At 64.6% G+C, this 57,671-nt stretch carries 51 protein-coding genes and 1 pseudogene (2 of these 52 running past the window's edge); 33 read left to right on the forward strand and 19 right to left on the reverse strand.

Going from position 1 to position 57,671, the window contains the following annotated elements; all coding sequences use genetic code 11:
- The 4 genes from F6B93_RS23730 to tpiA form a co-directional block, all read left to right on the forward strand.
- Window positions 1-1,769, forward strand: partial view of a beta strand repeat-containing protein gene (locus tag F6B93_RS23730; RefSeq protein ID WP_425518536.1) — the 3' portion only. The gene continues 865 nt to the left of window position 1, outside the view; only the last 1,769 of its 2,634 coding nucleotides appear in the window; its start codon lies beyond the left edge, outside the window; its stop codon occupies window positions 1,767-1,769.
- 154 nt (window positions 1,770-1,923) lie between these two features.
- Window positions 1,924-2,943 (forward strand): type I glyceraldehyde-3-phosphate dehydrogenase, encoded by a 1,020-nt coding sequence (gene gap, locus F6B93_RS09270; RefSeq protein WP_211698833.1) that lies wholly within the window; start codon window positions 1,924-1,926, stop codon window positions 2,941-2,943.
- A gap of 2 nt (window positions 2,944-2,945) precedes the next feature.
- On the forward strand, window positions 2,946-4,193 hold the full coding sequence (locus tag F6B93_RS09275) for a phosphoglycerate kinase (protein WP_211698834.1): 1,248 nt from the start codon (window positions 2,946-2,948) through the stop codon (window positions 4,191-4,193).
- Window positions 4,190-4,975: a triose-phosphate isomerase gene (gene tpiA, locus F6B93_RS09280; RefSeq protein WP_211698835.1), complete on the forward strand. Its 786-nt coding sequence runs from the start codon at window positions 4,190-4,192 to the stop codon at window positions 4,973-4,975. Before F6B93_RS09275 ends, tpiA begins: the two co-directional genes overlap by 4 nt.
- Window positions 4,976-4,998: 23 nt before the next feature.
- Here the strand turns inward: tpiA and secG are convergent, their stop codons facing one another.
- Genes secG through F6B93_RS09295 form a run of 3 tightly spaced genes read right to left on the reverse strand, consistent with a single transcriptional unit; the run spans window position 4,999 to window position 6,377 of the window.
- Entirely contained in the window at window positions 4,999-5,232 is a 234-nt protein-coding gene (gene secG, locus F6B93_RS09285) for a preprotein translocase subunit SecG (RefSeq protein ID WP_211698836.1), read from the reverse strand.
- A gap of 51 nt (window positions 5,233-5,283) precedes the next feature.
- Window positions 5,284-5,901 carry a TetR/AcrR family transcriptional regulator gene (locus F6B93_RS09290; RefSeq protein WP_211698837.1) on the reverse strand — a complete coding sequence of 206 codons (618 nt, stop codon included), beginning with the start codon at window positions 5,899-5,901 and terminating at the stop codon, window positions 5,284-5,286.
- 14 nt (window positions 5,902-5,915) lie between these two features.
- On the reverse strand, window positions 5,916-6,377 hold the full coding sequence (locus F6B93_RS09295; RefSeq protein ID WP_211698838.1) for a nuclear transport factor 2 family protein: 462 nt from the start codon (window positions 6,375-6,377) through the stop codon (window positions 5,916-5,918).
- A gap of 176 nt (window positions 6,378-6,553) precedes the next feature.
- On the opposite strand from F6B93_RS09295, the gene F6B93_RS09300 reads away from it, so the two are divergent.
- A complete protein-coding gene (locus F6B93_RS09300; RefSeq protein ID WP_211698839.1) occupies window positions 6,554-7,549 on the forward strand; it encodes a carbon-nitrogen hydrolase family protein in 996 nt (331 codons plus the stop codon).
- A gap of 116 nt (window positions 7,550-7,665) precedes the next feature.
- Entirely contained in the window at window positions 7,666-10,473 is a 2,808-nt protein-coding gene (gene ppc, locus F6B93_RS09305; protein ID WP_211698840.1) for a phosphoenolpyruvate carboxylase, read from the forward strand.
- Between the two features lie 33 nt (window positions 10,474-10,506).
- On the opposite strand, the gene F6B93_RS09310 is transcribed toward ppc, so the two are convergent.
- The 7 genes from F6B93_RS09310 to tkt form a co-directional block, all read right to left on the reverse strand.
- Window positions 10,507-12,297 (reverse strand): PE family protein, encoded by a 1,791-nt coding sequence (locus F6B93_RS09310; RefSeq protein ID WP_211698841.1) that lies wholly within the window; start codon window positions 12,295-12,297, stop codon window positions 10,507-10,509.
- A 112-nt stretch (window positions 12,298-12,409) separates the two neighbouring features.
- A complete protein-coding gene (locus F6B93_RS09315; protein WP_211698842.1) occupies window positions 12,410-12,808 on the reverse strand; it encodes an ATPase in 399 nt (132 codons plus the stop codon).
- Between the two features lie 16 nt (window positions 12,809-12,824).
- Window positions 12,825-13,568: a 6-phosphogluconolactonase gene (gene pgl, locus F6B93_RS09320; RefSeq protein ID WP_211698843.1), complete on the reverse strand. Its 744-nt coding sequence runs from the start codon at window positions 13,566-13,568 to the stop codon at window positions 12,825-12,827.
- The gene (gene opcA, locus F6B93_RS09325) at window positions 13,565-14,476 is read right to left on the reverse strand and encodes a glucose-6-phosphate dehydrogenase assembly protein OpcA (RefSeq protein WP_211698844.1); all 912 of its coding nucleotides are present in this window, start codon (window positions 14,474-14,476) and stop codon (window positions 13,565-13,567) included. The genes pgl and opcA overlap by 4 nt, the downstream gene beginning before the upstream one ends.
- A 208-nt stretch (window positions 14,477-14,684) precedes the next feature.
- Window positions 14,685-16,250, reverse strand: coding sequence for a glucose-6-phosphate dehydrogenase (gene zwf, locus F6B93_RS09330; protein ID WP_211698845.1), 1,566 nt, complete (start codon window positions 16,248-16,250; stop codon window positions 14,685-14,687).
- Window positions 16,247-17,368, reverse strand: a complete 1,122-nt coding sequence (tal, locus tag F6B93_RS09335) for a transaldolase (RefSeq protein ID WP_211698846.1) — start codon at window positions 17,366-17,368, stop codon at window positions 16,247-16,249. The genes zwf and tal overlap by 4 nt, the downstream gene beginning before the upstream one ends.
- Before the next feature lie 15 nt (window positions 17,369-17,383).
- Window positions 17,384-19,492 (reverse strand): transketolase, encoded by a 2,109-nt coding sequence (gene tkt, locus F6B93_RS09340; protein ID WP_211698847.1) that lies wholly within the window; start codon window positions 19,490-19,492, stop codon window positions 17,384-17,386.
- Window positions 19,493-19,586: 94 nt separating this feature from the next.
- On the opposite strand from tkt, the gene F6B93_RS09345 reads away from it, so the two are divergent.
- The 4 genes from F6B93_RS09345 to F6B93_RS09360 all read left to right on the forward strand — a co-directional run bounded on the left by F6B93_RS09345 (window position 19,587) and on the right by F6B93_RS09360 (window position 22,915).
- Window positions 19,587-19,850: a hypothetical protein gene (locus F6B93_RS09345; protein ID WP_211698848.1), complete on the forward strand. Its 264-nt coding sequence runs from the start codon at window positions 19,587-19,589 to the stop codon at window positions 19,848-19,850.
- A 9-nt stretch (window positions 19,851-19,859) separates the two neighbouring features.
- Entirely contained in the window at window positions 19,860-20,669 is an 810-nt protein-coding gene (locus tag F6B93_RS09350) for a methyltransferase domain-containing protein (protein WP_211698849.1), read from the forward strand.
- Window positions 20,670-20,938: 269 nt separating this feature from the next.
- On the forward strand, window positions 20,939-21,748 hold the full coding sequence (locus F6B93_RS09355) for a class I SAM-dependent methyltransferase (protein ID WP_211698850.1): 810 nt from the start codon (window positions 20,939-20,941) through the stop codon (window positions 21,746-21,748).
- A gap of 252 nt (window positions 21,749-22,000) precedes the next feature.
- The gene (locus F6B93_RS09360) at window positions 22,001-22,915 is read left to right on the forward strand and encodes a heme o synthase (protein WP_211698851.1); all 915 of its coding nucleotides are present in this window, start codon (window positions 22,001-22,003) and stop codon (window positions 22,913-22,915) included.
- 37 nt (window positions 22,916-22,952) lie between these two features.
- Here F6B93_RS09360 and F6B93_RS09365 read toward each other — a convergent pair whose 3' ends face one another.
- Window positions 22,953-23,939 (reverse strand): quinone oxidoreductase family protein, encoded by a 987-nt coding sequence (locus F6B93_RS09365; protein ID WP_211698852.1) that lies wholly within the window; start codon window positions 23,937-23,939, stop codon window positions 22,953-22,955.
- A 19-nt stretch (window positions 23,940-23,958) separates the two neighbouring features.
- On the opposite strand from F6B93_RS09365, the gene F6B93_RS09370 reads away from it, so the two are divergent.
- Complete coding sequence (locus F6B93_RS09370) at window positions 23,959-24,822, forward strand: ATP-grasp domain-containing protein (RefSeq protein ID WP_211698853.1); 864 nt, start codon at window positions 23,959-23,961, stop codon at window positions 24,820-24,822.
- On the opposite strand, the gene F6B93_RS09375 is transcribed toward F6B93_RS09370, so the two are convergent.
- The 4 genes from F6B93_RS09375 to mptB form a co-directional block, all read right to left on the reverse strand.
- Complete coding sequence (locus tag F6B93_RS09375) at window positions 24,772-25,728, reverse strand: COX15/CtaA family protein (RefSeq protein WP_211698854.1); 957 nt, start codon at window positions 25,726-25,728, stop codon at window positions 24,772-24,774. The two genes, F6B93_RS09370 and F6B93_RS09375, sit on opposite strands and share 51 nt — an antisense overlap.
- A gap of 126 nt (window positions 25,729-25,854) precedes the next feature.
- Complete coding sequence (locus tag F6B93_RS09380) at window positions 25,855-26,649, reverse strand: ABC transporter permease (protein ID WP_211698855.1); 795 nt, start codon at window positions 26,647-26,649, stop codon at window positions 25,855-25,857.
- Window positions 26,646-27,596, reverse strand: coding sequence for an ABC transporter ATP-binding protein (locus tag F6B93_RS09385; protein ID WP_211698856.1), 951 nt, complete (start codon window positions 27,594-27,596; stop codon window positions 26,646-26,648). Before F6B93_RS09385 ends, F6B93_RS09380 begins: the two co-directional genes overlap by 4 nt.
- Window positions 27,593-29,380, reverse strand: a complete 1,788-nt coding sequence (mptB, locus tag F6B93_RS09390) for a polyprenol phosphomannose-dependent alpha 1,6 mannosyltransferase MptB (RefSeq protein ID WP_211698857.1) — start codon at window positions 29,378-29,380, stop codon at window positions 27,593-27,595. Before mptB ends, F6B93_RS09385 begins: the two co-directional genes overlap by 4 nt.
- A 183-nt stretch (window positions 29,381-29,563) precedes the next feature.
- On the opposite strand from mptB, the gene F6B93_RS09395 reads away from it, so the two are divergent.
- The 7 genes from F6B93_RS09395 to F6B93_RS09425 are packed head-to-tail and all read left to right on the forward strand — an operon-like array spanning window position 29,564 to window position 35,845.
- The gene (locus F6B93_RS09395; protein WP_211699372.1) at window positions 29,564-30,343 is read left to right on the forward strand and encodes a helix-turn-helix transcriptional regulator; all 780 of its coding nucleotides are present in this window, start codon (window positions 29,564-29,566) and stop codon (window positions 30,341-30,343) included.
- Window positions 30,340-31,794, forward strand: a complete 1,455-nt coding sequence (gene sufB / locus F6B93_RS09400; protein WP_211698858.1) for a Fe-S cluster assembly protein SufB — start codon at window positions 30,340-30,342, stop codon at window positions 31,792-31,794. The genes F6B93_RS09395 and sufB overlap by 4 nt, the downstream gene beginning before the upstream one ends.
- Entirely contained in the window at window positions 31,791-32,990 is a 1,200-nt protein-coding gene (gene sufD, locus F6B93_RS09405) for a Fe-S cluster assembly protein SufD (RefSeq protein ID WP_211698859.1), read from the forward strand. Before sufB ends, sufD begins: the two co-directional genes overlap by 4 nt.
- Window positions 32,987-33,766 (forward strand): Fe-S cluster assembly ATPase SufC, encoded by a 780-nt coding sequence (gene sufC / locus F6B93_RS09410; RefSeq protein ID WP_211698860.1) that lies wholly within the window; start codon window positions 32,987-32,989, stop codon window positions 33,764-33,766. The genes sufD and sufC overlap by 4 nt, the downstream gene beginning before the upstream one ends.
- 2 nt (window positions 33,767-33,768) lie before the next feature.
- Entirely contained in the window at window positions 33,769-35,034 is a 1,266-nt protein-coding gene (locus F6B93_RS09415) for a cysteine desulfurase (protein WP_211698861.1), read from the forward strand.
- A gap of 6 nt (window positions 35,035-35,040) precedes the next feature.
- A complete protein-coding gene (sufU, locus tag F6B93_RS09420) occupies window positions 35,041-35,520 on the forward strand; it encodes a Fe-S cluster assembly sulfur transfer protein SufU (protein WP_211698862.1) in 480 nt (159 codons plus the stop codon).
- A complete protein-coding gene (locus F6B93_RS09425) occupies window positions 35,498-35,845 on the forward strand; it encodes a metal-sulfur cluster assembly factor (RefSeq protein WP_211698863.1) in 348 nt (115 codons plus the stop codon). The genes sufU and F6B93_RS09425 overlap by 23 nt, the downstream gene beginning before the upstream one ends.
- 9 nt (window positions 35,846-35,854) lie before the next feature.
- On the opposite strand, the gene F6B93_RS09430 is transcribed toward F6B93_RS09425, so the two are convergent.
- On the reverse strand, window positions 35,855-37,693 hold the full coding sequence (locus F6B93_RS09430) for an acyl-CoA dehydrogenase (protein WP_211699373.1): 1,839 nt from the start codon (window positions 37,691-37,693) through the stop codon (window positions 35,855-35,857).
- A 422-nt stretch (window positions 37,694-38,115) separates the two neighbouring features.
- Between F6B93_RS09430 and F6B93_RS09435 the strand changes: the two genes are divergently transcribed.
- The 6 genes from F6B93_RS09435 to F6B93_RS09460 all read left to right on the forward strand — a co-directional run bounded on the left by F6B93_RS09435 (window position 38,116) and on the right by F6B93_RS09460 (window position 44,005).
- Complete coding sequence (locus F6B93_RS09435; RefSeq protein ID WP_211698864.1) at window positions 38,116-40,086, forward strand: heavy metal translocating P-type ATPase; 1,971 nt, start codon at window positions 38,116-38,118, stop codon at window positions 40,084-40,086.
- A gap of 94 nt (window positions 40,087-40,180) precedes the next feature.
- Window positions 40,181-40,543, forward strand: a complete 363-nt coding sequence (locus tag F6B93_RS09440; RefSeq protein WP_211698865.1) for a thioredoxin family protein — start codon at window positions 40,181-40,183, stop codon at window positions 40,541-40,543.
- A gap of 64 nt (window positions 40,544-40,607) precedes the next feature.
- Window positions 40,608-40,967, forward strand: coding sequence for a thioredoxin (gene trxA, locus F6B93_RS09445; RefSeq protein WP_211698866.1), 360 nt, complete (start codon window positions 40,608-40,610; stop codon window positions 40,965-40,967).
- 59 nt (window positions 40,968-41,026) lie between these two features.
- Window positions 41,027-41,836, forward strand: a complete 810-nt coding sequence (locus F6B93_RS09450) for an enoyl-CoA hydratase (RefSeq protein WP_211698867.1) — start codon at window positions 41,027-41,029, stop codon at window positions 41,834-41,836.
- A 35-nt stretch (window positions 41,837-41,871) separates the two neighbouring features.
- A complete protein-coding gene (locus tag F6B93_RS09455; protein WP_211698868.1) occupies window positions 41,872-43,509 on the forward strand; it encodes an ABC-F family ATP-binding cassette domain-containing protein in 1,638 nt (545 codons plus the stop codon).
- 31 nt (window positions 43,510-43,540) lie between these two features.
- Complete coding sequence (locus tag F6B93_RS09460; protein ID WP_246541048.1) at window positions 43,541-44,005, forward strand: arsenate-mycothiol transferase ArsC; 465 nt, start codon at window positions 43,541-43,543, stop codon at window positions 44,003-44,005.
- Between the two features lie 19 nt (window positions 44,006-44,024).
- Here F6B93_RS09460 and F6B93_RS09465 read toward each other — a convergent pair whose 3' ends face one another.
- Together F6B93_RS09465 and acnA are read right to left on the reverse strand one after the other, a co-directional pair.
- Window positions 44,025-44,588, reverse strand: coding sequence for a TetR/AcrR family transcriptional regulator (locus F6B93_RS09465; protein WP_211698869.1), 564 nt, complete (start codon window positions 44,586-44,588; stop codon window positions 44,025-44,027).
- 9 nt (window positions 44,589-44,597) lie between these two features.
- Complete coding sequence (acnA, locus tag F6B93_RS09470) at window positions 44,598-47,441, reverse strand: aconitate hydratase AcnA (RefSeq protein WP_211698870.1); 2,844 nt, start codon at window positions 47,439-47,441, stop codon at window positions 44,598-44,600.
- 241 nt (window positions 47,442-47,682) lie between these two features.
- On the opposite strand from acnA, the gene F6B93_RS09475 reads away from it, so the two are divergent.
- The 9 genes and pseudogenes from F6B93_RS09475 (at window position 47,683) to F6B93_RS09515 (ending at window position 56,798) form a co-directional block, all read left to right on the forward strand.
- Window positions 47,683-48,270: an Rv1476 family membrane protein gene (locus F6B93_RS09475; protein ID WP_211698871.1), complete on the forward strand. Its 588-nt coding sequence runs from the start codon at window positions 47,683-47,685 to the stop codon at window positions 48,268-48,270.
- Window positions 48,271-48,514: 244 nt separating this feature from the next.
- Window positions 48,515-49,933: pseudogene (gene ripA, locus F6B93_RS09480) on the forward strand (NlpC/P60 family peptidoglycan endopeptidase RipA).
- Between the two features lie 9 nt (window positions 49,934-49,942).
- Window positions 49,943-50,665, forward strand: coding sequence for an NlpC/P60 family peptidoglycan endopeptidase RipB (gene ripB, locus F6B93_RS09485; RefSeq protein ID WP_211698872.1), 723 nt, complete (start codon window positions 49,943-49,945; stop codon window positions 50,663-50,665).
- Between the two features lie 202 nt (window positions 50,666-50,867).
- Window positions 50,868-51,998 (forward strand): chaperone MoxR1, encoded by a 1,131-nt coding sequence (gene moxR1 / locus F6B93_RS09490; protein WP_211698873.1) that lies wholly within the window; start codon window positions 50,868-50,870, stop codon window positions 51,996-51,998.
- Between the two features lie 50 nt (window positions 51,999-52,048).
- Window positions 52,049-52,960 carry a DUF58 domain-containing protein gene (locus F6B93_RS09495; RefSeq protein ID WP_425518537.1) on the forward strand — a complete coding sequence of 304 codons (912 nt, stop codon included), beginning with the start codon at window positions 52,049-52,051 and terminating at the stop codon, window positions 52,958-52,960.
- A 34-nt stretch (window positions 52,961-52,994) separates the two neighbouring features.
- Entirely contained in the window at window positions 52,995-54,002 is a 1,008-nt protein-coding gene (locus F6B93_RS09500; RefSeq protein WP_211698875.1) for a VWA domain-containing protein, read from the forward strand.
- A gap of 208 nt (window positions 54,003-54,210) precedes the next feature.
- Window positions 54,211-54,903: a 3-oxoacyl-ACP reductase FabG gene (gene fabG / locus F6B93_RS09505; RefSeq protein ID WP_211699375.1), complete on the forward strand. Its 693-nt coding sequence runs from the start codon at window positions 54,211-54,213 to the stop codon at window positions 54,901-54,903.
- 29 nt (window positions 54,904-54,932) lie between these two features.
- Complete coding sequence (inhA, locus tag F6B93_RS09510) at window positions 54,933-55,742, forward strand: NADH-dependent enoyl-ACP reductase InhA (RefSeq protein ID WP_211698876.1); 810 nt, start codon at window positions 54,933-54,935, stop codon at window positions 55,740-55,742.
- A 6-nt stretch (window positions 55,743-55,748) separates the two neighbouring features.
- The gene (locus F6B93_RS09515; RefSeq protein WP_211698877.1) at window positions 55,749-56,798 is read left to right on the forward strand and encodes a ferrochelatase; all 1,050 of its coding nucleotides are present in this window, start codon (window positions 55,749-55,751) and stop codon (window positions 56,796-56,798) included.
- 57 nt (window positions 56,799-56,855) lie between these two features.
- Here F6B93_RS09515 and F6B93_RS09520 read toward each other — a convergent pair whose 3' ends face one another.
- Window positions 56,856-57,671 carry the 3' portion of a hypothetical protein gene (locus F6B93_RS09520; RefSeq protein WP_211698878.1) on the reverse strand. The gene runs 141 nt beyond the window's last position, so 816 of the gene's 957 nt are visible here — the last part of the coding sequence; its start codon lies beyond the right edge, outside the window — the gene reads right to left on this strand; its stop codon occupies window positions 56,856-56,858.

Consider the following 57,671-nt stretch of genomic DNA (forward strand, 5'->3'; position numbering starts at 1 on the left):
AAAACACCGGCGTCGGAAACTCGGGCTCCACGAACACCGGCTTCGGAAACTCGGGCGAGATCAATACGGGCTGGGGCAACTCGGGTGACACCAACACGGGCGGCTTCAACGCGGGTGACCTGAATACCGGCATCGGCAGCGCGACCAACCAAGTTGGTCCGAACTCGGGCTTTGGCAACACCGGCACCGGCAACTCGGGCTTCAATAACTCGGGCGTGGGTAGTTCGGGCTTGCTGAACCCGAGCGACGATAGCTCCGGTTTCCAGAACACCGGCAACTTCAACTCCGGCTTCCAGAACACGGGTGGGATCCTGAACTCGGGTTTCTTCAACTCGGGCCTGTTCAGCTCGGGTGTGGCCAATGCGGGCATCACCAGCTCGGGTATTGCGAACTCGGGTGACGGTAGCTCGGGGGGGTTCAACCCCGCTAATAACCAGTCGGGTTTCTTCGGCATCTCCGCGCTGGCGTTTGCGGCTGTGGCCGGCCTGCCGGCTGTGCCGGCGATTCCCCTACCGGGCCTGCCGCCGGTCAACACCGGCTTGGGGAACATCGGGGCGTGGAACCTGGGCATCGGCAACATCGGTGACCTCAACCTGGGTAGCGGCAACACCGGCTCGTGGAACTTCGGCGACGGAAACTCCGGCAACGCCAACCTGGGCAGCGGCAACAACGGCAGGGCCAACCTGGGCATCGGAAACGACGGATTGTTCAACTTCGGTGGCGGAAACATCGGCAATCGCCACTTCGGCTTCGGAAACGACGGCTTTGGAAGCTTCGGCTTCGGAAACGACGGCGCTGGAAACTTCGGTTTCGGGAATAACGGCAACGGTAACTTCGGCAGCGGGAACTTCGGCGGCACCAACATCGGTAGCGGCAACGCCGGTGACTTTAACGTGGGTGGCGGAAACCTCGGCTTGTCCAATGTCGGTTTCGGGAACTTCGGCAACAACAACCTGGGCTTTGGGAATAATGGCAACAACAACATCGGGTTTGGGCTCACCGGCAATAATCAGATCGGCATCGGCGCGCTGAACTCGGGCGTCGGAAACATCGGCTTCGGCAACTCCGGCAACAACAACATCGGCTTCTTCAACTCCGGTAACAACAACATCGGCTTCTTTAACTCAGGTAATGGCAATTTCGGCTTCGAAAACAGCGGTGACACCAACACGGGCTTCTGGAACCAGGGTAACCTTAACACCGGATTCGGAAACGCGGGCTTCAACAACACCGGATTCGGAAACGCGGGCTCCAACAACACCGGATTCGGAAACGGGGGCGGCCTAAACACAGGATTCGGAAACACGGGCAACCTAAACACAGGATTCGGAAACACGGGCGACACCAACACAGGCTTCGGAAACGCGGGCGACACCAACACGGGGTGGGGTAACTCGGGTGCCACCAACACGGGCGGCTGGAACTCGGGCGACCTGAATACCGGCTTCGGGAGCTCGGTCACCCAAGTTGGCCCGAACTCGGGCTTTGGCAACACCGGCACGGGTAACTCGGGCTTCAACAACTCAGGCAACTTTGGCTCCGGCTTCGGAAACTTGAGCAACCAGAGCTCGGGCTTCCAGAACACGGGCCTGTTTAGCTCTGGCTTCCAGAACACGGGCCTGTTTAGCTCTGGCTTCCAGAACACGGGCATGCTCAGCTCGGGCGTGGCAAACACTGGCACAAACACCTCAGGTGTGGCGAACTCGGGCGACGACAGCTCCGGGGGCTTCAACACCGGCAATAACCAGTCAGGTTTCTTCGACGTGTGACCCACGAAGGGCATGGGCTACCAGTTCGACCACCTGATTGTTCGTCGGCTGGGAATGACCCAGACCACTGACCGGCCCGGCACAGTTCGGTCGCCTGATCTAGGCTGACGGCGAGGGGTTCTTCAGCCGGAACTGGATGACAAGGGAGACACACGTGACGGTCCGAGTGGGCATCAACGGTTTTGGTCGAATCGGACGCAACTTCTACCGGGCCATGCTGGCCCAACAAGAGCAAGGTACGGCCGACATCGCGGTAGTCGCCGTCAACGACATCACCGACAACAGCACGCTGGCGCACCTGCTCAAATTCGACTCGATCCTGGGCCGCTTGCCCCACGATGTCAGCCTCGAAGGCGAGGACACCATCGTGGTGGGCCCGGCGAAAATCAAGGCGCTCGAAGTTCGGGAGGGCCCAGCCGCGATGCCCTGGGGTGACCTGGGGGTCGACGTCGTCGTCGAATCCACGGGTCTGTTCACCAATGCGGCCAAGGCCAAAGGCCACCTGGATGCCGGTGCCAAGAAAGTCCTCATCTCTGCGCCCGCCACCGACCCGGACATCACCATCGTCTTGGGAGTCAACGATGACAAGTACGACGGCAGCCAGAACATTATCTCGAACGCCTCGTGTACGACGAACTGCCTTGCCCCACTGGCGAAAGTGCTGCACGACGAGTTCGGCATCGTCAAGGGCCTGATGACCACGATCCACGCTTACACCCAGGATCAGAACCTGCAGGACGGGCCGCACAAGGACCTACGCCGAGCCCGCGCCGCCGCGTTGAATATCGTGCCGACGTCCACCGGCGCGGCCAAAGCGATCGGCCTGGTGATGCCCGAGTTGAAGGGCAAGCTCGACGGGTACGCATTGCGCGTGCCCATCCCCACCGGCTCGGCCACCGACCTGACCGCCGAACTGGCCAAACCTGGAAGCGCCGAAGAGATCAACGCGGCTTTCAAGGCCGCCGCCGAGGGCAGGCTCAAGGGGATCCTCAAGTATTACGATGCGCCGATCGTTTCCAGCGACATCGTCACCGACCCACACAGCTCGATCTTCGATTCCGGCCTGACGAAAGTGATCGACGACCAGGCCAAGGTCGTGTCCTGGTACGACAACGAGTGGGGCTACTCCAACCGATTGATTGATCTGGTCGCGCTGGTTGGCAAGTCGCTCTAACCGTGTCCATACACAACCTCAAACAGCTTTTAGCGGAAGGTGTGTCGGGTCGCGGCGTGTTGGTGCGCTCCGATCTGAACGTTCCCCTTGACGATGGCGAGATTACCGATCGTGGTCGCATTTCGGCATCGGTACCGACGCTGCGGGCGTTGATCGACGCCGGCGCCAAGGTGGTGGTCGCCGCGCATCTGGGTCGACCCAAAGGCGGTCCCGACCCGAGGCTGTCGCTGGCGCCGGTCGCCGCGGCGCTCGGCGAGCAGCTGGGCCGGCACGTGCAGCTGGCCAGGGACCACGACAGTTCTCCGATCGGCGCTGATGCGCTGGCCCGCGCTGAGGGCCTGACCGCCGGCGACATCCTGATGCTGGAGAACATCCGCTTCGATCCGCGCGAAACTAGCAAGGACGACAGCCAGCGCCTAGCCCTGGCCAAGCAGCTTGCCGAATTAGTCTGGCCGGGTGGTGCTTTCGTTTCCGACGGCTTCGGCGTGGTGCACCGCAAACAGGCCTCGGTGTACGACGTCGCGGCGTTGTTGCCGCACTACGCCGGCACGCTGGTGGCCGAGGAGATGCGGGTACTGCAGCAGTTGACCAGCTCGACCCAGCGGCCCTACGCCGTGGTCCTGGGCGGGTCGAAAGTGTCCGACAAGCTCGGCGTCATCGAGTCGCTGGCGACAAAGGCCGACAGCATCGTCATCGGCGGCGGAATGTGCTTCACATTTCTCGCGGCGCAAGGCTTTTCGGTCGGCACGTCGCTGCTGGAGCAGGACATGATCGACACCTGCCGCAGGTTGCTGGACACCTATCACGACGTGCTGCGCCTGCCAGTGGACATGGTGGTGACAGAAAAGTTAGCCGCGGATTCTTCGCCGCAGACGGTCGCCGTCGATGCGATCCCCGACGACCTGATGGGGCTGGACATCGGGCCGCGATCGGTCAAGCGGTTCACCGCGCTGCTGTCCAACGCCACGACGGTTTTCTGGAACGGCCCGATGGGCGTGTTCGAGTTCCCGGCCTACGCGGCGGGCACGCGGGGTGTGGCCGAGGCGATCGTTTCCGCCACCGGCAAAGGCGCGTTCAGCGTGGTGGGCGGCGGCGACTCCGCCGCCGCCGTGCGCGCGCTCGGCATCCCGGAGGGCGCGTTCTCGCACATATCGACCGGCGGCGGCGCGTCGCTGGAATACCTTGAGGGCAAGACGCTACCCGGCATTGAGGTTCTCAGTCGGGACCAGCCGACGGGAGGACAGTCGTGACCCGCAAGCCATTGATCGCTGGCAACTGGAAGATGAACCTCAATCACTACGAGGCGATCGCTCTGGTGCAACGGATCGCCTTCTCGCTGCCCGACAAGTACTACGACAAAGTTGACGTCACTGTCCTCCCACCGTTTACCGACCTGCGCAGCGTCCAAACCCTGGTCGATGGCGACAAGCTGCGATTGACCTACGGGGCGCAGGATTTGTCGCAACACGACTCCGGCGCCTACACCGGCGACACCAGCGGCGTCTTTCTGGCCAAGCTGGGATGCAGCTACGTGGTTGTCGGGCACTCCGAGCGGCGTACCTACCACCACGAGGATGACGCGCTGGTGGCCGCTAAGGCCGCCGCCGCACTCAAGCATGAGCTGACGCCCATCATCTGCATCGGCGAGCACCTCGACGTCCGTGAGGCGGGCAATCATGTCGCCCACAACGTCGAGCACCTCCGTGGCTCGCTCGCCGGTTTATCCGCCGAGCAGATCGGCAAGGTCGTCATTGCCTACGAGCCCGTCTGGGCTATCGGGACTGGGCGGGTGGCCAGCGCTGGCGACGCCCAGGAAGTGTGCGCCGCGATCCGAAAAGAACTGGGCGCGCTCGCCTCGTTGGGGATTGCCGAGACCGTGCGGGTTCTCTACGGGGGATCAGTGAACGCCAAGAACGTCGGCGATCTTGTTGCCCGGGATGACATCGATGGTGGCCTGGTCGGCGGGGCGTCGCTGGACGGAGAACAGTTCGCGACACTCGCGGCGATCGCCGCCGGGGGACCGCTGCCGTAGGCGTCAGCTGTATTTGATCAACTTCAGCTGTACTTGATCAGCAAAGCCACACCGACGATGGACACCAGCCAGATACCGGTGACGAACAGCGTCAGCCGGTCCAGGTTCTTCTCGACGACCGTCGATCCGGACAGGCTGGACTGAACGCCGCCGCCGAATAGCGTCGATAGGCCGCCACCCTTTGCGCGGTGCAGCAGCACCAGCAACACCACCAGCACGCTGGTGATCACCAGAGTGATCTGCAGGGCCAACTCCATGGCCGGTAGCCTACCTAAGCGCTGGCGAAGCCCAGACGCTGGGCGTGGCGGTCACGGCCTAGTGGTCCGTAAGCCTTCCAGTAGCGCGATGAACGCGCCTTCGACCTCCACTCTGGTCCGGTTCTTGTCCGTCGCACCAGCGATCTGTAGGGCGGACTCGGTCAGCGCGGCCAGCAGCAATTGTGACAGTGGTACCAATGGCACGCGCCGAATCACTCCGGCGTCCATCCCACGCTCCAGCGCCGCGACCACTAACCCGAGTCCGTAGCGCAGGTCGATGTGGCGCCATTCGCCCCAGCCGAGCACTGCCGGGCCGTCGATCGCGATGATCTGCACCGCAGCTGGCTTGGTGGCCGCGTCAAGGAACGCGCCAAAGCCGACAATCAGCAGATCCCAGGCAGCGGTGACCTGGTCCATGGCCGCTTGAACGTCGGCGACGAGGTCAGCTTCGACCACCTCGAGTACGGCCCGGAACAGATCTTTCTTGCTGTCGAAGTGGTAGTACAAGGCGCCCCGGGTGACACGGGCACGCGTGACGATGTCTTCGATGGAGACGGCACCGTAGCCGCGTCGTGAGAACAGGTGTCGGCCCGCCTCGACCAGGGCTCGACGCGTCGCATCCGTGTGGTCCGACCGCCGGCTTCGCTCGCGGTTCGCTGCGGCTGCCATGCCCGACCGCACGCTCAGCCGGGTGTGCCGGTCGGCGGCGGTTTCGGGCGCCACGGCCGCGCGGCCCCCGATCGCAGCCAGCCCAGCCAGGTCGAGGGATGCTTGAGGACCTTGATCAACAGCGGAAACGAATCGAAATAGCTCACCCGTTCCACGGCCTTGTCGCCGCGGAGAAGAAACCGATCGACAACTGGCCACTGGATCACCTCGTTCCCGAACCGGGCGATGAGCCGGAACTCGATGAAGACCACGTCGCCTTCTCGGCTGTAGCGGTCGACTTCGCCACGCAGGTCTGGCAGCCAGCCCAGAATCTTCGTGAATTCCTGCTGGGCCGCCGCGAGACCACGCATCGGCGGTGATAGGGGCTGTACCAGGAGTACGTCGTCATGAAGGTGGTCGCTCAGTCGGCCCGGAGACGGACTGTCCCAGTAGGCGGCGAAACCCGCCACGAATCCATCGGACGAGTCCATCTGCATGGCCCTTTCCCGGACACGTGGTGGCTAGCCGTCATGTCGCACGCGGGGGCATTACTGGCGATACATACTAGCAGTAGGTATCATACTAGTAGTTTGTTATTGCAGGGTCTTGCGTCGAATCTGGTTGTTGATTAACGGATTTCGCCTGGTTCCCGAGGGTCACAGCGAGGTGGGCCATGTCGGAGACGGTCAAAGTAGCTGCGATTGCGCTGGCAACAACGAGTGGACGGCTCGCCGAGAACCTTGCGCATGTTCGGAACTTGACCGGCGAAGCAGTGTCACGGGGAGCGGACGTCATCGCGCTCCCGGAGTTCTTCACGGGCGCCCTCGCCCCCTCGGATGACGCGTTTCGGGTCGCACTGCCGGCAGACCACAATCCGGCGACCGATTTTCTCCGCGAGATCGCGACCGAACATCGCCGCTACATTGGCGGGTCGCTGCTCGTCGCAGACGGCAACGATTTGTTCAACCGGTACTTTCTGGCCACCCCATCGGGACAGCTGCACACCCACGACAAAGATCTTCCGACGATGTGGGAGAACTGCTTCTACACCAGGGGCAATGATGACGGCGTCTTCGAGACGGAGCTCGGCGGAATCGGTGCCGCAGTCTGCTGGGAGCTCATCCGCACGCAGACGCTGTCCAGGATGGCCGGTCGCGTCCAGCTCGTCATCACCGGTACGCACTGGTGGGGCCTGCCGAGCAACTGGCCGGGTGTTGCCTACCTGCTGGGGTCGCTGGCGCGCATCAATCGAAGGCTCAGCGAGCAAGCGCCGGCCGAGTTCGCGCGGCACTTGGGAGTTCCCGTGATTCAGGCCAGCCATTGCGGGCCGCTAGCCGGCGATTTCTACCTCGCTCCGCGGTGGAACGCCAGGCTGCCCTATCGCACCGCGTTCGTTGGGGCCACCCAGATCGTGGACGGACGGGGTCGGGTCGTAGCGCAGCGAAACACCGACGAAGGACCCGGTGTGGTCGTCGGCGACGTGCCGGTGGGGCGAGTCCGAAGCGAAGGATCGGTGAGCGCGTTGGATCGATTCTGGATTCCGCGTCTTCCGGTGCTGCATCGGCTGTATTGGACGCAGCAGAACTGGGCGTGCCAGGGGATGTATGAGCGCGCCGGCCGGGGCAACGGACTACGCGCGGCCGAGCGCAACGCAACGACGAGCAGCTAGTCCGATCCGCGGCAGCGCCCGCGCGATCGCCGCCAACCTCTCGCAACTCCCAGATCGCGATCGGGATGGGCGGCCACGACGGGCGCGCGAAGCGATCCGCAGCGATACTGAGACGCATGGTTGAGGCTTCCGATTCTGCGCTGGCACCGATAGGCGACGTCCACCGGACCCGGTTGGGCCGCGAGGCGACCGAGCCGATGCGTGCCGATATCAGACTGCTCGGTGCAATCCTCGGCGACACCGTCCGGGAGCAGAACGGCGCCGAAGTGTTCGACCTTGTCGAGCGGGCGCGGGTGGAAGCCTTCCGAGTGCGGCGATCGGAGATCGATCGTTCGGAGATGGCGCGCATGTTCTCGCACATCGACATTCACCAGGCCATCCCGGTCATTCGCGCTTTCAGCCATTTCGCGTTGCTGGCCAACGTGGCCGAAGACATCCACCGGGAGCGGCGCCGCGGCATCCACGTCGCTGCGGGCGAACCACCGCAGAGCAGCAGTCTGGCTGCCACCTACATTAAACTCGATGCAGCCCAACTGGATTCGGCAACGATCAGCGAAGCTCTCTTCGGTGCGCTGGTGTCGCCAGTCATCACAGCGCATCCGACGGAAACGCGACGCCGCACCGTTTTCGAGGCCCAGCATCGGATAACCCAACTGATGCGGCTGCATGCGGAGGGGCACGCCGAAACCGACGACGGCCGCGACATCGAAACTGAATTGCGCCGCCAGGTCCTGCGTCTGTGGCAGACCGCCCTGATCCGGTTGTCTCGGTTGCCGATATCCGACGAGATCGAGGTCGGTCTGCGCTACTATCCGGCTGCGCTGTTCGAGGTGATCCCGCACGTGAACGCCGAGGTGCGGGAAACGTTGCGGGCTCGGTGGCCGGATGCCGAACTGCCCTCCGAACCCATTCTGCGACCCGGTTCTTGGATCGGCGGTGACCGCGATGGAAACCCCAATGTGACCGCCACGGTCGTTCGGCTGGCCACCGGTAGCGCCGCCTTCACCGCGTTGGCACACTATCTGGCAGAGCTCACGTCTCTCGCGCAGGAGTTGTCGATGTCGGCGCGATTGATCACGGTGACACGTCGTTTGGCCGTGCTTGCCGACGCCTGTCCTGAGGGTGCGCGCCACGACGAGCCGTACCGGCGGGCGTTGCTCGTCGTCCGCGGACGACTCACCGCAACCGCGGCCAACATCCTGGACTCGCGACCGCAGCACGCGCTGGACCTGGGCCTGCCCGCCTATTCCACGACGGCTGAATTGCAGGCCGACCTTGACACCATCGACGCCTCGCTGCGTACTCACGGCGCTGGGCTGATAGCAGATGACCGGCTGGGCCGGCTCCGCGAAGCCGTGCACGTCTTCGGGTTTCATCTCTCCGGACTCGATATGCGACAGAATTCCGACGTTCACGAAGAGGTGGTCAGCGAGTTGCTGGCGTGGGCGGGTGTGCACCCGGACTATGGCTCGTTGCCGGAAGACCAGCGCGTCACGCTGCTCAGCACCGAACTCAGCACTCGCCGGCCGCTGGTCGGCCAGCACGCCGGGCTTTCCGACCTGGCGCGCAGCGAGCTCGATGTGCTGGCCGCCGCCGCGTACTCGGTTGCCACCTATGGCCCCGCCGCCGTGCCCAACTACATCATTTCGATGTGCAGGTCTGTGTCCGACGTACTCGAGGCAGCGATCCTGCTGAAAGAGGTCGGCCTGCTGGACGCCGCAGGACCGGAACCGTATTGCCCGGTCGGCATCTCGCCGTTGTTCGAGACGATCGAGGACCTGCACAACGGGGCGACGATCGTGCAAGCAATGCTGGATCTTCCGCTCTATCGGCAGGTGGTGGCGGCCCGGGGTGGATGCCAGGAGGTGATGCTGGGCTATTCCGACTCCAACAAGGACGGCGGATACCTGGCCGCGAACTGGGCGGTCTACCGCGCCGAGCTTGCCCTGGTGGAGACGGCCCGCAAGAACGGAATCCGGTTGCGCCTCTTTCACGGCCGGGGCGGCACCGTGGGCCGTGGCGGCGGTCCCAGCTATCAGGCGATCCTGGCGCAGCCGCCGGGAGCGGTGCGCGGCTCGCTGCGTCTCACCGAACAGGGTGAGGTGATCGCCGCCAAGTACGCCGAACCGCAGCTGGCGCGCCGCAATCTGGAGAGCCTGCTGGCGGCCACCCTGGAATCGACGCTACTGGATGTGGAGGGCCTGGGAGACACGGCGGCGCCGGCCTACGCGGTGCTCGACGAGGTGGCCGCCTTGGCGCAGCGTGCCTATGCCGAATTGGTCCACGAGACAGCGGGTTTCGTCGAGTACTTCAAGGCCTCCACGCCGGTCAGCGAAATTGGTTCGCTGAACATCGGCAGTCGCCCGACCTCGCGCAAGCCCACCGCGTCCATCGCGGACCTGCGGGCCATTCCGTGGGTGCTGGCGTGGAGTCAGTCGCGGGTGATGCTGCCGGGTTGGTACGGCACCGGATCGGCGTTCGAGCAGTGGATCGCCGCGGGTCCCGAATCCGAGGCCGAGCGGCTGGGCGTGTTGCACGACCTGTATGAGCGGTGGCCGTTCTTCCGCAGCGTGCTGTCCAACATGGCCCAGGTCATGGCCAAAAGCGATCTCGGCCTGGCGGCCCGCTACTCGGAGCTGGTGGCCGACGAAGCCTTGCGGCGGAGGGTGTTTGACAAGATCGCCGACGAACACCACCGGACGATTGCCATGTACAAGAAGATCACCGGTCAAGACGACCTGCTTGCCGATAACCCGGCGCTGGCCCGTTCGGTGTTCAACCGCTTCCCCTACCTGGAGCCGCTGAACCACCTTCAGGTCGAGCTGCTCCGCCGCTATCGCTCGGGCGAGGACGACGAATTGGTCCAGCGCGGCATTCTGCTGACCATGAACGGCCTGGCCAGCGCCCTGCGCAATAGTGGGTAAGGGCTCAGATAGTCCGAAGATGGCGGTTGGATATTAGCTGGGTGGGCCGGTGGCGCCGTTGGCGCCGCTAGCGCCGAACAGCCGCCCGCCGGCGCCGCCAGATCCGCCGGGACCCTCACCAGTGCCGCCGTCGCCGCCATTGCCGCCGTTGCCGATGAGAACCGCGTTGCCTCCGTTGCCGCCCATCCCACCAGTATTGAGGTTGCTGGCCCCGCCGGTCCCCCCATTACCCCCGCTGCCGATCAGCCCAGAGCCACCGCCGGCACCGCCGGCACCGCCGATCTGGGAGGGACCAACCGTGGCCGAGCCGCCCATCCCGCCTTGTCCGCCGGACCCTATGAAGTACCCGCCGTTGCCGCCGGTGCCGCCAGCTCCGCCGACCGCACTCACGACGCCATTCGCAGCTGCACCACCGTTGCCGCCGACGCCGCCGGCGCCCCACAACAAAGCAGACCCACCGCTACCGCCAGCTCCACCAGTCTCCTGAGCGGCGCCACCCGCACCGCCGGGGCCGCCACTGCCAAACAGCCCTGCTGCGCCGCCTCGACCGCCGTCCCCGCCGGTGCTGCCGACCTGGGTTCCGACATTGAAGCCGCCGGTGCCAGTGCCGCCCATCCCGCCGTTGCGGCCGAACCCGTTGATGAGTGCGCCGTTCCCGGCGTTCCCGCCGTTGCCGCCGAACGTATAGCCGTCCCCGCCGGCACCGCCCAAACCGCTGCCGCCGTCGCCACCAGCGAACAGCCCGCCGTGCCCGCCGTCACCGCCAGCTCCACCCAAGCCTTCCGCGAGGGCGACGAGCCCGTCGCCGGCAGCACCCCCGGTGCCGCCGAAACCGCCGGTACCGAACAGCAACCCGCCATTGCCGCCCACACCGCCATTTCCGGCTCTCACAAAGGTATCTGCTTGGATATTCTCGGTCGTCCCGCCGTTGCCGCCGAACCCGCCCAAGCCGATGAGCCCCGCCGAACCGCCGTTACCGCCGTTACCGGCATAGGAATGCAAGGCACCGGGCGCGCCGTTGCCGCCCAGGCCGCCGGTACCGCCGTTACCGACCAGCAACCCGCCACTTCCACCGTGGCCGCCGGCACCCCCGAAGAGCATGTCCCCGCCCCCGACGCCGCCATTGCCGCCGTTTCCGCCTGCCCCCCAGAGCCCGGCGGCGCCGCCCGCGCCGCCAGCCCCGCCGAATCCGTCTACCGCGGCCGCCCCACCATTGCCACCGGCGCCGCCTGAGCCGAACAACACTCCGCCACTGCCGCCGAGACCGCCCGCCGGGGCGAACACGGAAATGCCGGCCCCGGCGGCACCACCGTTGCCGCCGTTGCCGATCAGCCCAGCGTTGCCCCCGTTGCCGCCGACCTGGCCGGCCGCGCCGGATCCGCCGTTGCCGCCGTTCCCATACAACAACCCGCCAGGCCCGCCGGCCTGCCCGGTTCCAGGCGCCCCGTCGGCGCCATTGCCGATCAGCGGACGGTTCAACAGCGCTCGGGTGGGCGCGTTGACCACTGCGAGCAGGTTCTGCTCGATGTCTTGTAGCGCAACGTTGGCGGCCTCAGCGGCTGCATACCTGTCCCCGCTGGCACTCATGGCCAGCGAGAATTGCTCATGGAACTGTGCCGCCTGGGCACTGAGAACCTGATAGGCGCGGGCGTGCCCCGCGAATACTGACGCTAGCGCCTGCGAGACTTCATCGGCACCGGCTGCTAGCACCTCCGTCGTCGGGACTAAGGCCGACGCATTGGCCGCGTCTAACGCCGTTCGAATGTTCTCCACATTGGTTGCAGCTGCGGCTAGCAGTTCTGGTGCTGCGATTACGTATGACATTATGCCCCCACACGAGTCACCCCTCGAATTCTGCTGACATTACGCCTGGGGTTGGCCTTAGTGGCCAAAATGCTCAACTACACAGCCCGCCGAATTTGCGCGCGGTGCGCGGTCAATACGCCGTCCGGTTCCGTAGCCTGTCCAGCACGCCACGTACTGCGTGCTCGGTGGCTGAGAATGGCGACATCATGGTCTCGCTCAAACTGACGATGTAGTCCATCCGATCGACGATGGCCTCCACCGGCTGGAGCAGTACGATGAGCCGTTTCGCGAGATCGTCCAGGCTGGACAGGGTGCCGTCAAGATGATCGAGGCCGCTTTCCATACGTTCCACCGTCGCGTTGAGGGCCGAGAGCGACCGGTTGAGCTCTACCAGGGAATCGCCCAACCCGCCGAGGACGCCTTCGACCTGCTCGACGGTCTTGTCGGCGTTGAGCGCAGCCTGGGTGAGGGTCTTCATTCGCGTTCGCGTGGGCGCGGGCCGGCCGCTTCTGTCTGCCATGAGGGTCATTATGACCCCGGCGCTGTCAGCCGGGAAGCCTCGCCGCGGCGTCGCGGTCGAGCAGCCAGACCGTGTTCTCGCGCCCAACAGCTCCGGCCGCCGGCACGTCCACCGGGTCGGCGCCGCCGATCGCGGCGGCCACCGCTTCCGCCTTCGCTGCTCCGGACACCATCAGCCACACCTCGCGGGAACGTTGGATTGCGTTCAGTGTTAAGGTGATTCGCTGCGGCGGCGGTTTCGGCGAGTCTGCGACCCCGACCACAGTGCGGGTGGCTTCCCGCACCGCCGCAGTGTGGGGGAACAGGGAGTTGATGTGGCCCTCGGGACCCATCCCCAACAGATGAACGTCAAAATCCGGTGCTGGATCACCGGATGCGGCGTTGGCGGCGAGGACTTGCTCGTAAGCCAGGGCGGCCGCGTCCAGGTCGGTGCCGTACTCGCTGTCGCTCGCGGCCATGGGGTGGACTTGGCTTGCGGGAATATCGACGTGATCAAGCAACGCCGCCCGCGCTTGCTTGGCGTTGCGCTCGCCGTCATCTTCGGGTACGTAGCGATCGTCGCCCCAGAACAGATGCACCCGGGACCAGTCGACCTGTGCGCTCTGGTTCGCCAGGTACCGGAGCAGCGCTATCCCGTTACCGCCACCGGTCAACACGATCATCGCCCGCCCCCTGGCCGCCACCGCGCTGGCGATGGCGCCCACCAAGCGCTTACCTGCGGCCCCGACCAGGATGGCGCTGTCCGGGAAGATCTCGATGTTTCTGCTCACACGTATTGCACCTGCTTGAGGCCTTCGAGGGCGCTCAGGTAGATCTCGTCGGGATCCAGCCTGCGCAGGTCCTCGGCGAGGCATTCACCAGTTACCCTGCGCGCCAACAGAACCAGGACGTCCGGCTTTGCGGTTCGACTCAGGGTCGCGGTCACTCCTTCCTGGGGCCGACTGAGCGTAATGCTCTCGCTTTTGCGCACCAGCTCCACTCTGAGGTCGCCCACCGCTCGGCGCACCGGCCCATCGATCGTGCTGGCCAGCCAGCCCGCCAGGATATCGAGCGCGGGCTCAGTCTTCAGCCCGGAGACGAGGGCAGATTCGATCGGCTCGTGCGGCGCCTGGTCGACAGCTGAGGTGAGTAGCGCGCGCCAATAGGTGATGCGGCTCCAAGCCAGGTCGGTGTCTCCCGCACTGTAGCCGGCCCGCCGGCTCTTGATCGCAGACAGTGGATCGATGGCGTTGGTGGCATCGGTGATACGTCGAATTGCCAGCCTGCCCAACGGATCCTGGGCCGGTGCTGCCGGCGCGACATCGGGCCACCAGGCTACCACCGGGATGTCGGGGAGAAGGAATGGGACGACCACGCTGTCGGCATGGCCGGAGAGCGGACCCGACAGTCGTAAGACAACAATCTCGCCCGCATGGGCGTCGCCGCCGACGCGCAGTTGCGCATCCAATCGCGGTTGGTCGGCGTAGGGATCGCCCCTCATCGTGACGATGATTCGGCTGGGATGTTCGTGGCTGGCGTCGTTGGCGGCTTCGATGGACTCCTCGAGCATGGCGTCGCTGTCTGGAGCGATGAGGAGCGTCAGCACTCGCCCCATTGCGATGGCGCCGATTTTTTCCCGCAGCTCGTCGAGCTTCTTGTTAACCGCCGTCGTGGTGGTGTCTGGCAGGTCGACGATCATTGGCGCCTCTCCTCCTCATCGCTTCGCTCTGCATCGTCGCCGGCGCGGATCATTGGCGCCGCTCCTCCTCATCGCTTCGCTCTGCATCGTCGCCGGCGCGGATCATTGGCGCCGCTCCTCCTCATCGCTTCGCTCTGCATCGTCGCCGGCGCGGATCATTGGCGCCGCTCCTCCTCATCGCTTCGCTCTGCATCGTCACCGGCGCGGCTCATGGCCGGCGCCATTCCCGGCCCGTCCGGCGCAGCATTTCAACGGCGGAATCCGGACCCCAGGTGCCGGCCTCGTAGGGGTCGGGTGCGCCGTGTGCCGCCCAGTTGTCGAGGGCCGGATCCAATATCTTCCAAGCCAACTCGACCTCGGCATTGACCGGGAACAGCGACGGTTCACCAAGGAGCACGTCGAGGATCAGCCGTTCGTAGGCCTCCGGCGAATCCTCGGCGAAAGCCGAGCCATAGGAGAAGTCCATGTTGACATCGCGGACCTCCATCGCGGTGCCGGGCACCTTGGACCCGAATCGCAACGTGACACCCTCATCCGGCTGAACCCGGATGACCATCGCGTTGGTCCCGAGTTCATCGGTCATGGTGGCATCGAATGGCAGATGGGGTGCTCGCTTGAAGACCAGAGCGATCTCGGTGACCCTGCGACCCAGTCGTTTTCCGGTTCGCAGGTAGAACGGAACCCCGGCCCAACGGCGAGTATCGACCTCCAAGGTGATGGCGGCGAATGTCTCGGTCGTAGAGTCGTTGGCGAACCCTTCCTCGTCAAGCAGTCCGACCACCTTTTCCCCGCCCTGCCAGCCCGCGGCGTACTGGCCGCGGCTGGTGGTCTCGTCGAGCGGCTCGGCCAGATGCGTCGCCGAGAGCACCTTGATTTTCTCGGCCTGCAACGCTGCCGGGTTAAAGCTGACCGGCTCTTCCATCGCGGTCAGCGCCAGCAACTGCATGAGATGGTTTTGGATCACATCGCGCGCCGCGCCGATACCATCGTAGTAGCCGGCTCGGCCGCCCAGACCAATGTCTTCGGCCATGGTGATCTGGACGTGGTCGACGTAGTGCGCGTTCCAGATGGGGTCAAACAGCTGATTGGCGAAGCGCAGCGCCAGGATGTTCTGCACTGTCTCCTTGCCCAGATAGTGGTCGATCCGGAAGACCGACTCTTCCGGAAACACCGCATTGACCGCCTTGTTCAGGTCGCGCGCGCTCGCAAGATCGTGGCCGAAGGGCTTCTCGATGACCACCCGGCTCCACCTGTTGCCCTGTGGGCGAGCCAATCCGGACCTGTGCAGCTGTTCGCTGACGACCGGGAAGGACTTGGGTGGGATCGCAAGGTAGAAGGCGTGGTTGCCGCCAGTGCCGCGCTCGATATCGAGCTTTTCGAGCGTTTCCGCTAGGCGGCCAAAGGCGACGTCGTCGTCGAAAGAGCCTGGCACGAAACGGAAGCCCTCGGCCAGTCGGTCCCAATTCTGCTGGCGAAATGGGGTTCGGCAGTGCTCCTTGACGGCCTCGTACACCACTTTGCCGAAGTCTTGGGAGTCCCAGTCCCGACGGGCGAAGCCCACCAGCGCGAAGGTGGGTGGCAGCAATCCGCGGCTTGCGAGGTCGTAGATGGCCGGCATCACCTTCTTGCGGGCCAGGTCGCCAGTCACGCCGAAAATCACCATGCCGCACGGGCCGGCGATTCTGGGTAGCCGCTTGTCCCGCTTGTCCCGCAACGGGTTGCGCCACTGTCCCGACGCGGCAGCGTGCGCGGCTTCAGAGCGGGCCGGGCTCATTTGGCGACGGTGTCGAGCTGCGCCTGGATCTCGGTGAGGAGCTCGTTCCAGGAGGCCTCGAATTTTTGCACGCCTTCGTTCTCCAACACAGTGAACACATCGGGCAGGTCGATCCCCACCTGTTGCAGCGAGGCGAAGACCTCGTTGGCATCCGAAGCGGTGCCGCTGACCGTGTCACCGCGGACCACACCGTGATCGGCGACGGCGTCCATCGTCTTCTCCGGCATAGTGTTCACGGTGTTGGGCGCGACCAGCTCAGTGACATACAGGGTGTCCGAGTAGTCGGGGTTCTTGACGCCGGTCGAAGCCCACAGTGGGCGCTGCACCCGGGCGCCAGCGGCCTTGAGCGCGCGGTAGCGGTCACCATTGTCGAAGACATCCTGGTAGGCGGCGTATGCCAGCCGGGCATTGGCGACGCCCGCCTGGCCCCGCAGCAACCGAGCCTGCTCCGAGCCGATCTTTTCCAACCGCTTGTCGATCTCTGTGTCTACACGGGAGACGAAAAATGATGCCACGGAATGGATCTTGGCCAGGTCATGTCCAGCTTCGTGCGCTTTTTCCATACCGGCGAGGTAGGCATCCATCACTTCGCGGTGTCGCTCAACGGAGAAGATGAGCGTGACGTTGACCGAAATACCCTCCGCCAGCACGGTAGTGATGGCCGGCAAGCCCGCTTTGGTCGCCGGAATTTTGATGAGCAGATTCGGCCTGTCGACAATTTTCCACAGTTCAACGGCCTGCTGGATGGTCTTGTCGGTTTCGTGGGCTAGCCGGGGATCGACTTCAATCGACACGCGGCCATCGACCCCGCGGGAAGCCTCCCATTCACGCGCCAGCACGTCGCACGCATTGCGTACGTCGTCGGTCGTGACGGTGCGAACGGTGGCATCGACGTCGGCGCCACGCTCGGCTAGCTCGGCCACTTGGGCGTCGTAGTCATGGCCTTCCGCCAGGGCCTTCTGGAAGATCGACGGGTTGGTGGTGACGCCAACAACGCTCTTGGTGTCAATGAGCTCCTGAAGGTTGCCGGACCGCAACCGGTCTCGCGACAAATCATCGAGCCAGACTGACACCCCGGCGGCACTCAACGCGGCGAGGTTGGGGTTCTGATCGGCCATCTGAATCTCCCTTTCTCAATTGTCCAGTGCTCGTTCTGCGGCGGCGGCCACGGCTTCGGCGGTGAAGCCGTACTCGCGAAACAGAGTCTTGTAGTCCGCGGATTCTCCGTAGTGTTCGATCGAGACGATCTCGCCGGTGTCGCCAACCAGCTTGTGCCAGCACTGCGCGACACCGGCCTCGACGGCCACCCGTGCGGACACCGACGGGGGAAGGACGGAATCGCGGTATTCGTAGGGCTGCGATTCGAACCATTCGACGCACGGCATGGACACCACCCGTGCGAGGATGTCGTTGTCCGCCAACAATTTCTGTGCTGCGACAGCGAGCTGAACCTCGGAGCCGGTCGCGATCAGCACGACGTCGGGTTCGTCTAGGTCGCCGTCGAGGTCGCCGGTGCCGGCGCTGAGCACGTAGCCGCCGCGGGCGACCCCGTCGGCGGTGGTGCCCTCCAACACCGGCACACCCTGCCGGGTCAGGATCAGGCCAACGGGACCGCTGGTCGCGCCGCGGGCCAGGATCGTGCGCCACGCGTAGGCCGTCTCGTTGGCGTCGGCCGGGCGGACCACCGACAGCCGAGGAATAGCGCGCAGGGCCGAAAGGTGTTCGATCGGCTGATGGGTCGGACCGTCTTCGCCGAGGCCGATCGAATCGTGCGTCCAGACATAGATGGGGTCAATGTCCATCAGCGACGCCAGTCGAACCGCCGGACGCATGTAGTCGGAGAACTGCAAGAACGTACCACCGTAGGCACGGGTGGGGCCGTGCAGCGCGATGCCGGACAAGATGGCCCCCATCGCGTGTTCGCGAACCCCGAAGTGCAGAGTGCGCCCATACCAGTGCGCGGTGTATTCCTTGGTGGAAATCGTTGGTGGGCCAAAGGAGTCGGCGCCTTTGATCGTAGTGTTGTTGGAGCCCGCCAGGTCGGCCGAACCGCCCCACAACTCGGGCAGCTTCGGTCCTATCGCCGCGAGCACGGCACCGGAGGCAGCCCGGGTGGCCAGCGCCTTGGATCCGGGCTCCCACCGTGGCAACTGCTCTTCCCAACCGTCGGGCAGCTGGTGGGCCAGCAACCGGTCTAGCAGCGCCTTGCGCTCGGGTTCGCGCTGCGCCCATGCTTCGAACTCGGGTTGCCAGCGTTCGTGGGCCTGCTTGCCACGGGCGACCAACCCACGGGTATGGGTCAGGACATCCTCGCGGACCTCGAACGTCTGGTCCGGGTCGAACCCCAAGATCTTCTTGGTGGCGGCCACCTCGTCGTCACCAAGGGCCGCACCGTGCGCCTTGCCGGTATTCATCAAATTCGGTGCCGGATAGCCGATGATGGTGCGCAACGAGATGAACGACGGCCGGTCGGTGGCGGCTTTCGCATTGGCGATGGCCTCCTCGATCCCGACGACATTCTCGCCGCCCTCGACCTCCTGCACGTGCCAGCCGTAGGCGCGGTAGCGAGCGGCGGTGTCCTCGCACAGCGCGATGTTCGTGTCGTCCTCGATCGATATCTGGTTGTGGTCGTAGAACACGATCAAGTTGCCTAGCTGCTGAACTGCGGCCAGCGATGAGGCTTCCGAGGTCACCCCTTCTTCGATATCGCCGTCCGACGCGATCACGTAGATGTAGTGGTCGAAGGGACTGGAACCGGGCTCGGCGTCGGGATCGAACAGGCCGCGCTCGTAGCGCGAGGCCATTGCCATGCCCACTGCCGAGGCCAGACCCTGGCCCAGCGGGCCGGTGGTGATCTCCACCCCTGCGGTGTGCCTGAATTCTGGGTGCCCGGGAGTCTTGGATCCCCAGGTGCGCAGTGACTCGATGTCGGACAGTTCAAGTCCGAAGCCGCCCAAGTAGAGCTGTATGTACAGCGTCAGGCTGCTGTGCCCAGCCGACAGCACGAATCGGTCGCGGCCCAGCCAGGCGGTGTCGTTGGGATCGTGGCGCATCGAGCGCTGGAACAGCGTATAGGCCAGCGGGGCCAGGCTCATCGCGGTACCGGGGTGACCGTTGCCGACCTTTTGGACGGCATCGGCGGCCAGTAACCGCGCGGTGTCGACCGCTGCCGAATCGATCTCGGTCCAGTCGTCCGGGTACTGCGGTTGGGTGAGCGCAGAGATCTCTTCGAGTGTGGTCACAAATGGAGTCCTCGGTTTCAGTCCTCAGTCCTGGGGTCAAGAAACTGATCAGTCCCACCCTAGACCGTGTGCGGGGCTGGGGCCTTACCCCTATATGAACGCGAGACCCAACAAGACTTCCATGGGAGCCCGGGTCGCGGAGTGGATCGACCAGGTGGATCAGACGGTCGTGACACGACCCCGCGATGCCGTCGTTGAGTGCACCGCGGCCGCCCAAGCTCTGTTTCGGCCGCAGAGGCATCTTGACTGCTTCGCCGAGCCGACCGGCTCGATGTCGTTCGGAGCGGGTGTTGCGGAATCCGACGGCGATTCGCCCGATGCGGTGAGCTATCCGGTAGGTTCGGCTCACTACACCTAAGGCGGCGTAATGAAGCGAGTGATCCAGAGCATCAAGCAACGTGTGAATCGCGCGTCTGCGGCGACCGAAGGCTCGTCCGGCGAGGTGCTGCCGCCCGAAGATCTTCAGATGTACGTGGGGGGCACCCACCAGTTCAAGGAAATCGGAGACCTCATCGTCGGTTTTCTGGTTGACCTGTGTGAATTGCAGCCGGGCGACGCGGTGCTCGACGTCGGCTGCGGTTCCGGGCGGGTCGCAATGCCGCTGACCCGCTACCTGAACCATGAGGGCCGCTATGCCGGCTTCGATATCTCACAAGAAGCGATCACATGGTGCCAGGAGAATATCTCGGAATCACACCCCAACTTTGATTTCAAAGTCGCCGATATCTATAACTCGCTGTACAAGCCGAACGGGCAATACCAGTCGTCAGAGTTCCGTTTTCCCTATCCGGACGCGTCTTTCGACGTGGTGTTTCTTACCTCGGTGTTCACGCACATGCTCCCACCTGACGTCCACCACTATCTGGACGAGATCGTCCGCGTGCTGAAGCCGGGCGGGCGGTGCCTGAGCAGTTACTTTTTGCTTAATGGGGAATCGTCAGCCCTTATCAAGAAGCGCAAGGCGACCTTCTCCTTCGAGCATCAGCGAGAAGGTTATAAGACGGTCGACACCGAACACCCCGAGCAGGCAATCGCTTTCCCTGAGGCCTTCGTCATGGATCTGCATGAGAAGTGTGGCCTCGCGATACTGGAGCCGTTGCGCTACGGCTCGTGGTGCGGCCGAAAGGATTACCTGACGTTCCAGGACGTTGTCCTCGCGGTCAAACCGGCGAGCTAGTGGTCCGCCGATAGGGGCCGGGGTGTCGGGTCTGTGCGGCGAGGGTCTCGGCGTTGGGATGCCCGGGGGCGGCGACTCCCGCTGAGTGGTGCGGATGATGGTAGGGCGGCGCATGTGCTGCTTTTGCCAACCCGTGCCCGGCAGTAGAAGCTCCCCCGGTTCCTGAGAAGTAACCTCGCGGTTCCTGAGAAGTAACTGCGTGACCGTTCGCAGGAGGGGACGCGGTTGGCTCTCCGGTAAGTTCGGTTCATGGGCGCCAAGGGGGAATGATGAAGCGAACGATCAAGAGTGTTCTGCAACATGTGAATCGCACGTCTGCGGCGGACCGCGGCCTGCACGGTGGGTTGTTGCCCCCCAAGAAGCTTCAGCGGTACGTGGGCGGCACCGACAAGTTCAAAGAAATCGGAGATCTCATCGTCGGTCATCTGGTTGAGCTGTGTGGATTGCAGCCAGGCGACGCAGTACTCGACGTCGGTTGCGGTTCCGGGCGGGTCGCAATGCCGCTCACCGCCTATCTGAGCCGCGAGGGCCGCTATGCCGGCTTCGATATCTCCCCAAAAGCGATCGCGTGGTGCAAGGAACATATCTCGCGATCACACCCCAACTTTGATTTCCAAGTCGCCGACATTTACAACTCGCAGTACAACCCGAGAGGCAAATACCAGCCGTCAGATTTCCGCTTTCCGTATCCGGATGCGTCCTTCGACGTGGTGTTTCTTACCTCAGTGTTCACCCACATGCTCCCACCGGATGTCCAGCACTATCTGGACGAGATCGCCCGAGTGCTCAAGGCCGGCGGACGGTGCATGAGCAGTTACTTCTTGCTCAACGACGAGTCAACAGCGCTCATCGGGGCCGGAAAGGCGACCTACCACTTCAAGCATCAGCGAGAAGGTTATCGAACGACCGACGCCAGACATCCTGAAGCAGCAATCGCCTTCGAAGAAGCCTTCGTCAGGGACTCGCATGAGAAGTGCGACCTCGCAATACAGGCGCCGTTGCGATATGGCGCGTGGTGTGGCCGAACGGACTACACCTCCTTCCAGGACTTGGTGCTGGCGGAGAAAACAGCTCGGTAGTGACCCGCTTTCGAGGTGGCGTGGCTGGTGGTCTGGGCTCGCGGGGGTGTAGTTGCCTCGCCTGGAGTGCCGCTTGCCCTGATCGGCGGGTGCTGGCCCAAGGCGGCGCGGATGTCGTGGTCTCGTCGCGATCGGTGCAGGAATGCGGGAAAATCTCGGTGAATCGACCCTGCGCCGCGTCTGCTGTGCTCACGCCGTCTACCATCACGTGTAGTAGAAGCTGCCCGCCTACGATCCCTGAGGAGTAATTGCGTGACCGTTCGCGGGCGCGTCGCGCCGAGCCGGATATCTGGCACCATGCTGGCGTATCTGGCATTGACCAAGCCGCGGGTCATTGAGCTGCTACTGGTCACGGCGATACCGGCGATGCTGTTGGCCGACCGCGGCGCTGTGCATCCGGTGATCATCCTCAACACGTTGATCGGCGGGATGATGGCCGCCGGTGGTGCCAACACGCTCAATTGTGTCGCCGACGCCGATATCGACAAGGTGATGAAACGGACGGCGCGCCGGCCGCTGGCGCGAGCCGCGGTGCCGACCAAGAACGCCTTGGTAATGGGGTTGGCGCTGACCGTGGGCTCGTTCTTCTGGCTCTGGTGGACGACCAACCTGCTATCGGGGATGCTGGCTGTCGCCACCGTCGCCTTCTATGTGTTCGTATACACGCTGCTGCTCAAACGACGCACAACGCAAAACGTCGTGTGGGGTGGAGCTGCCGGCTGCATGCCGGTGATGATCGGCTGGTCGGCGATCACCGGCACGATCAGTTGGCCGGCGCTGGCGATGTTCGCGATCATCTTTTTCTGGACGCCGCCGCACACCTGGGCTTTGGCCATGCGGTACAAGGAGGACTATCAAGTGGCAGGTGTGCCGATGCTTCCCGCTGTGGCGACCGAGCAGCAGGTCACCAAGCAGATCCTCGTCTACACCTGGCTGACGGTGGCGGCGACGCTGCTGCTGGCACCAGCGACCGGCTGGCTATACCTGGCGGTGGCAGTGGCGGCCGGCGCGTGGTTCCTGCTGATGGCCCATCAGCTCTACGCCGGAGTCCGGGCCGGCGAGCCGGTGAAGCCGCTGCGGCTTTTCCTGCAGTCGAACAACTACCTGGCGGTGGTTTTCTGCGCGCTGGCGGTCGATTCAGTGATTGCGTTGCCCACGTTGCTGTGATCGGCCATCCTGCTGTGATCGGCCCTGGGCACCGAGGCTAGGGAAGCAGCACGACCGAGCCGATGGTCTTGCGCGCCTCCAGGTCCTGGTGGGCGCGGCTAGCTTCAGACAGCGGATAGCGTCCGCCGACTTCGACGGTGACGACCCCGTCGCTGATCGCGTCGAAGAGTTCGGTAGCCCGCCAGCCGAACTCCTCGCCGGTGCGGATGAAGTGAAACAGCGAAGGGCGGGTCAGATACGCCGACCCGGCCGCATTGAGGCGCTGCGGATCGACCGGTGGAACGGGTCCGCTGGCGGCGCCGAAAAGCGCTAGTGTTCCGCGGACGGCCAGGCTGGCCAAGCTGGCGTCGAACGTGGTGGCGCCCACGCCGTCGTACACGGCCGCCACACCGGCACCGCCGGTCAGTTCGCGAACCTGGCCCGCGAACTGCCACGCATCCTCGGGGTAGTCCAGGACCTGCGCGGCGCCGGCTTCTCTGGATAGCTTGGCCTTCTCGGGAGTGGAAACAGTCGTGATCACCCGTGCGCCGAGGTGCGTGGCCCATTGCGTGAGGATGAGTCCGACTCCGCCGGCGCCGGCGTGTACCAAGACGGCGTCGCCGTGTCGTACCGGGTACACCGACTTGAGCAGGTAGTGCGCGGTCAACCCTTTCAACAGCGCTGATGCCGCCACCTCAGAGGTGACGGCGTCCGGCACTTTGGCCGTCAATGACGCTGGCGCAGTGCAGAATTCGGCGTAGGCTCCATTCGCTGAGGCCGTGACCACCCGATCGCCCACGCCGATTGTCGTGTCGGCTGATGTCACACCGGGGCCGGTGGCCGCCACCGTGCCGCACACCTCGGAGCCCACGATGAAAGGCAGTTCTCGCGGGTAACTTCCGGACCGGAAGTAGGTGTCGATGAAGTTGACGCCGATCGTTTCGGCCTTGATCAGCAGCTCGCCGTGGCCTGGCTCAGGTTGTGGACTATCGGCGTAGCGCAAAACCTCCGGGCCGCCCGTTTCGGTCACTTCGATTGCATGCATGTCGCTATCATGCCCGGGCATGAAGCTCGCCCGCCCAGACATCTTCCACCCGCGTGTCGTTTTGGCAGGTTGGGCTCAACAGCCCGCCGGTGATGGCGACGACGCCGGGCTGGTAGCGGCACTGCGCCATCGTGGATTGCACGCGAGGTGGTTGTCCTGGGACGATCCCGAGGCCAGTAACGCCGATCTTGTGATCCTGCGGGCTACTCGTGATTACGCTGGCCGGCCCGACGAGTTCCTGGCCTGGACAACCCGGGTGCCTAATCTGCTCAACGCGCGACCAGTGGTCGCCTGGAATGTTGATCGGCGTTACCTCGGCGACTTGGCCGACCGCGGGGTGCCCACGGTGCCGGGAAAGGTGTACCCGCCGGGGGCGCCACTTCGGCTATCGCGCAAAGCCGAGGTATTTGTCGGCCCGGTTGTTGGTACGGGGACGCGGCGCTGCACCGACCGGCGCGCCGCCGAGTTCGCCGCCGAAGTTCATTCGACCGGGCACTCGGTCTTTGTCCAGCCGTCTAGTTCGGCTGCCGAAGACGTACTGATCTTCCTCGGCGGTGAGCCGTCGTATGCGTTTACCAGGCACTCCAACACCTGGCGCCAGGCACAACCGGACTTCGAGATATGGGATGTGGGCGTGGCCGCGTTGGCCGCCGCGGCGGCACAGGTGGGCGTCGATCCGGGGGAGCTGCTGTATGCGCGCGCCCATGTCATCGGCGGAGGTCGCGACCCCCGACTGCTCGAATTGCAACTGGTGGACCCGTCGCTGGGTTGGCAGTGGCTGGACGCGGACACTCGCGATCTTGCCCAACGCGACTTTGCGCTGTGCGTGGAATCAGCCTTGCAGCGGATGGGGCTCGGCCCGTTCTCGCATCGACGCCCATAGCGCCGCAGTGGCCGCCGTGCAGGCCGCCGCGCCGGCCACGTGCACGGCGACGAGCGCGGCAGGCACTCCCGTGAAATATTGTGCCGTTCCGACGGCGGCCTGCGCGAAAACCAGGACGAGCAGCACGGCAAGCCGAACCATGATTGCGCGGCTGGCGCCGATGGCCGCGAGCCCGAAGCCCAGCCCAACCAGGAGTGCTAGATAGGAGACCAGCAGCGACGAGTGCATGTGGACCAGGGTGGTGATCTCCACCTTGAGCCGCGGCACAGTGCGGGTTGGGCTTCGATCGCCGGCGTGCGGTCCGGCTGCTGTCACGAGCGTGCCCGTGAGCAGTACGGCGGCCAGGTTCACCGCGCTTAGCGCTGTGAGCATCCGGAGGGGCCGGGTTACCCGCTGGCGGACGACTCCGTGGTCGGGCTCGCCGACCTTGACGTAGAGCAACACCGCCAGCCACACCATCGTCATCGAGGTGAGCAGGTGGATGGCCACCGTCCACCACAGCAGCCCGGTCCGCACGGTGATGCCACCGATTACCGCCTGTATGACTGTCGAAACCGGCATCAGCCACGCGTACACAAGGATCTCCGAGCGCCGGCGCGCACGGGTGAGGACCACCACCGCCGCGGCCGCGGCGAGGACGACCGCGAAGGTGATCATTCGGTTGCCGAACTCGACTGCCTGGTGGATCCGAGGCACCTCGGCAATCGCGATTGGGGTGAAGCTGCCCGGAAAGCACTGCGGCCAGGTTGGACAACCCAGTCCTGATGCGGTGACACGGACGATTGCCCCGGTTACCGCGATGCCGCCCTGGGTGAGGATGACGATTGCGGCCGTGATCCGTTGGACCCGGAGACTAGGTTCGGGGAGCAGATCCACCAACCGCGGCAGGACGCGTCCGACGGGCATCGACCGATCGTAGATCAAGGAAAACTACATTTTGTAGTAGGGGATTGTCGTGGGGGAAAAGCACCGAGAGTGCCGGGAGGGTTGTGATTGCCGCCCGGCCACCGCCATGGCGGCAATCTCGCCGCGCTAGGTGAATCTGAACCAGCGCCGCGCGGCCAGTGCTGCCAGCACGCCCCACACTGCCAGGACGACGATTCCAAACCAGTCCACTGACATCGGCGACGCCGTGGTTGCCTGCGACAGCGCTTCGGTGAGCGCTCCGGACGGGGTGAGCCGCGACGCCCACTTGACCGCGGTCGGGACCACGTTTGTCTCGACGGTCAGTGCGCCAAAACCGGCGAAAACGAACCACATCAGGTTCGCGACCGCCAGGACGATCTCGGCGCGGAGCGTGCCGCCCAGCAACAGGCCGAGAGCGGCAAAGCCGGCGGTGCCCAGGGCGATGATTGCTCCGCCGAGCGCTAGGGCCACCGGAACGGGTCGCCACCCAAGGGCAAAGCCGATGGTGCCCAAGACGATTGCCTGCAGGGATACCACGGCCACCACGGCCAGTGACTTGCCGACAATGATTCCCCAGACCGGCAGCGGGGTGGCGCCGAGCCGCTTGAGTGCGCCGTAGCGACGGTCGAACGCGACCGCGATGGCCTGTCCGGTGAACGCGGTGGAAACCACCGCGAGCGCCATGATGACCGGGACGAACGTGGCGGCGCGAGGTTGGCCGAACGAGCCCAGCGGCAGCAATGTGAGACCGACCAGCAAGGTGATCGGGATGAACATGGTCAGCAGCAGTTGCTCCCCGTTCCGCAGCAGCAGCTTCAGCTCTAGACCGAACTGTGCGGCGAGCATCCGGGGAACGGCACTGGGACGTGGATCGGGGGCGAAAGTGCCCGGGGGGAATAGCGGGGGGTCCGTTTGAATCACTGCCGCAACTTTCTGCCGGTGAGGTCCAGGAACACGTCTTCGAGGCTGCGCCGCTCGACCCGCACGTCGGTGGCCAGCACGTCGATCTGGGCGCACCACGCCGTGACAGTCGCCAGCACCTGCGGGTCCACCGGCCCTTCGACCAGGTATTCGCCCGGCGTCACTTCGGTGGCCCGGTACTGCTCCGGCAAGGCAGCGGACAACCGGGACAGGTCGAGCCGGGGTGGCGCGGTGAACCTCACTTGGTCTTTCGCGCCACTGCGCATCAATTCAGTCGGTGTTCCCGCGGCCACGGTCACCCCGTGGTCGATGATGACGAGCTGATCGGCCAGTTCCTCGGCCTCCTTGAGTTGATGGGTGGTCAGCACCACCGTGACCCCGTCTCGGCGCAGCACATCGATCAATTCCCACACCAATAGCCGCGCGTGAGCATCCATCCCCGCCGTCGGCTCGTCGAGAAACACCAGTTCAGGACGTCCGACTAGGGCGCACGCCAAGGCGAGCCGTTGCTGCTGTCCGCCGGAGAGCCGTCGATACGTGGTCCGGGCTGCCTCGGTCAGGCCCAGCGTGTCCAATAGCCACTGTGGATCCAAAGGGTCGGCGGCGTAGGCAGCCACCAGGTTGAGCATTTCGCCGGCGCGCGCCGCCGGGTACCCGCCGCCCCCCTGCAACATCACGCCGATGCGCGCGCGCAGCCTTGCGTTGTCGATGATCGGGTCGAGGCCGAGCACCTCGATCGTGCCGGCGTCCGGCCGGACGAAGCCCTCGCACATCTCGACGGTGGTCGTCTTTCCGGCGCCGTTGGGGCCGAGCAGAGCCACTACCTGCGCGGCATGGACGTCGAGGTCGAGGTTGGAGACCGCCGCGAGTGTCCCGTAGTTCTTAGCTACCCCGCGCAGCCGCACTACTACCGGGGGCTCGGCGGGGACCTTTGGGGCCGGGGTCACGTGGAATCAGCGTAGGCGCCGGGCGACGCGGTCGGCTCGCGGGTCGCCGCGGTCGCCGAAGAAGTCGGCGGGTCCGGCGCATCCTCCGCGACCACGTGCTGATCCGGTTCGCTGTTCTCGATCGGCAGTCCCGGTAGTCGCAGCCACGGCAGGCGGGTGAATGTCAGCGCGATGAGTACCACCACGATGGCGGCGCTGGCGATGGTTGCATCCACAATCTGGAACATCGCGAAGCGGTCGCCGTTTGCGGTCGGACCGAAGATGCCCACGATGAGGGTGACGATGATTGCCGCTACGCGGAATCCCGTGCGTGTCGCCCATGCCGCCAGCGGAATGATGGCCCACAAGAGGTACCACGGTTGCACGACCGGGAACAGCAGCACCGTGACCGCCAACGCGACGCCGAGTCCGCCGACAGGGTGCAATCGACCACGCAACACGGCAAGTAGCAGCCAGCACACCATCACCATGATGATCAGCACGCCGATGGCACGGGTCAGTGACAGCACCGCGGTAGTGTGATCGCCCAGGCCCAGCAGAATGCCGACTTGTCCGGTGCCCAGGGCGAGCAGCGTCGGTGGCGACATCCAGCTGCGGACCACGTTGGCGGTGCCCAGGGTGAACATCCAGCCGAATCCAAGCCCACTGGCCCAGCCAACGACCGCCATCACGGTCAGTGACAACGCCGCCATCGAAGTGCCGGCCAGCAACAGCGCGCGCAGGGTGCCGCCCCAGCGGTTGGCCAGGGCCATGGTGACAAAGCCCATGGCCAGCAGGGATGGCAGCTTCACTTGCGATGACAGCGTGATCAGGATCGACCCCAGCAGCAGCATGCCGAGTGGTTCCCAGTCCGGGCAGAACCTGATGACTCGGCCGCCTTCTGTCCCTTTGGCCCTTCTGGTCGCCAAGCGGGGCCACCAGGAGTTGGGTTTCAGGTGTTTCATGTCGCTGATATCCAGGCCGCGCAGCGCGAATTCCGTGCCGGTCAGCATCAGCCCGAGCATCAGAGCTTCGTTATGAATGCCGGCAACCAGGTGCATGATGAGGAGCGGATTGGCCGCGCCCAGCCACAATGCGCTGACTTCGGCGACACCGCACCGACGAGCCAGTCGCGGGGTCGCCCACACAATCAGTGCCACGCCGACCAACACCACGGCGCGGTGACAGAGCACCGCGGCAACGATGTTCTCCCCGGTTAGCGATGAGATTCCGCGTCCAAGCCACAAGAACAACGGACCGTACGGCGCCGGCGTCTCTCGCCACAGGCTGGGAACCGACAGCGTGAATACGTGGCCGAGGCCTAGGCCAGACGCCGGCCCCACCTGATAGGGGTCCAGCCCCTCCCGCGATATCTGGCTCTGGGCCAGGTAGGAGTAGACATCCTTGCTGTACATCGGTGGCGCTATCAGCAGCGGCAGGATCCACAGCAGCAGGGTGCGGTCGAGTTCGCCGCGTGACATCCGCCTCTCGCCCAGCGTGAACCGGCCGAGCATCAACCAAGCCAGCGCCATCATGACTGCCCCGGTTGTGGTCATCGTCAGTGACACCGTCTGGATTCGCGACGGCAGGTTGAGCAGTCGAACCCCGAATGTGGGGTCCTGGACCACCGGTCTCGCCCCGGCGCCGAGTGCGCCGATCGCCATCAGCACGGTGCCGGTGGCACCGAAGATGCGAGTGCGCGCAAGAGCGGTGAGCTCGGTAGTGTTCAGCGGCGATCCCACCGCTTGCTCGTCGCCATGCAAGCTGGCGATCGACGAGCTCAGCGTGTGGTGGCGGGCTGCCATCACAGCAGCCTAGCCCCGGCGACGAGGCGGGCCGCGCTAAGCGGCCCGGTAAGGAGTGGGGCCATAGTGCGGCGCCCCGGCGACGAGGCGGGCCGCGTCAAGCGGCCCGCTAAGGAGCGGGGCGGGAGTGCGGCCCCCGGCGACGTGTGTGACCAGTGCGACTCCAGATAGTGGGCACGCCCACTGGACCGATTCTCGGAATTGCGTCACACTGGTGTTGTGAAAATCCAATCCGAGCTGGCTGCAGCCCCTGCAGCCCCCGCGGCCGGGTCGGATGGGCACACCCGCCGGGCCATCGTGCGGTTGCTGTTGGAGTCGGGGTCGATCACGGCCGGTGAGATCGGTGATCGGCTGGGACTTTCGGCCGCCGGCGTGCGGCGCCATCTCGATGCGCTGCGCGAGGCGGGCGACGCCGAATCCGCGCCAGCCGCGTCATGGCAGCACGTGGGACGCGGGCGGCCGGCTAAGCGCTACCGGCTGACCACGGCGGGCCGGGCGAAGCTCGAGCATTCCTACGACGACTTGGCGTCGGCAGCAATGCGCCAGCTGCGGGAAATCGGCGGTGAGGATGCCGTGCGGACATTCGCCCGGCGGCGCATCGACGCGATCTTGGCCGATGTCGAGGCAGCCGATAGCGACAACGACGCCGCTCTGGAGGCGGCCGCCGACCGCATCGCCACCGCCCTCACCAAAGCCGGCTACGTCGCCACCACCACCCGGGTGGGCGGGCCAATCCACGGTGTGCAAATCTGCCAGCATCATTGCCCGGTATCTCATGTCGCCGAGGAATTCCCGGAGTTGTGTGAAGCCGAGCAACAGGCCATGGCCGAGGTGCTGGGCACCCATGTCCAGCGGTTGGCAACGATCGTCAACGGCGACTGTGCATGTACCACGCACGTACCCCTAACGCTGGCGCCCAGCCCGCGTCCACCCGCTACGAGCACCGAAGGAGCGTCTACATGACACTTACGCCCGAAGTCACCAGTGCATCGGGGATTGCCGAGCCGTTGGACCAGCAGGAGACGATCGACTCCCTGGGTAGGTACGGGTATGGCTGGGCGGACTCCGATGTTGCCGGGGCCGGCGCGCAACGCGGGCTCTCCGAAGAGGTTGTCCGCGACATCTCTGCGAAGAAGGATGAGCCAGAGTGGATGCTGGAGCGCCGGCTGAAGGCGCTGCGCATCTTCGAGCGCAAGCCCATGCCGCTGTGGGGCTCTGACCTGGCGGGCATCGACTTCGACAACATCAAGTACTTCGTGCGCTCCACCGAAAAGCAGGCCGCGAGCTGGGATGATTTGCCGGAGGACATCCGGAATACGTACGACAGGCTGGGAATTCCCGAGGCGGAAAAACAGCGTCTGGTTGCCGGCGTCGCGGCGCAATACGAGAGCGAAGTTGTCTATCACCAGATCAGAGAGGATTTGGAGTCCCAAGGAGTCATCTTCCTGGACACTGATACTGGGTTGCGTGAGCACCCGGATATCTTCAAGGAGAATTTTGGGACAGTAATCCCTGCTGGCGACAACAAGTTCTCGGCATTGAACACCGCGGTCTGGAGTGGGGGTAGCTTCATCTACGTCCCGCCCGGTGTTCACGTCGATATCCCGCTGCAAGCCTATTTCCGGATCAACACCGAGAACATGGGTCAGTTCGAGCGGACGCTGATCATCGCTGACGAAGGCTCGTACGTGCACTACGTTGAAGGTTGCACGGCACCGATCTACAAGTCGGATTCACTGCACTCAGCGGTGGTCGAGATCATCGTGAAACCGCATGCACGCGTTCGCTATACGACCATCCAGAACTGGTCGAACAACGTCTACAACTTGGTCACCAAGCGCGCGCGCGCCGAAGCCGGCGCCACCATGGAGTGGATCGACGGCAACATCGGGTCCAAGGTGACGATGAAGTATCCGGCAGTCTGGATGACCGGAGAGCACGCCAAGGGAGAAGTGCTGTCGGTGGCATTCGCCGGCGAAGATCAGCACCAAGACGCTGGCGCCAAAATGCTGCACCTGGCACCGAATACCTCGAGCAACATTGTGTCCAAGTCCGTTGCCCGTGGCGGGGGCCGCACTTCCTACCGCGGCCTGGTGCAGATCAACAAGGGTGCACAAGGGTCGCGGTCCAGCGTGAAATGCGATGCGCTGCTGGTCGATACGGTCAGCCGCAGCGACACCTATCCTTACGTCGACATCCGCGAGGACGACGTCACGATGGGGCATGAGGCCACCGTGTCGAAGGTCAGCGAGAACCAGCTTTTCTACCTGATGAGTCGCGGGCTGACTGAGGACGAAGCGATGGCAATGGTAGTGCGCGGATTCGTCGAGCCCATCGCTAAGGAACTGCCGATGGAATATGCGTTAGAGCTCAACCGGTTGATCGAGCTGCAGATGGAGGGTGCGGTCGGATGACCGCTCAGGACGTGACAGCAGCCGTCGAAGGGAGTGCACCGAACAAGGGAGAGCAGTTCGCCTCCTTCGACGTGGATGCTTTCGAGGTTCCCCACGGTCGCGACGAAATCTGGCGGTTCACCCCGTTGCGGCGGTTGCGTGGTCTGCACGACGGTTCGGCTGGGGCTTCCGGCAGCGCTTCGATCACCGTCAGCGAGCAGCCCGGCGTAGCCGTGGACAGAGCTCGCCGCGGCGAGGCGCGCCTTGGTCAGGGGGGCACTCCCGCTGACCGTGTTGCCGCGCAGGCCTTTTCGTCGTTCAATTCCGCCACACTGGTTACGGTTGCACGGGACACACAGATCGCCGAGCCAGTGAACATCGCTGTCGCAGGGCCCGGCGCGGGCGCGGTAGCCTACGGGCACTTGCAGATCCGAGTCGAGGAGCTAAGCGAAGCGGTCGTGGTCGTCGACAACCGAGGCAGCGGAACCTACGCGGACAACGTCGAGTTCGTCGTCGACGACGCCGCCCGGCTCACCGTTGTGTGGATCGCCGACTGGGCCGACGACGCGGTGCACCTGAGCGCCCACCATGCGCGATTGGGTAAAGATGCGACGCTGCGGCATGTGACCGTGACGCTGGGCGGCGAAGTGGTCCGGATGTCAGCGAACGTGCGGTTCTGTGCCCCGGGTGGCGACGCTCAACTCCTCGGCCTGTACTTCGCCGACGATGGCCAGCACCTCGAGTCGCGGTTGCTGGTCGACCACGCCGAGCCCGACTGCAGATCCAACGTGCTGTACAAGGGTGCGCTGCAGGGTGATCCAGCTTCATCACTGCCCGACGCGCACACCGTTTGGGTTGGCGATGTCCTCATCCGTGCGAAGGCCACCGGCACCGACACCTTCGAGGTGAACCGCAATCTGGTGCTCACCGACGGCGCGCGCGCCGACTCGGTGCCCAACCTGGAGATCGAAACGGGGGAGATTGCCGGGGCTGGACACGCCAGTGCAACCGGCCGTTTCGATGACGAGCAGTTGTTCTACCTCCGCTCCCGGGGTATCCCGGAAGAGCAGGCGCGCAGGCTGGTGGTGCGCGGCTTCTTCGGCGAGATCATTTCCAAGATCGCCGTACCCGAGGTGCGTGAGCGCCTGACCGCAGCCATCGAACACGAATTGGAAATCTCAGAATCAAAGGCAACGGAGAAGACGACAGTCACATGACGACTCTGGAAATCAAAGACCTCCATGTCAGCGTCGAAGACCCCAACGCTGCCGACGGGGAGCGCGACATTCCCATCCTCAACGGTGTCAATCTCACAGTGAGATCCGGTGAGATACACGCCCTGATGGGCCCCAACGGCTCGGGCAAGTCCACGCTGTCGTACGCGATCGCGGGCCACCCCAAGTACCAAGTGACTTCGGGTTCCGTCCACCTCGACGGCGCGGACCTGCTGGCGATGAGCATTGACGAGCGCGCGCGGGCCGGACTGTTCTTGGCCATGCAGTATCCCGTCGAGGTGCCGGGCGTCTCGATGTCGAACTTTCTGCGCTCGGCCGCGACTGCCATCCGCGGCGAGCCGCCCAAGCTGCGCCACTGGGTGAAGGAGGTCAAAGCTGCGATGGCCGCGCTTGACATCGACCCGGCATTCGCAGAGCGGAGTGTCAACGAGGGCTTCTCCGGTGGCGAGAAGAAACGTCACGAGATCCTGCAGCTGGAACTGCTCAAGCCCAAGATTGCCATCCTGGACGAGACGGACTCCGGCCTGGATGTGGATGCCCTGCGTGTGGTCAGCGACGGTGTCAACCGCTACGCCGGATCCGAGCACGGTGGCATCCTGTTGATCACGCACTACACCCGCATCCTGCGCTACATCCATCCCGAATACGTGCACGTATTCATCGGCGGGCGCATCGCCGAATCCGGTGGATCGGAGCTGGCCGACGAACTCGAGCAAAACGGCTACGTGCGGTTCACGCAGGCGGCCGCGAAGGCATAGCCATGACCATCTCACTGGGTCGTCGCTCGCCAGTAGTGGATCTCGCCGCGATCCGCGCTGACTTCCCGATTCTGAAACGCGTCATGCGAAGCGGAAATCAGCTGGCCTACCTGGATTCCGGCGCGACATCACAGCGTCCGGTTCAGGTGCTCGATGCCGAGCGCGAGTTCCTCACCACCTCCTACGGGGCGGTGCACCGTGGCGCACACCAGCTGATGGAAGAGGCCACAGACGCCTACGAGCAGGGTAGGGCCGACATCGCGGCCTTCGTGGGCGCCGACGCCGGCGAGGTGGTCTTCACCAAGAACGCTACCGAGGCGCTCAATTTGGTGTCGTATGTCCTGGGGGACACGCGTTTCGACCGGGCGGTCGGACCCGGTGACGTGATCGTCACCACCGAGCTGGAGCACCACGCCAATCTGATCCCGTGGCAAGAGCTGGCCAGGCGTACCGGTGCTTCGTTGCGCTGGTACGGCGTTACCGACAGCGGCCGCATCGACCTCGACTCGTTGGACCTCGACGAGCGCGTCAAAGTGGTTGCCTTCAGCCATCACTCGAATGTGACCGGCGCGATCACACCGGTGCGTGAGTTGGTCACCCGGGCTAAGGCGGTGGGCGCGCTGACCGTGTTGGATGCCTGCCAGTCGGTACCGCATCAGCCGGTTGACTTCCATGGTCTAGATGTCGACTTCGCGGTATTTTCTGGCCATAAGATGCTGGGTCCCAACGGAATCGGTGTCTTATATGGTCGCCAGGAGTTGCTCGCGTCGATGCCGCCATTCCTTACCGGTGGCTCGATGATCGAAACGGTGACCATGGAAGCCAGCACGTACGCACCGCCGCCGCAGCGCTTCGAGGCGGGTACTCCGATGACATCCCAAGTTGTCGGGTTGGCCGCCGCAGCGCGCTATCTCGGCGCCATCGGTATGGACGCCGTCGAAGCCCACGAAAGCGAGCTGGTTGCGGCGGCACTGGCGGGTTTGGCTGGTATCGACGGCGTCCGCATTGTCGGACCGACGACGATGGACAACCGCGGATCGCCGGTGTCGTTTGTCGTTGACGGTGTGCACGCTCATGATGTCGGCCAGGTCCTCGACGACGAGGGCGTCGCGGTCCGGGTCGGCCACCACTGTGCGTTACCCCTGCACCGCAGGTTCGATGTCGCAGCCACCGCGCGTGCGTCATTTGCCGTGTACAACACCAGCCACGAAGTGGACCGGCTGGTGGCCGGCGTGCGACGGTCGCGCGAATTTTTCGGCAGGGCGTGAGTTCCGTTGCGCCTGGAACAGATCTATCAGGACGTGATCCTCGATCACTATAAGCACCCGCAACACCGCGGTTTGCGCGAGCCGTTCGCCGCACAGGTCTACCACGTGAACCCGGTCTGCGGCGACGAGATCACCTTGCGGGTAACCCTTTCCGCCGACGATGGCGGCATCGAGGATGTATCCTATGACGGGCAGGGATGTTCGATCAGCCAGGCCGCGACGTCGGTGCTGACTCAGCAAGTCATCGGTCAGAGCGTGCCAGAGGCCCTGAAGACCATCGCGGCGTTCACTGAAATGGTGTCCTCGCGTGGATCGGTGCAGGGGGATGAGGATGTCCTGGGCGACGCGGTTGCGTTTGCCGGAGTAGCCAAGTATCCGGCGCGGATCAAGTGCGCGTTGCTCGGATGGATGGCGTGCAAAGACGCGCTGGCTCAAGCCAGCGGAGCCGTTGAGGAGATGAGGGATGAGCGAATCAATCGCGTCTGATGAGGTGTTGCTCGCCGATCTTGAGGAGGCGATGCGTGACGTCGTCGACCCGGAGCTCGGGATCAACGTCGTCGACCTTGGGTTGGTCTATGGCCTGAACGTGCAAGACGGCGACGAAGGAACCGTCGCGCTGATCGACATGACGTTGACGTCGGCGGCCTGTCCGCTGACCGATGTCATCGAGGACCAGTCGCGCAGCGCGTTGGTCGGCAGCGGCCTGGTCAGCGATATGCGCATCAACTGGGTCTGGAACCCGCCCTGGGGTCCGGACAAGATCACCGAAGACGGTCGCGAGCAGCTGCGCGCTCTCGGCTTCACCGTCTGAACGGCACTGTCAGAAAGCAGCTTCGGGCAGGCGCATGACCTCGTCGTCGATGGATTCGATGACAGCGCGCAGCCCGGTCAGTTTCGGCAGCATGTTCTTGGCGAAGAATGTCGCAACCGCGATCTTGCCCCGATAGAACGCGGTGTCATTGCTGCGGTCGTTCGACGGCGATTCCGTGAGCGCGGCGTGGGCGACGCCGGCCTGCACCAGCAGGAGCCAGCCGATCAACAGGTCGCCCACGGCGAGCAGGTACCGCACCGATGCCAGCCCGACCTTGTAGATGTCGGTCGGATGTTGTGCGGCCGACATCAGGTAGCCGGTGAGCGCACTCGTCATCGCCGTGACATCATCGAGCGCGGTTTGCAGGATCTCGGCTTGAGGCTTCAGCGCCGGGCTGATGTTCTCGATGGTGTGGGTCACGCGGCCCATCACGAACTGGAGTGCCTGGCCATGATCGCGGACGATCTTTCGGAAAAAGAAGTCCAGGGCCTGGATGGCTGTGGTGCCTTCGTAGAGGGAATCGATCTTGGCGTCGCGGATGTACTGCTCAATCGGGTAGTCGACCAAAAAGCCCGACCCGCCCAAGGTTTGCAGGGACTCGGTCAGAGTCTCGTAGGCTCGTTCCGAGCTCACTCCTTTGACAATAGGCAGCAGCAGATCGTCGACGCGGTGCGCCATGCCATGGTCAGCGCCCGAAACCTGTTGTGCGACTTCGTCGTCTTGATGTGCGGCGGCATAGAGATACAGCGCCCGTAGTCCCTCGGAGTACGCCTTTTGGGTCATCAGGCTGCGGCGCACATCCGGGTGGTGCATGATGGTGACCCGCGGTGCGGTCTTGTCGGTCATCTGGGTGATGTCGGCGCCCTGCACCCGTTCCTTGGCGTAGGCGAGCGCGTTGAGGTAGCCCGTGGACAACGTACCGGCGGCCTTGACGCCAATCGTCATGCGGGCGTGTTCGATGACGGTGAACATCTGGGCAATTCCGTTGTGCACGCCGCCGACCAGGTAGCCAACGGCCGGTACATCGGTGGCGCCAAACGTCAATTCGCAGGTCGGTGAGGACTTCAGACCCATCTTGTGTTCCAGCCCGGTGGCGTAAACCCCGTTGCGGGCGGCCAAATCCAAGGTTTCTGGGTCAAAAAGATAGTTGGGCACATAGAACAGGCTCAGCCCTTTCGTACCCGGGCCGGCGCCCTCGGGCCGCGCCAGCACGAGATGAAAGATGTTCTCTGCCGTATCGCCCACGTCGCCGCCAGAAATGAAGCGCTTGACGCCTTCGATGTGCCAGGTACCGTCGGCTTGCTCGATAGCCTTGGTGCGCCCTGCCCCGACGTCGGAGCCGGCGTCGGGTTCGGTGAGCACCATGGTCGCCTGCCAGCCGCGCTCCACACCGATCGCTGCCCACTGTCGCTGCTGCTCGTTGCCCTCGACATAGAGCGCCTGAGCCATCAACGGCCCCGTGTTGAAGAAGCAGGCCGATGGGTTAGCGCAGTAAATCATCTCGTTGACTGCCCAGGTCAGCGGCGGGGGCGCAGGCATGCCGCCGATGTCCTCGGCCAAGCCCAGCCGCCACCACCCGGCCTCTTTGATCGCCACGACCGTCTTGGCCAATTCCTCCGGCACGATGATGGTGTGTGCCTCGGGGTCGAATACCGGTGGATTGCGGTCGGCGAACCCGAAGGAGTCGGCGATCGGGCCTTCTGCCAGCCGAGCAGCTTCGGCCAGTATCGTCCGTGCCGTGTCAACGTCGAGATCGCTATAGCGGCCCGCACCGAGGACGGCGCCGAGGTTGAGAACCTCGAACAGGTTGAACTCGAGATCGCGGACGTTGGCGATGTAGTGCCCCAATGCGGTTCCCTTCATTCCGGCCGATCAGCCGTCAAGTCTGGCCGACGTCGGAAAACGTACGCAACCGTAACCTGGCTGGGGCGCGGGTGCCGGTGGCATTCGACGCTGCTCCACCGCGCAGGGGTGCGCAAGGGTGCGCAAGGGTGCGTAAGGGTGATTGTCGCAACCGGGTCAAGATAGGCAAACGAGTTAGCTAAGTCGGCGCGAAAAATGCGTCTCGGCGGCCTCGAGCCGGCGTGGGTCGGCGAGCCCCGCAGTTCGGTATCGGCGCCTCACCAGGCCTGCAGGACTGCTTCCGCTTACCTTGTGCCAGATGCTAATTCAATTACATACCGAAATAGAACCGAGATATACCCCGACGTCTCCATCTATAAACTTGGCTCGTCCTTGGTCGAAACCAACCCCTTTGCGAGGTCGCCGGCATGCCCTTGACCGCCCTCGAAGCGACGAGCCGCGAGGTGCCTTTCGACAGCGATCGGGACCCCATCACGCGGCCTTCGCGCTGGCGGACAGCGTTATGGTCGGTGGTTTCCGTCCGCTGGGCGGCGGTCGCGCTGATGCTGTTTCTTGCTGGGCTGGCTGCGCAGCTTAACGGGGCACCCCAAACAGTTTGGTGGACACTGTATTTGGCGTGCTACCTCGCGGGCGGGTGGGGCTCAGCGTGGGCTGGGGCGCAGGCGTTGCGGAACAAAGCCCTCGATGTCGATTTGCTGATGATTGTCGCGGCGATCGGAGCGGTCGCGATCGGTCAGATCTTCGACGGTGCGCTGCTGATCGTGATTTTCGCGACTTCGGGTGCCCTCGACGACGTTGCCACCAAACACACCGCGGAATCCGTCAAGGGCTTGCTCAACCTCGCGCCGGATCAGGCCGTGCTGGTGGATGGCGACGGCCGCGAGCGCGTGGTTCCGGCCAGCGACGTGGCCGTGGGTGATCGCGTCTTGGTTCGGCCGGGGGAGCGGATATCCGCCGACGGCGTGGTGCTGTCGGGGTCCTCTGAGGTCGACCAGCACACGATCACCGGGGAATCACTGCCGGTGAGCAAGACCAACGGCGACGAGGTTTTTGCTGGCACCGTGAACGGATCGGGTGTCTTGCAGGTTGTGGTCACCCGCGATCCATCGCAGACGGTGGTCGCCCGGATTGTCGAACTCGTCGCCGAAGCTTCGGCCACCAAGGCCAAGACCCAGCTCTTCATCGAGAAAATCGAACAGCGCTACTCGGTCGGTGTGGTGGGGGCCACCCTTGCTCTCATCGCGGTTCCGTTGCTGCTCGGCGCACCGCTACAGCCGGTGTTACTGCGCGCCATGACGTTCATGATTGTGGCATCTCCGTGCGCCGTCGTCCTGGCCACCATGCCGCCGCTGCTTGCGGCGATCGCCAACGCCGGCCGCCACGGCGTGCTGGTCAAGTCCACGGTGGTCGTCGAACACCTTGCCGACACGAGCATCGTCGCCCTCGACAAGACCGGGACACTGACCTGCGGCGTCCCGCGACTGGCCACCGTCGAACCGCTGAACGATCTGATGGGCGTGGAGCGGCTACTGCAATTGGCAGCTGCCGCAGAACAACCCAGCGAGCACCCGCTCGGCCGGGCGATCGTTGGGGAAGCTCGTCGGCGTGGCATCGCCATCCCCGCTGCTGACGACTTCCGTGCACTGCCGGGCCGCGGGGTCCGTGCCACCGTGGGTCGCGACTGCGTGGAGATCTGCAGCCCGCACAGCTACCAGGGAGCCCCCCCGGCAGAACTGGCGCCGATCCTCGAGACCGGCGAGACGGCCGCGATCGTCTTGCTAGACGGCGTTGCGATCGGGGTGCTCGGACTCACCGATGAGGTTCGTCCCGACGCCGCCGCGTCCGTCGCGTCGCTGGCAGACCTGACCGCGGCGCCCCCAGTGCTGCTCACCGGTGACAACGGACGCGCTGCCATGCGGGTCGCCCAGCATGCCGGAATCACCGACGTGCGTTCGGCTTTGCTGCCGGAGCAGAAAGTCGAGGCCGTCCGCGGCTTACAGAGCGACGGTCATCGGGTGCTAGTCGTCGGCGACGGTGTTAACGATGCTCCGGCCATGGCCGCCGCCCGGACCTCGGTCGCCATGGGCGCAGGTGCCGACCTCACCCTGCAGACCGCGGACGGCGTCACCGTTCGTGACGAGCTGCACACGATCCCCACGATCATCGGGCTAGCTCGGCGGGCTCGTCGAGTTGTGACCGTCAACCTGATGATCGCCGCGACCTTTATCACCGTGCTCGTCCTGTGGGACCTGTTCGGGCAACTGCCGCTACCGCTGGGCGTAGCCGGTCACGAGGGGTCGACGATCATCGTCGCGCTCAACGGCATGCGCCTACTGACCAACCGGTCCTGGCGCACCGCGGCGTCCGTCGTGCGCTAGGGTCCACACCCCGGCTCCGAAGACATGCACGTACCCTCGACATAGTCTGACCAACCAAGATGGTTGGCCGAACCACGCTTGCGTTAGGGGCGACGTGCCTACCCGAGACCTCACTCCGGCGGTTTTCAAGCCCACCATCGACTCCCACGACAACGTGCTCGTCTACTTCTGGGCGCCCAAGTGCGGGCCATGTGAGGTGTTCACACCAACCTATGAGGCCTCGTCGAACAAACACTTCGACGTGGTGCACGGCAAGGTCAACATGGAGACGCAGAAGGAGCTGGTGGAGATCCTTCAGGTGACCCTAATGCCTACCCTGATGGCCTATCGCAAGGGCAAGCTGGTGTTCAAGCAGGGCGGCATTGCCGATGCCGCGGTGATGGACAACCTGGTCCAGCACCTCAGGACACACAAGCTCAAGAATGACCCCGCGGCAGAGCGGCCGCGCCTGATCTGATCAGCGCCGACCTCGTCCGAGGTGCCTCGGGAACAAGCTAACGGGTCGCGGCGTTAGGGCAGGCGTGACTACCCAAGACCTCACTGCCGCGCAGTTCAACGAAACCATCAACGGCAACGACATGGTGCTTGTCGACTTCTGGGCTTCGTGGTGCGGCCCATGCCGTGCCTTCGCTCCGACGTTCACGGCATCGTCCGAGAAGCACACCGATGTGGTCCACGCCAAGGTCGATACCGAAGCCGAGCAGGAACTGGCAGCTGCCGCCCAGATCCGGTCCATCCCCACGCTTATGGCTTTCAAGAAGGGCCAGCTGTTGTTCAACCAGGCGGGCGCGTTGCCGCCGGCGGCCTTGGAGGACCTGGTGCAGCAGCTCAAGGCCTATGAGGTGGGGGCTTCCGACCCGGTCGAAGCCGAAAACACCTGATGCGGGCTTAGCGGTACGGACAATTAGGTCGCCGCGGGGCTTCGCGCTACCTTTCACAGGTGAGTCTGGTTCTTGTTGAACACCCGCAGCCGCAGATTGCGCTGATCACTCTCAACCGGCCCGAGCGGATGAACTCCATGGCCTTCGACGTCATGGTGCCGCTCAAGGAGGCACTGGAAAAGGTCAACTACGACAATTCGGTGCGGGTGGTCGTGCTGACCGGAGCGGGTCGCGGATTCTCCTCAGGCGCCGATCACAAATCCGCGGGTGCGGTGCCACACGCCGAGAAGTTGACCCGGCCGACCTACGCCCTGCGCTCCATGGAGCTTCTCGATGACGTCATCCTCGCGCTGCGGCGGCTGCACCAGCCGGTGATCGCTGCGGTGAACGGGCCGGCCATCGGTGGCGGCCTGTGTCTGGCTCTGGCCGCGGACATCCGGGTGGCCGCGACAAGCGCCTACTTCCGGGCGGCCGGGATCAACAATGGTCTGACGGCCAGCGAACTGGGGCTGAGCTACCTGCTGCCCAGGGCTATCGGCTCGTCGCGAGCCTTCGAGATCATGCTGACGGGCCGCGACGTCAGTGCCGAGGAGGCCGAGCGTATCGGCCTGGTTTCGTCTCGTGTGCCGGAAAGCGAGTTGTTGGACACGTGCTATGGGATCGCTACGCGGATGGCGGCTTTCTCGCGACCGGGAATTGAGTTGACGAAACGTACGCTGTGGAGTGGACTGGACGCCGCCAGTCTGGAGACGCATATGCAGGCCGAGGGACTCGGACAGCTCTTCGTGCGGCTGCTCACCACCAACTTCGAAGAAGCCGTTGCCGCACGCGCCGAGAAACGGCCGCCGGTGTTCACCGATGACAAGTAGCGGCACCACACCCCAACGACGACAAGGATGCGACGGTGATCACAGCCACGGACCTCGAGGTCCGCGCTGGTGCGCGCATCCTGCTCTCGCCCGAATGCCCTGACTTGCGCGTGCAGCCCGGCGATCGCATCGGGCTGGTCGGACGCAACGGCGCGGGCAAGACCACCACGTTGCGCATCCTGGCGGGGGAGAGTGAGCCGTATGCGGGGTCGGTCACCCGTGCCGGTGAAATCGGCTACTTGCCACAGGATCCTAAGGAGGGCGATCTCGACGTCTTGGCTCGCGACCGAGTATTGTCCGCCCGCGGCCTCGACGTCCTGCTCACCGATCTGGAGAAGCAGCAGGCGTTGATGGCGGAGGTCGCCGACGAGGACGAGCGCGACCGGGCCATCCGCCGCTACGGTCAGCTCGAGGAGCGATTTGTGGCTCTGGGCGGCTACGGCGCGGAAAGCGAGGCCGGTCGCATCTGTTTCAGTCTCGGCTTGCCTGAACGGGTGCTGACTCAGCAACTGCGCACGTTGTCCGGTGGTCAGCGCCGCCGGGTGGAATTGGCCCGCATTCTGTTTGCCGCCTCGGATAGCGGTTCGGGAACCTCGAATTCGTCGACGACTTTGCTGCTTGACGAGCCAACCAACCACCTCGACGCGGATTCGCTTGGCTGGCTGCGGGATTTCTTGCGGGCACACACCGGTGGTCTGGTGATGATCAGCCACAACGTGGACCTGGTGGCAGATGTCGTCAACCGCGTCTGGTTCTTGGATGCCGTGCGCGGGGAGATCGATATCTACAACATGGGCTGGCAGAAGTACCTTGACGCCCGGGCCACCGACGAGCAGCGTCGGCGCCGGGAGCGGACCAACGCCGAGCGCAAGGCCGCGGCGTTGCGCACGCAGGCCGCGAAATTGGGTGCTAAGGCCACCAAAGCCGTTGCAGCCCAGAATATGTTGCGTCGAGCCGACCGGATGATGGCCTCACTCGACGAGGAGCGGGTCGCGGACAAGGTGGCGAGGATCAAATTCCCCACCCCGGCGGCATGCGGGCGTGTTCCGTTGGTAGCCAATGGGCTAAGCAAGACCTACGGATCGCTGGAGGTCTTTACCGGTGTCGATCTGGCCATCGACCGCGGGTCGCGGGTGGTCGTGCTGGGACTCAACGGCGCCGGTAAGACCACACTGTTGCGATTGTTGGCCGGCGTCGAGCAGCCCGATGCCGGGTCGCTGGAAGCCGGGCATGGTTTGCGAATAGGCTATTTCGCGCAAGAGCACGACACGCTCGACATCGAGGCGACCGTCTGGCAGAACATCCGGCACGCGGCCCCGGACTCCGGCGAGCAGGATCTGCGTGGCCTATTGGGCGCGTTCATGTTCAGCGGTTCGCAGCTCGACCAACTGGCCGGCACCCTGTCCGGCGGTGAGAAGACTCGACTAGCTCTGGCGGGCTTGGTCGCCTCGACGGCGAACGTACTGTTGCTGGACGAACCGACCAACAATCTCGATCCTGCCTCGCGCGAGCAAGTTCTCGACGCGTTGCGCAGCTACCAAGGCGCGGTGGTGCTGGTCACGCACGATCCAGGTGCGGCTGAGGCGCTCGTCCCGCAACGAGTCGTGCTGCTGCCCGACGGTACCGAGGACTACTGGTCCAGCGAGTACCGCGATCTCATCGAGCTAGCGTGATCGATCGGCGATAGCGGCACGGGTTACCCTGATGTCCCGAGGAAATTCCGGAGCCTCCCGGACGACGATGCCGGTGACCGACGCGGCCCCGGCGGTGCTATTCGTCTGCGTCAGCAACAACGGGAAATCTGTGATGGCCGAGGGTCTTATGCGCCACGCCGCCGGCGACCGAATCACCGCCACCTCCGCGGGCACTCGTGCCAAGACCGGTGTGAACCCCCAATCCGTGGACGCGCTGGCCGAATTGGGTGTCGACATCAGCACCCATGAGGCCACTCAACTGACCGACGGCCTCATCGCGGCGGCCGATCTCGTCGTCGTTGTGGGCACTTCGGCGCACGTCGACCCCATCGGCGAAACACCAATCGAGGTCTGGGACACCGACGAGCCGTCGCTGCGAGGAATCGAAGGCCTCGAAAGGATGCGCCTGATCCGCGACGACATTGCTGCGCGCGTCACCGAATTGCAGGCACGATTGACCGCATCACCGCAGTAGCGCTGCCATGACGGGCAACCTAGCTGCGGCGCACCGAGTTTTCCACGAGGTCGAGGACCGCGGCCAGCCGCTGCGGATCTTCGCCGGATGCTAGGCGGGCCACCAATCCGTCCAGGACCAGGTCCAGGTAGCACTGCAGCACGTCACTGGGGACGTCGTCACGGATCCGCTTGGCCTCCTTTTGTCGGCGCAGCCGGTCGGTCGTGACCGCTACCAGGTCCGCGGATCGCTCTGCCCATCCGCGGCTGAACACCGGATCGGTGCGCAGCTTTCGTGCGATCTCCAGTTTGGTTGCCAGCCAGTCGAATTGGTCGGGCCGTGCCAGCATGTCACGCATCACCTGGATCAGGCCCTCGCGGGCTGCGACGTCGGCCATCCGTTCGGCGTCCTCGCGCGCGAGCGCGAAAAACAGCGCGTCTTTGTCCCGGAAGTGATGAAAGATCGCTCCGCGTGACATTCCGATCGCCTGTTCCAGACGCCGGACGGTGGCTTTGTCGTAGCCGAACTCGGCAAAACACCGGCGAGCGCCGTCGAGGATCTGACGACGGCGAGCCGCCAGATGGTCCTCGCTGACCTTGGGCACGGTGCGCGGTCAGCCCGACTTCAGCATGTTGCGCAGCACGTACTGCAGGATGCCGCCGTTGCGGTAGTAGTCGGCTTCCCCGGGGGTGTCGATGCGTACGACGGCGTCGAACGCCACTGTGTTTCCAGCCCCGCCGCCAGCGTCCTTGGTGGCCGTGACATGCACCGTCTTGGGCGTCTTCCCGTCGTTCAGGGCGTCGATCCCGGAGATCTCGAACACCTCCGTGCCGTCGAGGCCCAGCGACGAAGCGGATTGGCCTTCGGGGAATTGCAGTGGGATGACGCCCATGCCGATCAAGTTGGAGCGGTGGATGCGCTCGAACGACTCCGCGATGACCGCGCGCACACCCAGCAGCAGGGTCCCCTTGGCCGCCCAGTCTCGAGAAGACCCGGACCCGTACTCTTTACCGCCCAACACCACCAGCGGAATGTTCTGTGCCGCATAATTCTGCGCCGCGTCGTAGATGAACGCCTGCGGAGCGCCCGGCTGAGTGAAGTCACGGGTGTATCCGCCGGACACGTCATCAAGAAGCAGGTTCCGAAGCCGGATGTTGGCGAACGTGCCCCGGATCATCACCTCGTGGTTGCCGCGTCGCGATCCAAAAGAGTTGTAGTCCTTGCGGTCGACGCCGTGCCTATCGAGGTACTGCGCCGCCGGGGTGCCTGGCTTGATGGCTCCGGCGGGGGAGATGTGGTCAGTGGTGACCGAGTCCCCGAGTAGTGCCAGCACCCGGGCGCCGCTGATGTTGCCGACGGGTTCGGGCTTGGCTGCCATGCCCTCGAAGTACGGCGGCTTGCGGACATAGGTCGATTTCTGGTCCCACTCAAAAGTGTTGCCACTCGGAGTCGGTAGGTTGCGCCAGCGTTCGTCGCCCTTGAATACGTCGGCGTAGTTCTTGGTGAACATCTCCTGGTTGATCGACGACGCGATGGTGTCCGACACGTCGCGCTGCGAAGGCCAAATATCGCGTAAGAAAACGTCTTTGCCTTCACCATCCTGGCCAAGGGGCTGGTTCTCGAAGTCGAAGTCCATGGTCCCGGCCAGTGCGTAGGCGATCACCAGCGGTGGTGACGCGAGGTAGTTCATCTTCACGTCGGGGTTGATGCGTCCCTCGAAATTCCGGTTCCCGGACAGTACAGCGGTAACCGAAAGGTCATTGTCGTTGACGGCTTTCGAGATCTCCTCCGGCAGCGGACCCGAGTTGCCGATGCACGTGGTGCAGCCGTAGCCGACCAGATAAAAGCCAAGCTTCTCCAGATACGCCCACAAGCCCGCGCGGTCGTAGTAGTCGTTGACCACCTGTGAACCCGGCGCCATCGTGGTCTTCACCCAAGGCTTGGACGCCAGCCCTTTCTCGACGGCGTTGCGGGCGAGCAGGGCCGCACCCAACATCACCTCGGGGTTGGAGGTGTTGGTGCATGAGGTGATCGCCGCTATCACGACCGCGCCATGGTCAAGAACGAATTCGCCGAATTCTTCGGACTTCACCCGAACCGGGTGGCTCACCCGGCCATCGGCATGGGCGGCGGCCGAGTGCACGCCGGCGACATCGTCGTCGGCGAACGTCAATTGACCTGGGTCGCTGGCCGGGAAGGTTTCTTCGACGACCTCATCCAGCTTCGAGTGCGGATCGTGGGGCGACGAGCTGTCGCCAACGTAGTGTGTGATCTGCTCTCGGAACACAGATTTGGCTTCGGACAGCATGATTCGATCTTGTGGACGCTTGGGCCCGGCGATTGACGGCACCACGTCGGACAAGTTGAGCTCAAGGTATTCCGAGAAAGCCGGCTCGTGCTTGGGGTCGTGCCACATGCCCTGTTCCTTGGCGTAAGCCTCGACCAGCGCCAGTTGGTCGGGCTTGCGACCGGTGAACCGCAAGTAGTTGATGGTTTCTTCGTCGATGGGGAAAATCGCTGCGGTGGAACCAAATTCGGGACTCATGTTGCCCAGGGTGGCGCGATTGGCCAACGGTACCTCGGCCACGCCCTCGCCGTAGAACTCGACGAACTTGCCGACAACGCCATGTTTGCGCAACATCTCGGTGACGGTCAGCACGACGTCGGTGGCGGTAACTCCTGGCTGAATCTCGCCGGTGAGCTTGAAACCGACGACCCGCGGGATCAGCATCGACACCGGCTGGCCGAGCATCGCGGCTTCGGCTTCAATGCCGCCCACGCCCCAGCCGAGGACCCCGAGCCCGTTGACCATCGTGGTGTGCGAGTCAGTGCCCACGCACGTGTCGGGATATGCAGTTGTTATTCCAGATTCTTCGCGTGCCATGACGACGCTAGCCAGGTACTCGATGTTGACCTGGTGCACGATGCCAGTGCCCGGTGGCACCACCTTGAAGTCGCGGAATGCACCCTGCCCCCAGCGCAGGAACTGGTAGCGCTCACCGTTGCGCTGGTACTCGATCTCGACGTTGCGCTCGAATGCATCGGCCCGGCCGAACAGGTCGGCGATCACTGAGTGGTCGATCACGAGGTCGGCCGGTGCCAGCGGGTTGACCTTCTCGGGATTGCCGCCGAGGTCCGCGATAGCTTCGCGCATGGTGGCCAGGTCGACGATGCAGGGCACGCCGGTGAAGTCCTGCATCACGACCCGGGCGGGCGTGTACTGAATCTCGATACTGGGTTCCGCGTTGGGGTCCCAATTGGCGATGGCCTCGATGTGGCTCTTGGTGATGTTGCTGCCGTCCTCGTTGCGTAAGAGGTTCTCGGCGAGAACCTTGAGGCTGTACGGGAGCTTGTTGGTATTGGGGACGGCGTCGAGCCGGTAGATCTGGTAACTGTTTTCCCCGACTGTCAAGGCGTCGCGGGCTCCGAACGAGTTCACCGAATCTTTGCTAGTCACATCAACTCCCGAGGATTAAGTTCTGCCGCCGACGGGCTGTGTCGACGGTGGGTAAAACGACCTTCACAAGGCTTCCAACCGACTTCCAAACGACTCAAGCCACCTTAACAGTACGCTTGTCCTGCATTGGGCGGCAGTGGCAGGTGCGGGTTCGTGGGGTCGCTGCTGAATCGGTGCCACGCGCGTCGCCCTGGGTGAGGGTCGCGTACCGTGCCTGTAGTACTGCGGCAGAGGGGACACGATGACCAGGCAAGATTCCTTCGGGTCGTTCGTTGCACTGCCGTTTCCGCAGACGATGCCGGTCTTGCCGACCTACATTCCGCAAGACGTCGACATGCAAGCGGTCAAGGCCCAGATCGCCGCGGTCGGCGTCAGCGCGCCAGCTCCGGACCTGCCCGGGCTGCTCGACGTGGTCGACCACGCCCGTGACGAGGGGATCGACCTCAAGATCGTTCTTCTCGATCACAACCCACCCACTGACACGCCAATGCGTGACATCGCGACCGTTGTGGGAGCCGACTATCCCGATGCCACGGTGTTGGCGCTGAGCCCCAGCTACGTCGGCAGCTACAGCACGCACTATCCCCGCGTCACCCTGGAGGCGGGGGAGGACCATGCCAAGACCGGCAATCCGGTGGTATCGGCGCACAACTTTGTGCACGAGCTCGAAACTCCGGAGTTTCCCTGGAGTGTATTGACGATCGTGCTCCTTATCGGCGTACTCGCGGCGGCCGTTGGCACCCGATTCATGCAGCTGCGCAGCAGGCGTTCAGCAACATCAGCTGGCGCGATCGAAACTTCGGTCGTGGATCCCAACGAGGGTGTCTAGCCAGGTGAACCACCGCTAGTCGGGCGACGTTAATCGAGCCCGTGGATCGTCTATGGCAAACGCCATAGGTCACTGTTCGGTCACAGTCAATGCACGTCCGGGGTGCAGTTCGTGACTTAGATTTCGTCGGCGTCGCTTGTGACGTACGGTGCAAATGATGCTTGTGATGCTTGTCATGCGGCTGGCAATCTCAGTGAAAACTGTGGCCGTCCGTCAGAGTTGAGCCATAGGAGACCGAAGTCGAATGAGACGGACCCGCCGCGGCTCTGCTTCGCGCCTAGCCGCAAAGTATGTGCGGCCGGCCATTCCGCCGGTCTTGAGCGTGGCGCTCCTGGTTTGTACACCGGGACTGGCGCCTGCCGATCCTGAGACGGACAACATCGCCGCCCTGATCGCAGAGGTTGCCAAGGCCAATCAGCGATTGGGTGATTTGGCAGGCGCGGTCCAAAGGGAGAAGGAAAGCGTCAACAAGGCGATGGTTGACGTCGAGAGCGCCCGCGACGCCGCCGCGGTGGCCAAGCACGATCTCGACGTCAGCCAGCAGGCGGTCAAGGACGCGAATGCGGCCATCGACGCCGCCCAGGGCCGCTTCAATACTTTTGCCGCGGCTAGGTACATGAACGGTCCGTCGAGCGGATACCTGACGGCTAGCAACCCGGACGACGTCATCGCCGCTGCGGCCGCGGCTCAGGCCCTGGTGGCCAGCTCGCACAAGGTGATGACCACTCTGCAGCGCGCGCGAACCGAGCAGGTGAACAAGGAATCGGCCGCGCGGCTCGCCAAACAAGACGCGGACAGGGCCGCTGCCGACGCGACGGCCAGCCAGGATGCGGCGGTGATGGCGCTCACGCAGACCTGGCGCAGGTTCGACGAACAGCGAGAATTGGTCACCCGGCTGACCGCTGAGCGCGACGAAGCCGAAGCCAGGCTGCATGCCGCCCGACTCGCCGCCGCCCACCGGCCGGCACCGACGTCGGGCGACCAGTGGGACCCCGCTTCGCCCACGCCACGCGGGCGGGTTGGAGGGCGACAGTGGGACGGGTGGGACCCAACACTGCCGATGATTCCCAGCGCCAACGTTCTCGGCGATCCGATCGCGGTGGTGAACCACGTGTTGGGGATCTCGGCCACGTCGGCGCAGGTCACTGCCAGCATGGGCCGCAAGTTCCTGGAGCAGCTGGGCATCCTCAAGCCCACTGACACCGGGATCACCAACGCCGCGGCTGGCTCGACCGGCGGTCGGATTCCCCGGGTTTACGGCCGCCAGGCCTCCGAGTACGTGATTCGCCGCGGGATGTCTCAGATGGGGGTGCCGTATTCCTGGGGTGGCGGTAATGCCGCGGGCCCGAGCAAGGGAATCGACTCCGGGGCGGGCACGGTTGGCTTCGACTGTTCGGGCCTGGTTCTCTACTCGTTTGCCGGGGTGGGCATCAAGCTTCCGCATTACTCCGGTTCGCAGTACAACTTGGGTCGAAAGATCCCGTCCTCGTAGATGCGCCGCGGCGACGTCATCTTCTACGGCCCGGGCGGCAGCCAACACGTGACGATCTACCTCGGCAACGGCAAGATGCTCGAAGCCCCAGATGTCGGATTGAAGGTGCGCGTTGCGCCAGTGCGCACCAGCGGCATGACCCCGCACGTGGTGCGATACATCGAATACTAACGAGGTCCTATGCGCCACAACCGATTTCTCCTAGCCAAGCTAGCCTGGATCACCGCGATGGTGGCCGGGCTGACGGTCGGCATTGCGGCTCCGGCCGATGCGGCACCGGGCCAATGGGATCCCACATTGCCCGCCATCATCAGTGCCGGCGCTCCCGGCGATCCGCTCGCCATGGCCAACGCTTCGCTGCAGGCCACCGCCCAGGCCACCCAAACCACCCTGGACTTGGGGCGGCAGTTCCTGGGTGGGCTCGGAATCAACATCTTCGGGCCCGCTCCGAGCCCCAGTGGCGCCAGCACCGGGGCGGAGCGGATTCCGCGGGCCAACGCACGCCAGGCCGTCGAGTATGTGATCCGGCGCGCTGGGTCGCAGATGGGAGTGCCGTACTCGTGGGGTGGCGGCTCGCTGAAGGGCCCCAGCAACGGCGTTGACTCGGGAGCCGGCACGGTGGGCTTCGACTGTTCGGGCCTGATGCGGTACGCGTTCGCTGGGGTGGGCGTGCTGATCCCCCGATACTCCGGTGACCAGTACACCGCCGGACGGCACATACCCCACGACCAAGCCAGACGCGGCGACCTCATCTTTTATGGTCCTGGCGGTAGCCAGCACGTCACCATGTATTTGGGCAACGGCAAGATGCTGGAGGCGTCCAGCCTCGCGGGCAAAGTCACGATCAGCCCGGTGCGTAAGGCCGGCATGACGCCGTTCTTGACTAGGATCATCGAGTACTGAGCATGCCCGGCTAGGCGTCATTGGCCGGAGTGCCGCGACAGCGGACCCGTGCGGCCCGCGCGGAACGTTCGGGTTGCCGGGCGGGAACCGCGACGTCGACGGAATCCAGGAGGCCTGGAATAGTTGAACCCGGGCACGTCGCTGCCCCGCGACATTGTGTCGTGACGGCAGTCGTGTCCGATTGATCTGTGGAGGGTTTTTGATGACATCAGCAGGTGGGTCGCCCGCGGGCGGCAGCGGTTACCAGGGGCCGGGTGCGCATGCCGCACCGTCGGCCCACGAAGCGCCTCCCGGTGCCGATGGACTGGCCGCCGAGGTGCACACCCTGGAACGGGCCATCTTCGAGGTCAAGCGGATCATCGTCGGCCAGGACCAGCTCGTGGAGCGGATGCTCGTCGGCCTGCTCTCCAAGGGCCACGTGCTGCTCGAAGGGGTCCCCGGTGTGGCCAAGACGCTGGCGGTGGAGACGTTCGCGCGCGTGGTGGGCGGGACGTTTGCCCGTATCCAGTTCACGCCCGACCTGGTGCCCACTGACATCATCGGCACCCGCATCTACCGGCAGGGTAGGGAGGAGTTCGACACCGAGCTCGGCCCGGTGGTGGCAAACTTCTTGCTCGCGGACGAGATCAACCGAGCCCCCGCGAAGGTTCAGTCAGCGCTGCTCGAGGTGATGCAGGAACGGCACGTCTCCATCGGCGGCAAGACATTCCCCCTGCCCAACCCCTTCCTGGTGATGGCGACGCAGAACCCGATCGAGCATGAGGGCGTCTACCCCCTGCCGGAGGCACAGCGAGACCGCTTCCTCTTCAAGATCAACGTCGGCTACCCCTCCCCGGAGGAGGAGCGCGAGATCATCTACCGGATGGGCATCACCCCGCCCCAACCCAAACAGGTCTTGGCCACCGGCGACCTGGTACGGCTCCAGGACATCGCCGCCAACAACTTCGTTCACCATGCGCTGGTGGACTACGTCGTCCGCGTCGTCACCGCTACGCGTCACCCAGAGCAGCTTGGCATGAACGACGTCAAGACCTGGATCTCCTTCGGAGCATCACCGCGTGCATCGCTGGGGATCATTGCTGCGGCCCGCTCGCTTGCCCTGGTGCGCGGCCGTGACTACGTCATTCCGCAGGACGTCGTCGAGGTCATCCCGGATGTGCTGCGCCACCGATTGGTGTTGACCTACGATGCGCTCGCCGACGAAATCTCGCCGGAGATCGTCATCAACCGGGTCATGCAGACGGTCGCGCTGCCACAGGTGAATGCCGTTCCGCAGCAAGGCCATTCGGTGCCTCCGGTGATGCAGGCTGCGGGCGCGGCCAGCGGTCGGTGACCGAAACAAATTCCGCCGCGGCGCGGCCCGCGGCCATACATCCGCCGTCGATGCGGCGTGGGCAGATCGACGATCCCAAGCTGACGGCGGCGCTGCGCACCCTGGAGCTCACGGTCAAACGCAAGCTCGACGGTGTGCTGCACGGCGATCATCTTGGCCTGATTCCTGGGCCCGGTTCCGAGCCGGGGGAGTCGCGGCTGTATCAGCCCGGTGACGACGTCCGCCGGATGGATTGGGCCGTCACCGCGCGCACCACCCATCCGCACGTTCGGCAGATGATCGCCGACCGCGAATTGGAGACCTGGCTGGTCGTTGACATGTCAGCCAGCTTGGATTTTGGCACCGCCGTGTGCGAGAAGCGCGACCTGGCCGTGGCGGCTGCGGCGGCGATCACGTTCCTCAACAGTGGTGGCGGCAACCGGCTCGGCGCGCTGATCGCCAACGGCGCGACGATGGTGCGGGTGCCGGCACGTTCCGGACGCCAGCATGAGCAGACGCTGTTGCGCACCATCGCGACCACGCCCAAAGCGCCGGTAGGTGTGCGCGGGGACCTGGCCGTCGCCATCGACGCGCTGCGTCGTCCGGAGCGCCGGCGCGGGATGGCGGTGATCATCAGCGACTTTCTGGGCCCGATCAACTGGATGCGGCCGCTGCGGGCCATCGCGGCTCGCCATGAGGTACTGGCCATCGAAGTCCTCGATCCCCGCGATGTCGAGCTTCCCGATGTCGGCGACGTCGTTTTGCAGGACGCCGAATCCGGGGTTACCCGCGAGTTCACCATCGATGCGCAGCTGCGGGACGACTTTGCCCGGGCGGCCGCGGCGCACCGCGCCGACGTGTCCCGCACGGTTCGCGGTTGCGGGGCGCCGGTCTTGACGCTTCGGACGGACCGCGACTGGATCGCCGATATCGTCCGTTTTGTCGAGTCGCGCCGGCGCGGAGCACTGGCGGGGCGCCGGTGATACCGACGCACACAACCACGATGACGGGTCTGTTATGACGTTGCCGCTGCTCGGGCCGATGACGCTGTCGGGCTTTGAACACTCATGGTTCTTTCTCTTCCTTTTCATCGTCGCGGGGCTGGTCGCGCTGTATGTGGTGCTGCAGTTGGCGCGCCAGAAGCGGATGCTGCGGTTCGCGAACATGGAGTTGCTGGAGAGCGTGGCTCCGAAGCGGCCCTCGCAATGGCGGCACCTGCCGGCGATCCTGCTTGTGGTGGCGCTGTTGTTATTCACCGTCGCGATGGCCGGGCCAACGCAGGACGTTCGGATTCCCCGCAATCGTGCGGTGGTGATGTTGGTGATCGACGTGTCGCAGTCGATGCGTGCCACCGATGTCGAACCGAACCGGATGGTCGCCGCGCAGGAGGCCGCCAAGCAGTTTGCCGACGAGCTGACCCCAGGAATCAACCTCGGGTTGATCGCTTACGCGGGCACCGCGACGGTCCTGGTGTCTCCGACTACCAACCGGGAGGCGACTAAACGGGCGCTGGACAAGTTGCAGTTCGCCGACCGTACCGCTACCGGGGAGGCCATTTTCACCGCTTTGCAGGCGATTGCCACCGTTGGCGCGGTAATCGGGGGCGGCGATACGCCTCCGCCGGCACGCATCGTGTTGTTCTCCGACGGCAAGGAGACGATGCCGACCAATCCGGACAATCCCAAGGGCGCCTTCACCGCCGCGCGCACCGCCAAAGACCAAGGCGTGCCGATCTCGACGATTTCCTTCGGCACGCCGTACGGCTTCGTCGAAATCAACGATCAACGCCAGCCGGTGCCGGTCGACGACGCGACACTCAAGAAGGTCGCCCAGCTCTCCGGTGGCAACGCCTACAACGCCGCGAGTCTGCAGGAGCTCAAGGACGTCTACTCGTCGCTGCAGCAGCAGATCGGCTACGAGACGATCAAAGGTGACGCCAGCATGGGCTGGCTGCGGTTGGGTGCGTTGGTGCTGGCGCTGGCCGCGGTGGCGGCGTTGCTGATCAATCGCCGGCTGCCGACCTAGCTTTCCGCGCTGTCTGTGCTTTCTGCGCTTTCCGGACCGGCGAAGGGCCGCGAAGTCCGGGTGTGCGACATGCGAGGGGGCAGATGTCGGTGCGGCCGGACTGAGGCGATAGGTTGGCGGGGTGACTGACACAGCCACCGACTCTTCTTCTTCCGCCACAACCGAAGCCGCTCCTGATGCTGGCAAACCCCAATTCGTCTCCCGTTCAGTGCTGGTCACCGGTGGAAACAGAGGCATCGGGCTGGCAATCGCGCAGCGGCTGGCCGCGGATGGCCACAAGGTCGCGGTCACGCACCGGGGATCCGGTGTGGCGGAGGGCCTGTTCGGCGTCGAGTGCGACGTCACCGACAGCGACGCTGTCGACCGCGCCTTCAAAGAAGTCGAAGAGCACCAGGGTCAGGTCGAGGTCCTCGTGTCCAACGCCGGCCTGGCCGCGGACGCCTTCCTCATGCGGATGACCGAGGAGAAGTTCGAGAAGGTCATCGATGCCAACTTGACCGGGGCATTTCGGGTAGCCCAGCGGGCAGCGCGCAACATGACCAAGAAGCGGTTCGGCCGGATGATCTTCATCGGATCGGTCTCTGGCAGCTGGGGTATCGGCAACCAGGCCAACTACGCCGCCTCCAAAGCCGGTGTAATCGGCATGGCCCGCTCGATCGCCCGGGAACTGTCCAAGGCTGGGGTGACGGCGAACGTGGTGGCCCCCGGCTACATCGACACCGACATGACCCGCGCGCTGGATGAGCGGATTCAGCAGGGGGCACTAGAGTTCATCCCGGCGAAGCGAGTTGGCACCGCCGCCGAGGTTGCCGGGGTGGTGAGCTTTCTGGCCTCCGAGGACGCAAGCTACATCTCGGGTGCGGTCATCCCGGTCGATGGCGGCATGGGTATGGGCCACTAGGCCCAAGAAAAGAACGGACGGACGCTTACATGACAGGACTGCTGGACGGCAAACGGATCCTGGTCAGCGGGATCATCACCGACTCGTCGATCGCGTTTCACATCGCCCGCGTAGCCCAGGAGCAGGGCGCCCAGCTGGTGTTGACCGGATTCGACCGGATGCGGCTGATCCAGCGCATCGTGGACCGGCTACCGGAGAAGGCGCCACTCCTCGAACTCGACGTTCAGAACGAGGAGCACCTGGCCACACTGGCCGACAAAGTGACCGAAGCGATCGGCGCCGACAACAAGCTCGACGGCGTGGTGCACTCGATCGGGTTCATGCCGCAGACCGGTATGGGCATCAATCCGTTCTTCGACGCGCCTTACGAGGACGTCTCGAAGGGCATCCACATCTCGGCGTATTCGTATGCCTCGCTGGCCAAGGCGCTGCTGGGAATCATGAACCCGGGCGGTTGCATCGTCGGGATGGACTTCGACCCCAGCCGCGCGATGCCTGCCTACAACTGGATGACGGTCGCCAAGAGCGCGCTGGAGTCGGTCAACCGGTTCGTTGCACGCGAGGCCGGCAAGTACGGTGTGCGCTCGAATCTGGTTGCCGCCGGGCCGATCCGGACGTTGGCGATGAGCGCGATCGTCGGTGGCGCGCTCGGCGACGAGGCTGGAGCCCAGATACAGCTGCTCGAGGAAGGTTGGGATCAGCGGGCTCCAGTCGGCTGGAACATGAAGGACCCGACACCGGTCGCGAAGACGGTGTGTGCGCTGCTGTCCGATTGGTTACCGGCGACCACCGGCGACATCATCTACGCCGACGGCGGCGCGCACACCCAATTGCTCTAGACGGCAATGGAATTTGACGCCCTCCTGCTCCTGTCCTTCGGCGGGCCGGAAGGGCCTGACCAAGTGCGGCCTTTTCTGGAAAACGTCACTCGGGGGCGCGGCGTGCCGCCGGAACGGCTCGACGCGGTTGCTGAGCACTACTTGCATTTCGGTGGCGTGTCGCCCATCAACGGGATCAACCGTGCACTGATCACCGAGTTGCGTGCCGCAGGGGACCTGCCGGTGTACTTCGGCAACCGCAACTGGGAGCCCTACGTCGAAGACGCTGTTACGACAATGCGGGACAATGGTGTTCGTCGCGCAGCAGTGTTCACCACGTCGGCGTGGAGCGGCTATTCCAGTTGCACCCAATATGTCGAGGATATTGCACGGTCGCGGCAAGCCGCCGGGCCGGGCGCGCCCGAGCTGGTCAAATTGCGGCCCTACTTCGACCACCCACTTTTTGTGGAGATGTTTGTCGACGCGATCGCAGCGGCCCGGCAAACGCTACCCGCCGAGCTACGCGGCGATGCCCGACTGGTCTTCACCGCACACTCCGTCCCAGTGGCCGCCGACCGCGGCTGTGGTCCGCATCTCTACAGTCGCCAAGTTGCTTACGCCGCACAGCTGGTCGCGGCCGCCGCCGGATACGCCGACCATGACCTCGCCTGGCAGTCGCGATCGGGCCCACCGGCAGTCCCGTGGCTCGAGCCTGACGTCGGCGACCATCTCACCACGCTGGCGAGCGAGGGCAACAGTGCCAGCACTCGTGCTGTGATCGTCTGTCCCATCGGATTTGTCGCCGATCATATTGAGGTGGTCTGGGATCTCGACTATGAGCTGCGAACACAAGCTGAGGCAGCGGGGATGGCTTTCGCCCGTGCCCGCACACCCAATGCGGATCGACGCTTCGCCCGCCTGGCCGCGGGTTTGGTCGACGAACTCCGTTGTGGCCGGCCGCCGGTCCGGGTGAGTGGACCTGACCAGGTGCGCGGCTGTCTGGCGAGCGTCAACGGGCAACCGTGCCGTCCGCCGCATTGTGTTGCGCAGGAAAGCCCACAGGGCGAGAAAGGGTAAGCAAGAACCCAACCCGCGACACCTTGAGGAAGCCTTGAGCGCGCCGCCGTTCGTCGATCAGTCGGCCCAGGCCGAGTGCAGGATCGCGGTCACCGCGGCCACCCGTGCGGACCGGACAACGGCGGCTAGGGGCCGCAACGCGTCGGTGGCGATCTCGGCTTCCGACGATGACTGTGTTCCGATCGGCGTCGGCGCGGCAATATGTTCGGCCGGTGAATCGGGCAGTCGGCTCAGCCCGGCACTCACCGCGATGATCGCGTCGACATGCGCGGCGTTCTCCAATACCCGTAGCGCGCGTGGCGGTGCATGGTCGGGAACTCGGTGTTGCCGTGAGGATTCCAGTAACTGCTCGACAAGGCCTCGCGGATTGGCGATATCGGCTGTGGCGGATCCGATTCCCAGGGAGCTCAACGCGTCAGCGGCCGAGCGGACCGCGGACCGCAATGCGTACTCGGCGTCGCCCAACTCATGGTGGTCGAGCGCCGGGGCGCCGGGCAGCGAGTAAACGATCCAAGACAGCGCGCATAGTTCGGGTGGACCGGGATGATCTGGCGGGTCGCCGCAGATACCGTCGACGGCCACGTCGAGATCGGCATACGAGAACTCAGGGACCAGCCCAATGGCGCCGCCGGGATTGTCTGGGTTGGTGACGATCACTGCCTCGCCAGCTGCGAGGGCATCGTGTTCGAACTGCGTTCCGGCGGACAGCCCGCGCACGTCGCCGGGCACGGGCAGCACGACGTTGACCGCCCCGCGCAGACGCTGCGGCATGTTCGGTGCGAACGCTGTCGGGCGGCCAACGGCGGCGCGCAGCGTCTGCAACAGCGACACGGTTCCGTTGCTGTGCACATCCGGCCACGGCAGTCCGGTGTG

Origin of the sequence: Mycobacterium spongiae, from assembly GCF_018278905.1 — a bacterium.
In the GTDB taxonomy this organism is placed as follows: domain Bacteria; phylum Actinomycetota; class Actinomycetes; order Mycobacteriales; family Mycobacteriaceae; genus Mycobacterium; species Mycobacterium spongiae.

What these genes read in the sequence shown, in the direction of transcription:
- secG (WP_211698836.1), bottom strand. Translation starts at nt 5,232, where the DNA reads ATGGAGTTGGCCCTGCAGATCACTCTGGTGATCACCAGCGTGCTGGTG.
- F6B93_RS09290 (WP_211698837.1), bottom strand. Translation starts at nt 5,901, where the DNA reads ATGGCAGCCGCAGCGAACCGCGAGCGAAGCCGGCGGTCGGACCACACG.
- F6B93_RS09295 (WP_211698838.1), bottom strand. Translation starts at nt 6,377, where the DNA reads ATGCAGATGGACTCGTCCGATGGATTCGTGGCGGGTTTCGCCGCCTAC.
- F6B93_RS09300 (WP_211698839.1), top strand. Translation starts at nt 6,554, where the DNA reads ATGTCGGAGACGGTCAAAGTAGCTGCGATTGCGCTGGCAACAACGAGT.
- ppc (WP_211698840.1), top strand. Translation starts at nt 7,666, where the DNA reads ATGGTTGAGGCTTCCGATTCTGCGCTGGCACCGATAGGCGACGTCCAC.
- F6B93_RS09310 (WP_211698841.1), bottom strand. Translation starts at nt 12,297, where the DNA reads ATGTCATACGTAATCGCAGCACCAGAACTGCTAGCCGCAGCTGCAACC.
- F6B93_RS09315 (WP_211698842.1), bottom strand. Translation starts at nt 12,808, where the DNA reads ATGACCCTCATGGCAGACAGAAGCGGCCGGCCCGCGCCCACGCGAACG.
- opcA (WP_211698844.1), bottom strand. Translation starts at nt 14,476, where the DNA reads ATGATCGTCGACCTGCCAGACACCACCACGACGGCGGTTAACAAGAAG.
- zwf (WP_211698845.1), bottom strand. Translation starts at nt 16,250, where the DNA reads ATGAGCCCGGCCCGCTCTGAAGCCGCGCACGCTGCCGCGTCGGGACAG.
- tal (WP_211698846.1), bottom strand. Translation starts at nt 17,368, where the DNA reads ATGGCCGATCAGAACCCCAACCTCGCCGCGTTGAGTGCCGCCGGGGTG.
- F6B93_RS09345 (WP_211698848.1), top strand. Translation starts at nt 19,587, where the DNA reads ATGAACGCGAGACCCAACAAGACTTCCATGGGAGCCCGGGTCGCGGAG.
- F6B93_RS09350 (WP_211698849.1), top strand. Translation starts at nt 19,860, where the DNA reads ATGAAGCGAGTGATCCAGAGCATCAAGCAACGTGTGAATCGCGCGTCT.
- F6B93_RS09355 (WP_211698850.1), top strand. Translation starts at nt 20,939, where the DNA reads ATGAAGCGAACGATCAAGAGTGTTCTGCAACATGTGAATCGCACGTCT.
- F6B93_RS09365 (WP_211698852.1), bottom strand. Translation starts at nt 23,939, where the DNA reads ATGCATGCAATCGAAGTGACCGAAACGGGCGGCCCGGAGGTTTTGCGC.
- F6B93_RS09370 (WP_211698853.1), top strand. Translation starts at nt 23,959, where the DNA reads ATGAAGCTCGCCCGCCCAGACATCTTCCACCCGCGTGTCGTTTTGGCA.
- F6B93_RS09375 (WP_211698854.1), bottom strand. Translation starts at nt 25,728, where the DNA reads ATGCCCGTCGGACGCGTCCTGCCGCGGTTGGTGGATCTGCTCCCCGAA.
- mptB (WP_211698857.1), bottom strand. Translation starts at nt 29,380, where the DNA reads ATGGCAGCCCGCCACCACACGCTGAGCTCGTCGATCGCCAGCTTGCAT.
- sufB (WP_211698858.1), top strand. Translation starts at nt 30,340, where the DNA reads ATGACACTTACGCCCGAAGTCACCAGTGCATCGGGGATTGCCGAGCCG.
- sufD (WP_211698859.1), top strand. Translation starts at nt 31,791, where the DNA reads ATGACCGCTCAGGACGTGACAGCAGCCGTCGAAGGGAGTGCACCGAAC.
- sufC (WP_211698860.1), top strand. Translation starts at nt 32,987, where the DNA reads ATGACGACTCTGGAAATCAAAGACCTCCATGTCAGCGTCGAAGACCCC.
- F6B93_RS09415 (WP_211698861.1), top strand. Translation starts at nt 33,769, where the DNA reads ATGACCATCTCACTGGGTCGTCGCTCGCCAGTAGTGGATCTCGCCGCG.
- F6B93_RS09425 (WP_211698863.1), top strand. Translation starts at nt 35,498, where the DNA reads ATGAGCGAATCAATCGCGTCTGATGAGGTGTTGCTCGCCGATCTTGAG.
- F6B93_RS09435 (WP_211698864.1), top strand. Translation starts at nt 38,116, where the DNA reads ATGCCCTTGACCGCCCTCGAAGCGACGAGCCGCGAGGTGCCTTTCGAC.
- F6B93_RS09460 (WP_246541048.1), top strand. Translation starts at nt 43,541, where the DNA reads ATGTCCCGAGGAAATTCCGGAGCCTCCCGGACGACGATGCCGGTGACC.
- F6B93_RS09475 (WP_211698871.1), top strand. Translation starts at nt 47,683, where the DNA reads ATGACCAGGCAAGATTCCTTCGGGTCGTTCGTTGCACTGCCGTTTCCG.
- ripB (WP_211698872.1), top strand. Translation starts at nt 49,943, where the DNA reads ATGCGCCACAACCGATTTCTCCTAGCCAAGCTAGCCTGGATCACCGCG.
- moxR1 (WP_211698873.1), top strand. Translation starts at nt 50,868, where the DNA reads ATGACATCAGCAGGTGGGTCGCCCGCGGGCGGCAGCGGTTACCAGGGG.
- F6B93_RS09495 (WP_425518537.1), top strand. Translation starts at nt 52,049, where the DNA reads ATGCGGCGTGGGCAGATCGACGATCCCAAGCTGACGGCGGCGCTGCGC.
- F6B93_RS09500 (WP_211698875.1), top strand. Translation starts at nt 52,995, where the DNA reads ATGACGTTGCCGCTGCTCGGGCCGATGACGCTGTCGGGCTTTGAACAC.
- inhA (WP_211698876.1), top strand. Translation starts at nt 54,933, where the DNA reads ATGACAGGACTGCTGGACGGCAAACGGATCCTGGTCAGCGGGATCATC.
- F6B93_RS09515 (WP_211698877.1), top strand. Translation starts at nt 55,749, where the DNA reads ATGGAATTTGACGCCCTCCTGCTCCTGTCCTTCGGCGGGCCGGAAGGG.